Annotated in this window: 36 protein-coding genes and 1 pseudogene; 15 read left to right on the top strand and 22 right to left on the bottom strand. The window is 75.3% G+C overall.

The window, feature by feature from the left end:
• Positions 1 to 124: 124 nt before the first annotated feature.
• The 5 genes from AB0C99_RS33305 to AB0C99_RS33285 all read right to left on the bottom strand — a co-directional run bounded on the left by AB0C99_RS33305 (position 125) and on the right by AB0C99_RS33285 (position 8,866).
• Positions 125 to 4,837 carry a hypothetical protein gene (locus AB0C99_RS33305; protein ID WP_362483212.1) on the bottom strand — a complete coding sequence of 1,571 codons (4,713 nt, stop codon included), beginning with the start codon at positions 4,835 to 4,837 and terminating at the stop codon, positions 125 to 127.
• A gap of 121 nt (positions 4,838 to 4,958) precedes the next feature.
• Positions 4,959 to 5,864 (bottom strand): hypothetical protein, encoded by a 906-nt coding sequence (locus AB0C99_RS33300; RefSeq protein ID WP_362483210.1) that lies wholly within the window; start codon positions 5,862 to 5,864, stop codon positions 4,959 to 4,961.
• The gene (locus AB0C99_RS33295) at positions 5,861 to 6,520 is read right to left on the bottom strand and encodes a hypothetical protein (protein ID WP_362483208.1); all 660 of its coding nucleotides are present in this window, start codon (positions 6,518 to 6,520) and stop codon (positions 5,861 to 5,863) included. The genes AB0C99_RS33300 and AB0C99_RS33295 overlap by 4 nt, the downstream gene beginning before the upstream one ends.
• Positions 6,517 to 8,043, bottom strand: coding sequence for a hypothetical protein (locus tag AB0C99_RS33290; protein ID WP_362483206.1), 1,527 nt, complete (start codon positions 8,041 to 8,043; stop codon positions 6,517 to 6,519). Before AB0C99_RS33290 ends, AB0C99_RS33295 begins: the two co-directional genes overlap by 4 nt.
• A 118-nt stretch (positions 8,044 to 8,161) precedes the next feature.
• Entirely contained in the window at positions 8,162 to 8,866 is a 705-nt protein-coding gene (locus AB0C99_RS33285; protein WP_362483204.1) for a GntR family transcriptional regulator, read from the bottom strand.
• Positions 8,867 to 9,126: 260 nt separating this feature from the next.
• Between AB0C99_RS33285 and AB0C99_RS33280 the strand changes: the two genes are divergently transcribed.
• The 5 genes from AB0C99_RS33280 (at position 9,127) to AB0C99_RS33260 (ending at position 13,587) form a co-directional block, all read left to right on the top strand.
• Entirely contained in the window at positions 9,127 to 10,407 is a 1,281-nt protein-coding gene (locus AB0C99_RS33280) for an MFS transporter (protein ID WP_362483202.1), read from the top strand.
• Between the two features lie 104 nt (positions 10,408 to 10,511).
• On the top strand, positions 10,512 to 11,255 hold the full coding sequence (locus tag AB0C99_RS33275; RefSeq protein WP_362483216.1) for a putative hydro-lyase: 744 nt from the start codon (positions 10,512 to 10,514) through the stop codon (positions 11,253 to 11,255).
• Positions 11,256 to 11,336: 81 nt separating this feature from the next.
• A complete protein-coding gene (locus AB0C99_RS33270; protein ID WP_362483200.1) occupies positions 11,337 to 12,101 on the top strand; it encodes a 5-oxoprolinase subunit PxpA in 765 nt (254 codons plus the stop codon).
• Entirely contained in the window at positions 12,098 to 12,724 is a 627-nt protein-coding gene (locus AB0C99_RS33265; protein ID WP_362483198.1) for an allophanate hydrolase subunit 1, read from the top strand. The genes AB0C99_RS33270 and AB0C99_RS33265 overlap by 4 nt, the downstream gene beginning before the upstream one ends.
• Positions 12,721 to 13,587: a biotin-dependent carboxyltransferase family protein gene (locus AB0C99_RS33260; protein ID WP_362483196.1), complete on the top strand. Its 867-nt coding sequence runs from the start codon at positions 12,721 to 12,723 to the stop codon at positions 13,585 to 13,587. Before AB0C99_RS33265 ends, AB0C99_RS33260 begins: the two co-directional genes overlap by 4 nt.
• Positions 13,588 to 13,596: 9 nt before the next feature.
• On the opposite strand, the gene AB0C99_RS33255 is transcribed toward AB0C99_RS33260, so the two are convergent.
• The 6 genes from AB0C99_RS33255 to AB0C99_RS33230 form a co-directional block, all read right to left on the bottom strand.
• A complete protein-coding gene (locus AB0C99_RS33255) occupies positions 13,597 to 17,190 on the bottom strand; it encodes a hydantoinase B/oxoprolinase family protein (RefSeq protein ID WP_362483194.1) in 3,594 nt (1,197 codons plus the stop codon).
• A 4-nt stretch (positions 17,191 to 17,194) separates the two neighbouring features.
• The gene (locus AB0C99_RS33250; RefSeq protein ID WP_362483192.1) at positions 17,195 to 18,046 is read right to left on the bottom strand and encodes an SGNH/GDSL hydrolase family protein; all 852 of its coding nucleotides are present in this window, start codon (positions 18,044 to 18,046) and stop codon (positions 17,195 to 17,197) included.
• The gene (locus AB0C99_RS33245; protein ID WP_362483191.1) at positions 18,043 to 19,212 is read right to left on the bottom strand and encodes a glycosyltransferase; all 1,170 of its coding nucleotides are present in this window, start codon (positions 19,210 to 19,212) and stop codon (positions 18,043 to 18,045) included. Before AB0C99_RS33245 ends, AB0C99_RS33250 begins: the two co-directional genes overlap by 4 nt.
• Positions 19,209 to 20,342: a glycosyltransferase family 1 protein gene (locus AB0C99_RS33240; RefSeq protein ID WP_362483189.1), complete on the bottom strand. Its 1,134-nt coding sequence runs from the start codon at positions 20,340 to 20,342 to the stop codon at positions 19,209 to 19,211. Before AB0C99_RS33240 ends, AB0C99_RS33245 begins: the two co-directional genes overlap by 4 nt.
• A 175-nt stretch (positions 20,343 to 20,517) precedes the next feature.
• Positions 20,518 to 21,936, bottom strand: coding sequence for a HEAT repeat domain-containing protein (locus AB0C99_RS33235; RefSeq protein WP_362483187.1), 1,419 nt, complete (start codon positions 21,934 to 21,936; stop codon positions 20,518 to 20,520).
• A 241-nt stretch (positions 21,937 to 22,177) separates the two neighbouring features.
• Positions 22,178 to 22,576 (bottom strand): ankyrin repeat domain-containing protein, encoded by a 399-nt coding sequence (locus AB0C99_RS33230; protein ID WP_362483185.1) that lies wholly within the window; start codon positions 22,574 to 22,576, stop codon positions 22,178 to 22,180.
• A 294-nt stretch (positions 22,577 to 22,870) separates the two neighbouring features.
• Between AB0C99_RS33230 and AB0C99_RS33225 the strand changes: the two genes are divergently transcribed.
• Both AB0C99_RS33225 and AB0C99_RS33220 read left to right on the top strand, forming a co-directional pair.
• Positions 22,871 to 23,065 carry a hypothetical protein gene (locus AB0C99_RS33225; RefSeq protein WP_046907412.1) on the top strand — a complete coding sequence of 65 codons (195 nt, stop codon included), beginning with the start codon at positions 22,871 to 22,873 and terminating at the stop codon, positions 23,063 to 23,065.
• Positions 23,066 to 23,102: 37 nt separating this feature from the next.
• Complete coding sequence (locus AB0C99_RS33220; protein ID WP_362483183.1) at positions 23,103 to 24,740, top strand: hypothetical protein; 1,638 nt, start codon at positions 23,103 to 23,105, stop codon at positions 24,738 to 24,740.
• A gap of 129 nt (positions 24,741 to 24,869) precedes the next feature.
• On the opposite strand, the gene AB0C99_RS33215 is transcribed toward AB0C99_RS33220, so the two are convergent.
• Positions 24,870 to 26,372, bottom strand: a complete 1,503-nt coding sequence (locus AB0C99_RS33215) for a PLP-dependent aminotransferase family protein (protein WP_362483182.1) — start codon at positions 26,370 to 26,372, stop codon at positions 24,870 to 24,872.
• A 115-nt stretch (positions 26,373 to 26,487) separates the two neighbouring features.
• Between AB0C99_RS33215 and AB0C99_RS33210 the strand changes: the two genes are divergently transcribed.
• The 4 genes from AB0C99_RS33210 (at position 26,488) to AB0C99_RS33195 (ending at position 30,053) form a co-directional block, all read left to right on the top strand.
• Positions 26,488 to 27,198, top strand: a complete 711-nt coding sequence (locus AB0C99_RS33210) for a hypothetical protein (RefSeq protein WP_362483180.1) — start codon at positions 26,488 to 26,490, stop codon at positions 27,196 to 27,198.
• Positions 27,199 to 27,214: 16 nt separating this feature from the next.
• Positions 27,215 to 27,979, top strand: a complete 765-nt coding sequence (locus tag AB0C99_RS33205) for a glycerophosphodiester phosphodiesterase family protein (RefSeq protein WP_362483178.1) — start codon at positions 27,215 to 27,217, stop codon at positions 27,977 to 27,979.
• A gap of 73 nt (positions 27,980 to 28,052) precedes the next feature.
• Complete coding sequence (locus AB0C99_RS33200) at positions 28,053 to 29,423, top strand: MFS transporter (protein WP_362483214.1); 1,371 nt, start codon at positions 28,053 to 28,055, stop codon at positions 29,421 to 29,423.
• Between the two features lie 255 nt (positions 29,424 to 29,678).
• The gene (locus AB0C99_RS33195) at positions 29,679 to 30,053 is read left to right on the top strand and encodes an RNA polymerase-binding protein RbpA (protein WP_015032218.1); all 375 of its coding nucleotides are present in this window, start codon (positions 29,679 to 29,681) and stop codon (positions 30,051 to 30,053) included.
• A gap of 209 nt (positions 30,054 to 30,262) precedes the next feature.
• Here AB0C99_RS33195 and fxsA read toward each other — a convergent pair whose 3' ends face one another.
• The 4 genes from fxsA to AB0C99_RS33175 all read right to left on the bottom strand — a co-directional run bounded on the left by fxsA (position 30,263) and on the right by AB0C99_RS33175 (position 34,204).
• Positions 30,263 to 30,856, bottom strand: coding sequence for an FxsA family membrane protein (gene fxsA, locus AB0C99_RS33190; protein ID WP_362483176.1), 594 nt, complete (start codon positions 30,854 to 30,856; stop codon positions 30,263 to 30,265).
• 47 nt (positions 30,857 to 30,903) lie between these two features.
• Positions 30,904 to 31,683 (bottom strand): polyprenol monophosphomannose synthase, encoded by a 780-nt coding sequence (locus tag AB0C99_RS33185; protein WP_362483174.1) that lies wholly within the window; start codon positions 31,681 to 31,683, stop codon positions 30,904 to 30,906.
• Between the two features lie 402 nt (positions 31,684 to 32,085).
• Positions 32,086 to 33,696 carry an amidohydrolase gene (locus tag AB0C99_RS33180; protein WP_362483173.1) on the bottom strand — a complete coding sequence of 537 codons (1,611 nt, stop codon included), beginning with the start codon at positions 33,694 to 33,696 and terminating at the stop codon, positions 32,086 to 32,088.
• 67 nt (positions 33,697 to 33,763) lie between these two features.
• Positions 33,764 to 34,204 (bottom strand): Lrp/AsnC family transcriptional regulator, encoded by a 441-nt coding sequence (locus AB0C99_RS33175; protein ID WP_362483171.1) that lies wholly within the window; start codon positions 34,202 to 34,204, stop codon positions 33,764 to 33,766.
• Positions 34,205 to 34,427: 223 nt separating this feature from the next.
• Between AB0C99_RS33175 and AB0C99_RS33170 the strand changes: the two genes are divergently transcribed.
• On the top strand, positions 34,428 to 34,820 hold the full coding sequence (locus tag AB0C99_RS33170) for a hypothetical protein (RefSeq protein WP_362483169.1): 393 nt from the start codon (positions 34,428 to 34,430) through the stop codon (positions 34,818 to 34,820).
• 3 nt (positions 34,821 to 34,823) lie between these two features.
• On the opposite strand, the gene AB0C99_RS33165 is transcribed toward AB0C99_RS33170, so the two are convergent.
• Complete coding sequence (locus AB0C99_RS33165) at positions 34,824 to 35,924, bottom strand: phosphotransferase family protein (protein WP_362483167.1); 1,101 nt, start codon at positions 35,922 to 35,924, stop codon at positions 34,824 to 34,826.
• A gap of 14 nt (positions 35,925 to 35,938) precedes the next feature.
• Complete coding sequence (locus AB0C99_RS33160) at positions 35,939 to 37,060, bottom strand: hypothetical protein (protein WP_362483165.1); 1,122 nt, start codon at positions 37,058 to 37,060, stop codon at positions 35,939 to 35,941.
• Positions 37,061 to 37,312: 252 nt separating this feature from the next.
• Here AB0C99_RS33160 and AB0C99_RS33155 point away from each other — a divergent pair, with 252 nt between their 5' ends.
• A complete protein-coding gene (locus AB0C99_RS33155; protein WP_362483163.1) occupies positions 37,313 to 37,528 on the top strand; it encodes a hypothetical protein in 216 nt (71 codons plus the stop codon).
• On the opposite strand, the gene AB0C99_RS33150 is transcribed toward AB0C99_RS33155, so the two are convergent.
• Positions 37,491 to 38,693, bottom strand: coding sequence for an acyl-CoA dehydrogenase family protein (locus AB0C99_RS33150; RefSeq protein WP_362483161.1), 1,203 nt, complete (start codon positions 38,691 to 38,693; stop codon positions 37,491 to 37,493). The genes AB0C99_RS33155 and AB0C99_RS33150 overlap by 38 nt on opposite strands.
• Positions 38,694 to 38,992: 299 nt before the next feature.
• On the opposite strand from AB0C99_RS33150, the gene AB0C99_RS33145 reads away from it, so the two are divergent.
• The gene (locus tag AB0C99_RS33145) at positions 38,993 to 39,325 is read left to right on the top strand and encodes a hypothetical protein (RefSeq protein ID WP_362483159.1); all 333 of its coding nucleotides are present in this window, start codon (positions 38,993 to 38,995) and stop codon (positions 39,323 to 39,325) included.
• On the opposite strand, the gene AB0C99_RS33140 is transcribed toward AB0C99_RS33145, so the two are convergent.
• From AB0C99_RS33140 to AB0C99_RS33130, 3 genes are all read right to left on the bottom strand, one after another.
• Positions 39,303 to 39,449 (bottom strand): SCO1431 family membrane protein, encoded by a 147-nt coding sequence (locus tag AB0C99_RS33140; protein WP_362483157.1) that lies wholly within the window; start codon positions 39,447 to 39,449, stop codon positions 39,303 to 39,305. The genes AB0C99_RS33145 and AB0C99_RS33140 overlap by 23 nt on opposite strands.
• 91 nt (positions 39,450 to 39,540) lie before the next feature.
• A complete protein-coding gene (locus AB0C99_RS33135; RefSeq protein WP_362483156.1) occupies positions 39,541 to 39,960 on the bottom strand; it encodes a hypothetical protein in 420 nt (139 codons plus the stop codon).
• Positions 39,961 to 40,339: 379 nt separating this feature from the next.
• Positions 40,340 to 41,674, bottom strand: a complete 1,335-nt coding sequence (locus AB0C99_RS33130) for a peptidase C39 family protein (protein WP_362483154.1) — start codon at positions 41,672 to 41,674, stop codon at positions 40,340 to 40,342.
• Between AB0C99_RS33130 and AB0C99_RS33125 the strand changes: the two are divergent.
• Positions 41,655 to 41,748: pseudogene (locus AB0C99_RS33125) on the top strand (polysaccharide deacetylase family protein); the annotation flags it as partial. The gene AB0C99_RS33130 and the pseudogene AB0C99_RS33125 sit on opposite strands and share 20 nt — an antisense overlap.

The raw sequence follows: 41,748 nt of genomic DNA, 5'->3' as shown, positions 1-41,748 counted from the left end.
GATCGCGCAGCCGATCAGGGCGATGGCGATGACCTGGGCCAGGGCCGCGGAGCCGATGTCGTAGCGGTCGCGGATGGCCTCGGACCCCGAGGGGTCCGGGGCCACCCGGCTCTCGTGCGTCCGGCTACCGCGCCTGGGCGGCGGGGGCGGTCGCGGCGGGCGCTGCGGCGTCCGGCACCGTGGCGTCCGGCGTGCGGCGGAACATCCGGGTCGCGGTGATCTCGCCGTGGATCGTCTCGCCCTCCGCGCTCGGCTGCGGCAGCCCCGGGCGCAGGTGCTCCTCCACGCTGATGTACTTCAGGCCCGCGCGCAGGTCCGCGTCGTTGCGCAGCCGGATGACCAGCGGGAACTCGGCGAGCGCGGTCGTGTCGAACAGGCCCGTCGTGTAGAGCAACTGGACGCCCAGCGCGTCCGACACGGCCCGCTGGAGCTCCAGCAGGTACGTGGCGTTGGCGCGGCCGATCGGGTTGTCGAGGAAGAGCGTGCCCGCGTGGCGGTGCTTGTCGCGGCCCCGGTCGTTGGAGCGCAGCGCGGCCATCGTGCAGTAGAGGGCGATGGCGGCGGTGAGCAACTGGCCGCCGGAGAAGACGTCGCCCATCTGGCCCACCGGCACCCGCTCCGCGCGCAGCACCGCGTCCGGCTTGAGGATCTCGACGGCGATGCCCTTCGGTTCGAGGGCCGCCTGGACCCCGCGCAGCAGCAGGGACATGCCGTCGCGGCGCAGGTCGGAGTTCTTCCGCACGGCCGCGCGGGTCGCCTCGTCGACGACCTCGCCGAGCCGCTCGTTCAGCGTCGCCGGGTCGGGCTCCTCGAAGCGGATCCGCAGGAACTCCTGGCCCGACCACTCGCCGAGCCCCTCGGGCAGCCGGGACAGCCGCTGCGCCGACCGCAGGGTGGCCAGCGAGGACTCCACGAGGCCCCGCAGCCGGTCCACGATCGACTCGCGGTTGCGCTCCAGCTGCGCCAGCTCGTCGGTGAGCACCCGCAGCCGGGGCGCGAACGCCTCGGCCCACTTCGCGGCGTGCTCCGGGAGCGCGGCGGCGGGCAGCTCGCGGATCTGCTGCCGGGCCGGGGTGCGGACCTGCTCGAAGCGGGTCGCGTTGGCGTGCCGGACGAGGATGTCGCTCGCCTCGCGGACGGCCGCGTCGGCGGCCGACAGCTCGGCGGCGCAGCCGCGCAGCGCCCGGCGGGCCTCCGCCGCCGCCTCGCGGGCCTCGGCGGGCGGGCCCGGGTAGGGCTCGGGCTGCTCCTGCTCGTCGTCCGTGTGGTCGCGCAGCAGGTCGCGCAGGAGCGCGGCGGTCTCGTCGAAGCCGCCGGTGGCGTCCTCGGCGGCCCGGTGGGCCTGGAGCAGCCCGGTGTGGGCGGCGCGGGCGGCCTCCAGGGCGTCGGTGCGGGCGGCCAGTTCGGTGGTGGCGGTGCGCAGCAGGCCCTGGGCGTGCTCGGCGTCGGCGGGGTGCAGTTCCTCGGGCAGCTCGGTGTGCGCCTCGCCGTCCTCGGGGGCGAGCCGCTCGGACTCGCCGCGCAGCCGGCCGAGCTTCTCGCTGGCCTCGGAGGCCCGCGACTCCAGCTTCTGCACCAGGGCCTCGGCGCGGGCCGCGGCGGCCTGGCGGGACGGGCCGTCGGCGCCGTCGGTGGACTCCAGGAGCTGTTCGGCGCGGGTGCGGACCTTGTTGGTGAGGCGGTCGAGCTCGGCGAGGGCGGCGGACTCGTCGCTCTCGGCGCGGGCCTGCTCGGCGCGCAGGTCGGCGCCGACGCCGACCTTCTCGTACACCTGGGAGGCGGCCCGGTACGCCTCGCGGAGGGTGGGGAGCGCGGCGCGGGGCGCGTCGGCGTCCTCCTCCGGCAGGTGCTCCGGGGCGCCGGCGATCTCGGCGCGCTCGGCGCGCAGCGCGCGGGCGGTGCGGTGGGCGTCGTCGGCGGCGCGCTGGGCGGCGCGGCGGTCCTCGTCGGCGGCGCGGGCGCGCTCCAGGCAGGTCTGCGCGCGGGCCTCGGACTCGGTGGCGTCGTCGGCCAGTTCGCGCAGCTTGGCCTGCCAGGCGGAGCGCTCGCGCAGCCGGTAGGCGAGGCCCGCGAGCGCGTCGGCGGCGCGGCGGGCGCGCTGGGCGGCGTCCTGGCGCTCGTCGCGGACCCGGGTGGCGTCGGCGGCGGCCTCCTCGGCCTCGGCGCGGACCGCGCGGGCCTCGGCGAGGACGGCGGTGGCGGTCTCGGCGGCGGTGCGGGCGGAGGCGGCGACGGCGGCCAGCTCGGCGAGCATCCCGGGCGGGCAGTCGGCGCGCCAGGAGCCGATCCGGGCGGCCAGCGAACGGTCGCCGGTGAGCCGGGCGGCGAGCGCGCGGATCTCCTCGTCGCGGGCGGCGGCCCGGCCGCGCAGCGTCTGGCGTTCCTCGTCGGCGGCGTTCTCGTCGTGCATGGCCGGGTTCGGCGGGACGAGGAAGACGTCCGCCTCCTGGCCGGCGGCGGGGGCCGGTACGGGGGCGAGCAGGGCGGCGGCGGTGCCGACGGCGACGGTGGAGCGGGGCAGCAGGGCGGCGCCGCCGAGGACCTCGCGGGCGCGGCCGTACGAGACGGGGTCGGTGATCACGACGCCGTCGACCAGCTCGGGGCGGGCGGCGAGGACGGCGGCGTGGTCGGCCGGGTCGACGGCCTGGGCGAGGTAGCGCCAGCCGGGCAGGGCGGGGATGCCGTGCTCGCCGAGGAACTCGACGGTGGCGAGGACGTCCGGGCCGGGCGGCAGCAGGCCGCCGTCGCCGAGGGCGCCGAGGATGCGGTTGTCGTCGGCGGCGGCCGTGCGCAGGTCGAACAGCTGGCGTTCGGCGGAGCCGATGGACCCGTCGAGCAGGGCGCGCAGCTCGTCGGCGTACCGGTCGAAGTCGGTGACGGAGAGCGGGCCGCCGTCGGGGGCCGCGAGGGGCCCGGCGGCGGGGGCGGCGCCGTCGCCCGCGCGCTGGCCGGGCAGCGGGGCGCCGGCGGGCTGGCCCGTGGCCTCCCCGGCGCCCGGCAGGGAGAGCAGTTCGGCCAGGCGCGGGTCGGCGGCCAGGGACTCGGCGGCGCGGCGCTCGGCGTCGTAGGCGTTCTCGGCGGCCTCGGCCGCGTCGGCGGCGCGGGCGGCGGCGAGTTCGGCGCGGGACTCGGCGCCGGCGGTCTCGCGGGCCCGCTCGGCGGCGGAGCGGGCGGCGTCCCGGGCCGCGTCCCAGGCGGCGACGGTGGTCTTCTCGGCGTCGCTGGCGGCGAGGGCGGCGCGGGCCGGGTCGGCGTCGGGGGCGGTGTCGTCGAGCCAGCCCGCCCGTACCGCCTCGGCGGTCTCCTGCTCGACCTCGGCGAGCCGCTGGCGCAGGTGGCCGGCCTCGCTGCGGGCGCGCTGGGCCTCGGTGGCGGCGGCGGTGGCGTCGCGGTGGGCGGTCTCGCCGGTCTCCTGGAGGGCCGCGGAGCGCTCCTCCTCCTCGGCGGCGTGCCGCTCGCCCTCGGCGGCGGCCGAGGCGAGGGCGCGGACCAGGTCGGCGGCGGCCCTGGCGCGGGCGGCGAGCGCGGGCGCGGCGTCCCGCTCGGCCTCGCGGATGGCGGCGGCGACGCGGGTGGAGCGGTCGCCGGCGGCGCGGTGCCGGAGCACGGACTCGGCGGCCTGCCAGGCGGAGTGCAGGGTGCGGGCGTCGGTGAGCTCGCGGCGCTGGGCGGCGGCGCCCTTCTCGGCGGCGGCCAGGGCCAGCGAGGCGTGCCGGTAGGCCAGTTCGGCGGCGATGAGGGCGCTGCGGCCGCGGGCCAGCTCGGCCTCGGCGACGGCGTGGGAGGCTGCGGTGACCTGCTCGGCGAGCTCGGCGACCCGCCCGCGCTCCTGGGCGGCGCGGGCGGAGAGCCGGCGGGCCAGGGTGCGGGTGCGGCGCTCGGCCCCGGCGTGCACGTCCCGCGCGCGGGCGCGGGTGTCGGCGGCGTCGACGATGCGGGTGAGCAGGTCGACGGAGCCGGCGGTGAAGTCGCGCTCGGCGGTGAGTTCGGCGCGGCGGCCGAGCTTGTTGCCGAAGCCGCCGACGAGGTCGGCGAGGCCGTCGGTGTCGCGGGTGTCGGTGACGGCGCGCAGCAGGAGGTCGGTGAAGTCGGAGTCCTTCTTGACCGCGAAGAGGCCGGCGGCCTCGCCCTCGTCGGCGTTCATCTCGCGCTGGTAGCGGAAGAGTTCGGGGTCGAGGCCGAGGTCGCCGAGGTGCTCGTTCCAGCGGTCGTGGATCTCCTCCCAGACGACCTCCAGGTGCGGGTACGCCTTGCCCGCCTCGGTGATCGCGTCGCGGAAGCCCTTCATGGTGCGGCGGCGGCCGGTGGCGCCGGAGGCGCCCTCGACGGGCGGGCGCACGGAGGTGGCCTCGGCGACGGGCAGGTTGTCGAGGCTGAGTCCGGGGCCGGGGCGGAAGGAGTACCACGCCTCGGCGAACTTGCGCGGGTCGTTGGAGACCTGGCGTCCGCGCCACTCGCTGGCCTTGCCGACGACGACGAGCTCGCCGGTGAGGGTGTGCTGCCACTCCAGGGCGACGTGGCCGCAGTCGTCCGCGAGGAGGAACTTGCGGAGCACGCCGGAGCTGGCGCCGCCGAGGGTGTTGCGGTGGCCGGGGAGCATCACCGAGAAGATCAGCTTGAGGAGGACGGACTTGCCGCCGCCGTTCTCCAGGAAGAGCACGCCCGCGGGGGCGGGGCGGCGCGGCGGGCCGACCGGCTCCTCCTCGAAGAACTCCGCCTGGGTGGGGGCGGGGTGGGGCACCGGGGCACCGACGCCGCGCAGGTCCAGGACGGTGTCGGCGTAGCGGGCGCCGGCCGGTCCGATGGAGTAGAGGCGGACCCGGGACAGCTCGTACATGCGGCGGACTCTCGTGCTTCTCGTACGCGGATGGGCGGTGACGTGCGGGGGGGGCGGTCGGCCGGTCGGCTGGTCAGCCGGTCGGCCGGTCAGTCCGGCGGCCGGTCAGCCCGGCGGCCGGTCAGCCGGTCAGGCCGTGGAAGGGCAGGCCGGCGTCGGCGGCGAGCTCCAGGTCGTCGCCCTCGGGCGGCGGCAGGAGGGTCGCGGAGCCGTCGCTGACGGGGACGACGCCGAGGTCGAGCAGTTCGGCCATGGCGGCGGTGCCGGCCATGTCGCGGACCTGGAGCTGGTAGCGCGCGGTGGTGCGGTAGGAGCCGCCGGACTCTTCGCCGGTCCGCTGGAGGAAGCCGGAGTCGGTGAGGAAGGCGACGGCCTTGCCGACGATGCCGGTGGTGGAACCGGCGAGGCGGCGGGCGTCCTTGGTGGCGCCGGTCGCGCTGCGCCGGGCGTAGATCCGCCAGGCGGCCTCCAGGCCGGGGGCGTCGGAGGCGGGGTCCGTGTTCTCGCCCTGCTCCTCGGCGCGCTCTTCGAGGCGGCGGCACGCCTGGCGGACGAAGGCGTCGACGCCGTTGACGGTGAGGCGGCCGATGTAGCCGTCGTCGGCGAGGTCCTCGGGCCGGGGGAAGGCCATGGTGGCGACGGCGAGGTGCGCGAGGCCGTGCAGGAAGCGGTCGGCGGAGTCCGTGGAGGCGCGGCGCGCGTAGTCGCCCATGCGGACGGCGAAGACGGAGTCCTCGCCGGCGGTGACGGCCATGCCGGCGCGCGGCGAGACCTCCAGGACGACGAGGCCGAGGCCGGTGGCGACGGCGTCGGCGAGCCGCGCGAAGGCGGGGTCCTCGCGGTAGCGGCGGAGCAGCTCGGCGTATTCGGCGTCCCGCGCGGGCAGCAGCTTGGGCTGGAGCCCGAAGGAGACGAGCCGGGCCGCGTCGGCGGCGTCGGCGGGGGTGACGGCCGAGGGCGCGGCGGCGGTCCCCGGGGCCTCCGGCTCGCTCCACGCGTCGGTGTGCTCGACGTGGTGTTCGCTCACGGCTGGGGCTCCTCGGTACGGCGGGGGTGCGGCGGGGCGGTGCGCCCGGCGGGGGTCTGGGGGGCTGCGGAGACGGCGGCGGCTTCCGGGGCCGTAGCCGTCTCCCCCGCCGGGGCGGGGCCCGACAGCGGCAGGCGTACGGGGATGACGGTGACGGGCGCGGGCTGCGGGCCCGGGTCGGCCCCGTCCCGCGCTCGGGAGGGCGCCGCACCGGGGCCGCCGCGCGCGGGCGGCTCCTCGGGGTGCCGCTCGCGCGGGAGCGGCACGGCGCGCACGAAGGCGCGGCGGACGGGCTCGGGGGCCGTCCCGGCGGGCACCGGGCGGACCCGGGGACCGTCGGCGGACGGCGCGCCGGACCGCGCGGCGGCGGGCCGCGCGAGGGGCACGGGGGCGACCCTGGGGCCGGACGCCCGTCCGGCGTCGGGTGCTGTGGTGGTGCGGGGGGTGGCGGCGGGGGTGCCGGGCGCGGTGGTGCGTGGGGCCGGGGTGGCGGGGGTCTGCGGGTCCGGGTGGCCGGGGGTGCGCGAGGCGGCGGTACCGAGGGCCTGCGGGTCCGAGTGGCCGGGCGCGGCCGGGGTGCCGGAGGCGGCCGGGGTGCCGGAGGCGGCCGGGGTGCCGGAGGGCTGCGGGGCCTCGGGCGGGTGGGGCGTGGTCACGTGGCCTCCGTGCGGTCCGCGGCCATGCCGACGGCGTCGAGGAGGGCCGTGCCGACGATGAGGTCGGCGCCGCCGAACTCGTGGTCGTCGAGGGGGGTGCCGTCGTCGACGGCGAACAGCAGGCGCTCCTCGCCCTGGCGGTAGGCGGTGCCGACCGGGGGGCTCGCGGCGTGGACGGCGAGGAGGGCGACCAGGTAGGGCAGGTCGGGGTCGCGGAGCCGGGCCTCGGCGAGCAGGCCCGAGAGGCGGCGCGGGGCGTCGTGCTCCAGGTCCAGCAGCTCCATGGCGCTCGCGAGCTGCTCCTCGCTGAAGCGGCTGTCGTCGGGGGTGGCGATCAGGTCGGGCTCGGGCATCTCGGCGCCGAGGTGCTGGCGCTCGACGGGCGGGGTGAGCAGCAGCTCGACGAGGTCGGCCACGCGGACGGAGGCGGGTGTGCGCAGTCCGGTGCCGTGCGCGAAGAAGGCGTCCGTGACCCGGGTGGCCTGCTCGACGGGGAGCGGCAGCAGCGGGGCGACGAGCTGCCCGTACAGGTCGAGTCCGGTGTACGCGGTGGGCGCGGCGAACGCCTGGCGGTCCTGCTCGGCGCGGAAGAGCGGGCCGGCCTCCAGGAGGCGGGACTGGAGCTGGGTGTGGCGCCGGATGCAGTCCTTGACGATGTCGACGAGCTCGGCGGCGCGGCGCTTGTGCTCGTGGTCCTCGGCCTCGTCACGGGCCTTGCGGATGTTGGTGAGGATCGCGTTCTCGTGGCGGTAGCGGTCGGCGACGTGGTCGAGGGCCTCGGCGATCATGTCGGGCACCGTGTGGAGCCAGTCGACCGCGCGGACGTTGCGCCGGGTGGCCTCCAGGGTGCGGCGGAGGGTCTCCGCGTACTGCACGGTCCGGTAGCGGGCCTGCTCGGCGGCGAGCTGGGCGTCGGCCAGGCGGCCCCGGCTGATCAGGACCTCCAGCTTGACCTCGGCGGCGATCTGGGCGCTGGTGACATCGGTGTCAAGGGCGCCGACCAGCACGTTCACCGCCTCGTCGGTGGTGCGGAGGCAGACCCCGCCGCCGTAGCCAGGGACCTCTTCGACGAGCTTGAAGTCGTAGTCGCGGCGGGTGTAGACGCCGTCGGCGCCGAAGGTGCCGTAGACCGCGCGGAAGCCCCGGTCGACGCTGCCGACGTTGATCAGGTTCTCCAGGACCCAGCGGGCCACCCGCTCGTGCTCGGCGGCGGGGCGCTCGGGGGCCTGGGCGGCGACGCGGGGCAGCAGCCGGGAGACGACCTGCTCGTGGTCGGCGCCGGTGTCGAAGTCCATGTTGAGCGTGACCAGGTCGATCGCGGCGAGGGCGACCTCGGCCATCGCGTAGACCGTGTACTCGCCGGCCAGATTGGCCTTGCGCACGTCCAGGTCGTGCAGCGGGGCGGTGCACGCGAGCGCGCGGAGGCGCCGCGCGAGCCCTTCGTCGGCGGCCGGACCCTGCGCGGGCCGCGGCCCCGCGCTGAGCTGGGGCGGAGCGAGGTCCGTCGAGGCAGGCGAAGTCACGGTGCACAGAGTAGGTCCTCGGACTGACAACGGTCGAAACGGCGCTTATACGACCGTGCCCCTGTCCGGAACCCGCCGGGCGGACGGGGGCCGGCCGCTCCCGGCGGCCCCGGACCACTCACGCCTCCGGGTCGTCGACCGCCTTCGCGTACGCGTCGGTGATCCGGGTGCGGGAGTCGTCGAGGTAGCGGGCGAGCAGCCGCTCGGCGCGGTCGCGCTCGCCCGCGCCCAGGGCGCCCAGGATCTCCCGGTTCCGGACGAGGTAGGGCTCGTGGAGGCCGCGCGGGTCGGCCACGGTGTGGAAGGCGAGGCGGAGTTCGGCGAGGACGCCGCGCATCAGCTCGTCGGTGCGGGCGCTGCCGGCGAGGGCGACGAGCTCGCGGTGGAAGTGGATGTTGGCGGTGGAGACGCCCTTCCAGTCCTCCGCGCGGGCGGCCCGTTCCCCCTCGGCGACGGCGTCGGCGAGGCCGTCGACGGCGAACGGGGGCTCCCCCAGGGCGTGGACGACCGCGCACTCGACGAGCCGCCGGGTGCGGTAGATGTCGTCGACGTCGTCGACGGTGAGGACCCGGACGAAGACGCCCCGGTTGAGCCGGTGGACGAGCAGCCGTTCGTGGGTGAGCAGCCGGAACGCCTCGCGCAGTGTGTTGCGGGACACACCGAGGGCGCCGCCGATGCCGTCCTCGGAGAGCCGGGTGCCGGGCGGGAAGAGCCCCTCGGCGATCCGGGTGCGCAGGATGTCGGCGACCCGCTCCGCCGTGCTCGTGCGTCCCAGCAGCGCGCGGTCGTCCGCCAGCTCGCCGATCGAGTCCCTCGGTTCCATGCCGTTCCCGTTCCCTCCGTCGTTCGCGGCCGAGTCAACCGCAGGTCAGGCGCCGGAAACAAGGACGGGTGGGAAGGACCGCCGATACGACCGCGGATACGGCCGCCGATATGACCGGCGATATGCCCGGCGATATGACCGCCGACGGGACTCTTGTCGGATCGTTGAACGATCCCTACATTGAACGACACCGCACGGTACGTCAGCACGGTTCGTCAGCACGTCTCTCCCGCACTCTCCTCCCCTTCTGCGAGGTGCAGATGAGCACGACCCAGACCCGGCACTCCGCCCGGGACGAACGGCCCGACGACACGGGCGCGTTCGCCTGGCTGCGCGCCCTCGGCCCGCGCGGCAGGCGCGCGTTCGGCGGCGCCTTCGGCGGCTACGCCCTCGATTCCTACGACTTCTTCACGCTGCCCCTGGCGATGGTGGCGATCGCCGCCTACTTCGGCCTGGACAAGGGGCAGACCGGTCTCCTCACCACGGTCACGCTGGTGGTCTCCGCCGTCGGCGGCGCGCTGGCCGGGGTCCTCGCCGACCGGATCGGCCGGGTGAAGGCGCTGCTGGCCACGGTGATCACGTACGCGCTCTTCACCGTCCTGTGCGGCTTCGCGCCCAACTACGAGACCCTGCTGGTCTTCCGCGCCCTCCAGGGCCTCGGTTTCGGCGGCGAGTGGGCGGTCGGCGCCATCCTGGTCGCCGAGTACGCCTCCGCGCGGCACCGCGGCCGGACGCTGGGGGCCGTGCAGAGCGCGTGGGCGGCCGGCTGGGCGCTCGCCGTGATCGTCTACACGCTGGTCTTCCGCTTCGTCGACGCCGACACCGCCTGGCGGGTCATGTTCTGGACGGGCGCCCTGCCCGCGCTCCTCGTCGTCTACGTGCGGCGGCACGTCGAGGACGCCCCGCAGGCGGCCGAGGCGCGCCGCGCGGGCGCCGGGCGCGGCTCCTTCACCGCCGTCTTCAAGCGCCCGCTGCTCGGCACCACGCTCTTCGCGGTGCTGCTCTCGACGGGCGTCCAGGGCGGCTACTACACGCTCGCCACCTGGGTGCCGACCTTCCTGAAGACGGAGCGCGGGCTCACCGTCGTCGGCACCGGCGGCTACCTCGCCTTCCTCATTTCGGGCGCCTTCACCGGCTATCTGGCGGGCGGCTACCTCACCGACCGGCTCGGCCGGAAGAAGAACATCGCGCTCTTCGCGGTGCTCTCCGCGCTCGCCGTCCTCGCCTACACCCGCATCCCGGACGGGGCGAACACGCTCCTGCTGCTGCTCGGCTTCCCGCTCGGCTTCTGCATGTCGGCCATCTTCAGCGGCTTCGGCTCCTTCCTCGCCGAGCTCTATCCGACCGCCGTGCGCGGCACCGGGCAGGGGTTCACCTACAACACCGGGCGCGCGGTCGGCGCCGTGTTCCCCGCCCTGGTCGGCTTCCTCGCCGAGAGCTGGGGCGTCGGCGGCGCCCTGGTGTTCGGGGCGGTGGGCTACGGCATCGCCGTGCTGGCCCTGCTGGGGCTGCCGGAGACCCGGGGGAGGGAGCTCGCGTGACCACCCATGACGCCGTCCCCTCAGCCGTCCCCTCAGCCACCGGCCCCCGCGCCCACTCCCCCGCCCACCCGTCCGTACGCGACCCCCGGGACGCCCGCGCGCGGGTGCGCGCCGGGGCCACCGGACCGACGGCCGGCTGGGCCCCGGGCCACGCGCAGGCCAACCTGATCGCGGTGCCCGCGGACTGGGCGTACGACGTGCTGCTCTTCTGCACCCGCAACCCGCGGCCCTGCCCCGTCCTGGACGTCACCGACCCGGGCTCCTGGCGCACCCTCCTCGCCCCGGGCGCCGACCTGCGCACCGACATCCCGCGCTACCGCGTGTGGGAGCACGGGCGGCTGGTGGACGAGCCCACCGACGTGACGCCCTACTGGCGGGGCGACCTGGTGTCGTTCCTCATCGGGTGCAGCTTCACCTTCGAGGGCGCGCTGGCCGAGGCGGGGGTGCCGCTGCGCCACGTCGAGCAGGGGCGGAACGTGTCGATGTACGTGACCGACCGCGCCTGCCGTCCGGCGGGGCGGCTGCACGGGCCGATGGTCGTGTCGATGCGGCCGGTGCCGGCGGCCCTGGTGCCGACGGCGCGGCTGATCAGCGGGCTGCTGCCGGCCGTGCACGGGGCCCCGGTACACGAGGGCGATCCGGCCGCGCTGGGCATCTCGGACCTGGCCCGGCCCGACTTCGGGGACCCGGTGCTCGCGGAGCCGGGGGACGTGCCGGTCTTCTGGGCCTGCGGGGTCACCCCGCAGGCGGCGCTGACGGCCTCGCGCCCGCCGTTCGCGATCACCCACGCGCCGGGCCGGATGCTCGTGACCGACGTGAGGGACGCGGAATACCGCGTCGGGGCCTGAATCCGGGCCCGGAAGCCGGGCCGGAACGGGGAGCGCGCGCGTTCGCGGGCTCTTCTGCGTACGAGGGAAAGGAAACATCTCATGGACCGGGTCTCGATCGACCTCAACGCCGACCTCGGCGAGGGCTTCGGCCGCTGGACGCTGACCGACGACGAGCGGCTGCTCTCGGTGGTCACCAGCGCCAACGTGGCCTGCGGCTTCCACGCCGGGGACGCGGCGACCATGCGGCGGGTCTGCGAGCTGGCGGCCGCGCGCGGGGTGCGGATCGGGGCCCAGGTCTCCTACCGGGACCTCGCCGGCTTCGGGCGCCGCTCCATGGACGTGCCCGCGGCCGAGCTGGCGGCCGAGGTCGCCTATCAGATCGGCGCCCTGGAGGTGTTCGCGCGGGCGGCCGGTTCCCGGGTCGCGTACGTGAAGCCGCACGGCGCCCTCTACAACCGGGTGGTGCACGACGAGGAGCAGGCGGCGGCGGTCGTCGAGGGGGTCCTGCTGGCCTCGGCGGAGCTGCCGGTGCTCGGGCTGCCCGGCTCGCGGCTGCACGAGGCCGCGCGGACGGCCGGACTGCCCGTGGTGGGCGAGGCGTTCGGCGACCGCGCCTACCGGGCCGACGGCACCCTGCTGCCACGGGGGCAGGAGGGCGCCGTGCTGTCCGACCCCGGCGAGGTCGTCGAACGGGCGGTGTCCATGGCCCGGTCCGGGGTGGTGACCGCGCACTGCGGGCGGTCCGTGCCGGTGCGGGCCCGCTCCCTGTGCCTGCACGGCGACACTCCCGGCGCGGTGGGGCTGGCCCGGCGGGTGCGCGAGGGCCTGGAGTCCTCCGGTGTCCGGGTGGAGGCGTTCGCGTGAGGGCCCGGAAGGTGTACCGGGTCGGGGACCGGGGGCTGCTCGTCGAGCTGGTGAGCGGCGAGGCGACCGAGGCGTTCCACGCCGAGCTGCTGCGGCGGCGGGCGGCGGGCGCGCTGCCCTCCGTACGGGAGATCGTGCCGGCGGCGCGGACCGTGCTGCTCGAAGGGGTGGCGGCGCCGGACCGGCTGGCGGCCGAGCTGCGCTCCTGGGACGTGTCCGCGCGGTGCGCGCCGGAGGGGGCCGCGGTGACGGTGCCGGTGCGCTACGACGGGCCGGACCTGGCCGAGGTGGCCGCGCTGTGGGGGGTGTCGCCGGAGGCGGCGGTGCGGATCCACGCGGCGACCGTGTTCCGGGTCGCGTTCTGCGGGTTCGCCCCGGGCTTCGGCTATCTGACGGGGCTCGGGGCGCGGTACGAGGTGCCGCGCCGGGCGACGCCGCGGACCGCCGTCCCCGCCGGGTCGGTGGCGCTGGCGGGGCCGTACACGGGGGTGTACCCGCGCTCCTCGCCCGGCGGCTGGCAGCTGATCGGCACGACGGACGCGGTGCTGTGGGACACCGCGCGGGAACCGGCCGCGCTGCTGTCGCCGGGCGCGCGGGTGCGGTTCACGGTGGCGGCCCGATGAGCGATCGTGCCGTGGCCGTCGTCCGGGCCGGGGCGCTGACGACGGTGCAGGACCTGGGCCGGGCGGGGCACGCGCATCTGGGCGTGCCCCGCTCGGGCGCGCTCGACCCGGGCGCGGCGCGGCTGGTCAACCGGCTGCTGGGGAACGACGAGGGCGCGGCCGTGCTGGAGACCACGGCCACCGGCTGCGCGGTGCGGCCCCGGTGCGCGGTGACGGCGGTGGTGGGCGGGGCGCCGTGCCCGGTGCGGGTGGACGGGCGGCCCGCGGCCTGGGGGACGCCAGTGCGGGTCGGCGCCGGGCAGCTCCTGGAGGTGGGCGCGGCCGTGCGCGGGCTGCGTTCGTACGTGGGTTTCGGCGGCGGGATCGGGGTCGATCCGGTGCTCGGCAGCCGCTCCGCCGATCTGCTGTCCGGGCTCGGTCCGGCGCCGCTGACGGACGGGGTGGTGCTGCCGCTGGGGGCGGTGACGGCGGCGGTACGGGGGCCGGTCGACGCCCCGCCCTGGCCGGGGCCGCCGGACGAGCTGGTGCTGCGGGTGCGGCTGGGGCCGCGCGAGGACTGGTTCACACAGGGCGCGCTGCGCACCCTGGCGAGGGGGGTGTGGCGGGTGTCGCCGGCGAGCAACCGGATCGGGCTGCGCACGGAGGGCCCCGCGCTGGAGCGGGCCGTCGCGCGGGAGCTGCCGAGCGAGGGCATGGCGCTGGGGGCGGTGCAGGTGCCGCCGGACGGGCGTCCGGTGGTGTTCCTCGCCGACCATCCGACGACGGGGGGCTATCCGGTGGTGGCGGTGGTCCGGGAGGCGGATCTGGCGGCGGCGGCGCAGGCCCGGCCGGGGACGGCGGTGCGTTTCGTCCCGTACCGCTGAAAACCGTGTTCACAGGGGCGGTGGGCCGTAACCGCCGCCACCAGGGGTGCGGATGACGAGGACGTCGCCGGGGCCGACCTCGGTGGTGTCGACGCCGTCGAGGCGGTCCACGGTGCCGTCGGCGCGTTCGACGGTGTCGGCGCCGAGCGCGCCGGGGCCGCCGCCGGCCATGCCGTAGGGCGGGACGCGGCGGTGTCCGGCGAGCAGGGTGACCGTCATGGGCTCCAGGAAGCGGATGCGGCGCTCCACGCCGTCGCCGCCGTGCCGTCGGCCCCGTCCGCCGGTGCCCGCGCGGACGGCGAAGGAGTCGATCCGGACCGGCAGGCGCCACTCCAGGACCTCGGGGTCGGTGAGCCGGGAGTTGGTCATGTGGGTCTGGACGGCGTCGGTGCCGTCGAAGTCCGGTCCCGCGCCGGAGCCGCTGGCGACCGTCTCGTAGTACTGGACGCGGTCGTTGCCGAAGGTGACGTTGTTCATGGTGCCGGAGCCCTCCGCCTGCACGCCGAGGGCCGCGTACAGGGCGCCGGTGACGGCCTGGGAGGTCTCGACGTTGCCCGCGACGGTGGCGGCGGGGTGGGCGGGGGCGAGCATGGAGCCGGGCGGGACGCGGACGTCGAGCGGGGCCAGGCAGCCGCTGTTGAGCGGGATGTCCTCGTCGACGAGGGTGCGGAAGACGTAGAGCACGGCGGCCAGGACCACGGCCGTGGGGGCGTTCGTGTTGCCGGGCCGCTGGGGCGAGGTGCCGGCGAAGTCGATGACGGCGCCCCGGCGTTCGCGGTCGACCCGGACGGCGACCTGGATGACCGCGCCCGTGTCGGTCTCGTAGCGGCAGCTCCCGTCGCGCAGCCGGGCGACGATGCGGCGGACGGACTCCTCGGCGTTGGCGCGGACGTGCCGCATGTAGGCGTGGACGACGTCGAGGCCGAACTCGGCGACGGTCCGGCGCAGTTCCTCGATGCCCTTCTCGTTGGCGGCGAGCTGGGCGCGCAGGTCGGCGAGGTTGGTGTCGGGGTCGCGGGAGGGGTGGCGGGCGCCGGTGAGCAGGGCCCGGGTCTCGGCCTCGCGCAGCCTCCCGTCGCGGACGAGCAGCCAGTTGTCGAAGAGGACGCCCTCCTCCTCGACGGTGCGGCTGAAGGCGGGCATGGAGCCGGGGGTGATGCCGCCGATCTCGGCGTGGTGGCCGCGCGAGGCGACCAGGAAGAGCAGGGCGGTGCCCTCGGGGTCGAAGACGGGGGTGACGACGGTGACGTCGGGCAGGTGGGTGCCGCCGTGGTACGGGTCGTTGACGGCGTAGGAGTCGCCGGGGCACAGGGTGTCCCGGTCGCGGCGCAGCACCTCCTTGATGGACTCGCCCATGGAGCCGAGGTGGACGGGGATGTGGGGGGCGTTGGCGATGAGGTTGCCCTCGGGGTCGAAGAGGGCGCAGGAGAAGTCGAGCCGTTCCTTGATGTTGACGGAGCGGGCGGTGTTCTCCAGGCGGACGCCCATCTGCTCGGCGATCGCCATGAAGTGGTTGTCGAAGACCTCCAGGAGGACGGGGTCGACGTCGGTGCCGACGGCGGTCCGCGCGGGGCGCGGGGCGGCGCGGCGCAGCAGGAGGTGGCCGCCGTCGGCGGCGGTGGCGCGCCAGCCGGCGTCGACGACGGTGGTGGCGTCGTCCTCGGCGAGGATCGCGGGGCCGGTGACGGAGTCGCCGGGGCGCAGGTCCTCGCGGCGGTAGAGCGGGGTCGGGACCGGCGCGTGCCCGTCGTGGGTGCGGACGGTGGCGCGCGGGGCGAGCGGTCCGCGCCGGGCGCCCCGGGGGACGATGACGGGTCCGTGGGGTCCGGCGGCGCCGGTGGCCTCGACGGAGACGGCTTCGACGACGACCGGCTGGTCGGTGGTGAAGGCGTACCGCGCCCGGTGAAGGGCTGTGAACTCGGTTTTCATCGTTTCCGGGTCGGTGAGCGGTACGGGGAGGCTCGCGTCGGTGCCCGCGTACCGCAGCAGGGCGTGGGCGCGGGTGGTGATCGCGGTCTCGGGCAGCCCGTCGGAGCGCAGGTCCGCGCGGGTGCGGGCGGCGAGGTCGGCGTGGAGCGCGGTGAGGCGCGCGGCGGTGCCGGGGGTGTCGAGCGCGGCGGAGACGGTCTGCTCGCGGATCGCGGTCGCGTCGGCCAGGCCGATCCCGTACGCGGAGAGGACGCCGGCCAGCGGCGGTACGAGGACGGTGTCGATGCCCAGGGCGTCGGCGACGGCGCAGGCGTGCTGGCCGCCGGCGCCGCCGAAGCAGGTGAGGGCGTAGCGGGTGATGTCGTGGCCGCGCTGGACGGAGATCCGTTTGACGGCGTCGGCCATGCCGGCGACGGCGATCTCCAGGAATCCCGCGGCCACTTGTTCGGGGGTGCGTCCGCCGCCCACTTCGGCGGCGAGGGCCGTGAAGCGGGCGCGGACGGCCTCGGTGTCCAGCGGCAGGTCGCCGTGTTCGCCGAAGACGGCCGGGAAGTGGGCGGGCTGGATCCGGCCGAGCATCACGTTGGCGTCGGTGACGGTCAGCGGGCCGCCGCGCCGGTAGCAGGCGGGCCCGGGGACGGCGCCCGCGGAGTCGGGCCCGACGCGGTAGCGGCGCCCGTCGTAGTGCAGGACGGAGCCGCCGCCCGCGGCGACGGTGTGGACGCTCATCATGGGGGCGCTCATCCGGACGCCGGCGACGGAGGTGCCGAGCTCGCGCTCGAAGGCGCCCGCGTAGTGCGACACGTCGGTGGAGGTGCCGCCCATGTCGAAGCCGATGACCCGGTCGAAACCGGCGCGGGCGGAGGTGCGGGCCATGCCGACGACTCCCCCGGCGGGCCCGGACAGGACGGCGTCCTTGCCGCGGATGTGGGCGGCCTCGCGCAGGCCCCCGTTCGACTGGAGGAACATGAGGCGGATCCCGGCGAGTTCGCGGGCGACCTCGTCCACGTACCGGCGCAGGATCGGCGAGAGGTAGGCGTCGACGACGGTGGTGTCCCCGCGCGGGACGAGCCGGATCAGCGGGCTGACCTCGTGGGAGGTGCTGACCTGGGCGAACCCGGCGGCGCGGGCGAGGGCGGCGACGCGGGCCTCGTGCGCGGGGTGGCGGTAGCCGTGGAGGAGGACGACGGCGGCGGCGCGCAGTCCGGCGGCGCGGGCGGCGGCGAGCTCCGCGCGGACGGCGTCCTCGTCGAGCGGGCGGACGACGGCGCCCCGCGCGTCGACGCGTTCGGGGACCTCGATCACGCGCGCGTAGAGCGCCTCGGGCAGGACGATGTGCCGGTCGAAGAGGCGGGGGCGGTTCTGGTAGGCGATGCGCAGGGCGTCCCGGAACCCGGCCGTGACGAGCAGGACGGTGGGCTCGCCGCGCCGTTCCAGGAGCGCGTTGGTGGCGACGGTGGTGCCCATCTTGACGACGTCGATCCGGTCGGCGGGGACGGGCTCCTCCGGGGCGAGGCCGAGGAGGAGCCGGATGCCGGTGACGGCGGCGTCCCGGGGGCGGGCCGGGTCGTGGGAGAGCAGCTTGCGGGTGACGATCCGGCCGTCGGGGCGGCGCCCGACGACGTCCGTGAAGGTGCCGCCCCGGTCGATCCAGAACTCCCAGCCCGCGGCCATGTCCTCATTGTGACGGGCCCGCGGCGGCGAGGGCGGTCGAGAGGGCGCGCTCCGCGCGGGCGTCCAGGCGGGCGCCGGTCCCGGTGGCCGTGTGGCGCAGTTCGGCGGCGGCGAGCAGGAGCAGCTGGGGCAGCAGGTCGTGGCAGCGGCGCAGCACCCAGGCGGTCCCGGCGGTGGCGAGCCAGAGGGCCGCGTCCGCGCGGCCGGGCGGCGGCTGCCGCGGCTCGGGGCTCGGGGGCGGTCCTTCGGCGAGCCCCCGGTCGCGCAGCAGCCGGTGGTAGGCGGCGGCGATGGCCCGGTGGCCGCGCTCCCCGGGGTGCAGCCGGTCGGCGCTCCACAGGGCGCGGTCGGCGGTCCAGGCGGGGGCGTCCAGGTGCAGGTGGACGCTGTCGTAGCGGGCGGAGAGGGCGTGGACGACGGCGTTCACGGAGCGCTGGCGGCGGGCCAGCGGGCGGGCGAGCGGGGCGGGCAGCCCGAGCATGAGCCCGGGGTCGGGCAGGCAGGCGGTGAGCAGGACGGCACCGGCGGCGGTGAGCTGCGCGCACACCCGGTCGAGGCGGGCGGCGAGCAGCCCGATGTCGAAGGTGTGGCGCAGCGTGTCGTTGACGCCGACGACGACGGAGGCGAGCCGCGGTTCCAGGGCGAGCGCCGCGGGGAGCTGCCGTTCGGCGACCTCGCGGCTCTGGGCGCCGCTCTCGGCGAGGTTGGTGAACGCGGTCTCCGCCGCGTCGGCCCGCAGCCCCTCGGCGAGCAGCGCCGCCCAGCCCCGCCAGCGCCCGTCGACCCGGTCGCCGACACCTTCGGTGAGCGAGTCCCCGAGCGCGACGAACCGCACCGGGGCCGCGCGCGTGCTCATCCCGGCGTCCCGAGGCGTACGGGGGCGTCGTGGGCGGCCAGGAAGGCGGCGGTGGCGCGGTCCCAGGAGAAGAGCTCCGCGCGGGCGCGGGCGGCGGCCCGCCGGGGCGCCTCGGGGAGGGCGAGGACGGCGCGGACCGCGCGGGCGAAGGCGGCGGGTTCGTCGGCGGCGCAGGCGCCCGCGTCGGCGACGACCTCGGGCAGGGCGGAGGAGGCGCTGCAGACGACGGGGGTGCCGCAGGCGAGGGCCTCCAGGGCGGACAGCCCGAAGGTCTCGGCGGGTCCGGGGGCGAGGCAGACGTCCGCCGCCGCCTGGAGGTCGGCGAGCGCCTCCCGGTCGGCGACGTGGCCGAGGAAGCGGACGGGCAGCCGCCGCTCCCGGGCCCGGCGCTCCAAGGCGGCCCGCAGCGGCCCGTCGCCGGCCACGACGAGCGCGGCGGCCACCCCGAGGGCGCGGAGCTCCGCGAGGGCGTCCAGGGCCGTGCCGGGGCGCTTCTCGACGGAGAGCCGGGAGCACAGGACGAGCAGCACCCGCGCGCCGTCCGCGTGGCGGGCCCGCAGGACGGTGCTGCGGCGGCCGGGCCGGCAGCGGTCGAGGTCGACGCCGAGCGGGGCGCGGACGACGTTGCGGGCCCCGATCCGTACGAACTCCCGCTCGGCCCACTCGGTGGTGCAGACGATCCGGGAGTAGGCCCAGGCGGTGCGGCGGTTGAGCCGGTCGGCCGCGCGCGCGGCGAGCGCCTCGGGGACGCCCCAGGCGCGCAGGACCCCGTCGGCGGTCTCGTGGGAGACCATCACGGACGGCACCCGCGCGCGGCGCGCCCACTCCCCCGTCCAGCGCAGGGTGGTCCGGTCGGAGACCTCCAGGCGGTCGGGGGCGAGTCCGTCGAGGAGGCGGCGCAGGCGGTGCCGGTCGGCGAGCACCCGGTAGCCGCCGGTGCCGGGGACCACGGGCCCCGGCAGGGTGACGACGCGGCCCTGGGCGGTGTGCCGGTCGCTCGCCGTCGCGCCGGGGACGACGAGCACGGGGTGGTGTCCGGCGGCGGCGTAGCCGCGCCCGAGGCGGTCGAGCGCGGTGCGCAGCCCGCCGGAGGTGGGGGTCACGAAGTTGGCGACCCGGACGATCCGCAGCGCCCGCCCGGGGTCCCCGGGCCGTGTCCCGGTCACGCCGCCACCGCCGCCCGCTCGTGCAGCACTTCGCGGTAGTGCCCGATCAGCTCGTCGCCGACGGACTCCCAGGTGCGCCGCTCGACGGCGGCGCGGGCGGCCCGGCCGTAGACCGCGCGCAGGGCGGGGGCGGCGGCGAGGGCGGCGACGGCCTCGCGGAGCGCGCCGGGGTCCTCGGGCGGGACGAGGTAGCCGGTGCCGCGGTGGTCGACGAGGTCCAGGGGACCGCCGGCGGCGGGGGCGACGACGGGGACGCCGGAGGCCATCGCCTCCTGGACGGTCTGGCAGAAGGTCTCGTAGGGCCCGGTGTGGGCGAAGACGTCGAGCGAGGCGAAGATCCGGGCCAGCTCGTCTCCGGTGCGGCGGCCGAGGAAGACGGCGCCGGGCAGCGCGGCCCGCAGCGCGGGGGCGCTGGGTCCGTCGCCGACGACGACGAGCCGGACGCCGGGCAGGCGGCAGACCCCGGCGAGCAGGTCGACGCGCTTCTCGGGCGCGAGCCGTCCGACGTAGCCGACGAGGGTCTCGCCGCCGGGCGCGAGGAGCCGCCGCAGGGCCGTGTCACGCAGCTCCGGCCGGAAGCGCGCGGTGTCGACCCCGCGCCGCCAGAGCCGGATCCGGCCGATGCCGTGCGCCTCCAGGTCCCGGACGGCGGCGGTGGAGGGGGCGAGGGTGCGGTCGGCGGCGCCGTGCACGGCGCGCAGCCGGCGCCAGGCGGCGGCCTCTCCGGCGCCCACGTACGTACGGGCGTAGCCGGCGAGGTCGGTCTGGTAGACGGCGACGGCGGGCAGGCCGAGGCGGGCGGCGGCCGTCATGCCGCGGACGCCGAGGACGAAGGGGCCGGCCAGGTGGACGATCTCGGCGCGGTGCGCGGCGAGGGCGGCGGCGACCCGGCGGCTGGGCAGGGCGACCCGTACCTGGGGGTAGCCGGGCAGCGGCAGGGAGGGCACCCGGACGACGGGGCAGGGCGCGTCGGCGTCCGGGCCGGCGGCGGCGAGGGCGCCTTGGGGGGCGGGGGCGACGACGAGCGGGGTGTGGCCGCGGCGGACCAGGTGGAGCGCGGTCTGCTGGGCGCAGTGCGCGACCCCGTTGACGTCGGGCGGGAAGGACTCGGTGACGATGACGACACGCATACGGGTGTTGTCGTCCCGCTCGGCGTGTCCCCGTCAAAGTGGATCTGGACGGGCGGGGAACGTCCCATGAGCGTTTGCCCCGGGCGGCGCCCGGAGCCGCGGGGTGGCCGGAGCCGCGGGGGTGCCCGGAGCCGCGGGGGTGGCCGGAAGACGGCCACCCCCGGGGTGCGGTGCCTCAGACCTGGAGGTCGAGATCCGGTCCTATCCGGTTGCGCACGGCCGTCTGGACCTCGGCCTCCTCGGCCGGGTCGGCGGCCAGGCGGCGCAGCCGGTCGGCGACGCGTACGTCCCCGGTCTCGGCGTGCAGCGCGGCCAGCTCGCGGGTGGTCTCCTCGCAGTCCCACAGGCACTCGACGGCGAAGCCGGTGGCGAAGGTGGGGTCGGTGGCGGCCAGCGCGCGGGCGGTGCGGCCGCGCAGCTGGGAGGAGGCCGTCTCGCGGTAGATGTGGCGCAGCACGGGGGCCGCGCAGCCGATGCCGAGGCGGCCGGCGCCGTCGACGAGGGGGTAGAGGGCCGCCGCGTCGGGGCCCTGGGCCCGGACGGTCTCGCGGAGGGCGCCGAGGACGAGGGGGGAGTCCTGGGTGCCGCCGCGGAAGGCGAGCGTTCCGGCGGCGGCCGCGCCGAGCGCGTCGGGCCGGTGGATCCAGCCGCGGGCCCGGTCGACGGCGGCTTCGCCGGTCATGCGCTGGAAGGCGGCGACGGCCGCTTCGGCGACGGTGGAGCCCTCGCCGGCGGCGAGCTCGACGAGGTCGAGGACGGCGGGGTCCTCCGCCGCTGCGAGGTGGTGCAGCGCGGCGCGGCGGGCGCCGTCGGGGCCTCGGCGGGCGGTGGCGAGGATCAGTTCGCGGTCCTCGGGTCCGGCGACGGCGGCCAGGCAGCGGGCGGCGGGCCCGGTGAGCTCGGCGCCGCGCTCCAGGCCCTCCTGGGCCCAGTCGAGGACGGCCTGGACGCTCCAGCCGGGCCGGGGCCCGGTGGGGCTGAGCTGGCGCTGCCAGCGGTCGAAGGAGCCCTGTTCGCCGGCGGCCCTGATCCGGGCGCCGACGGCGGCGCGCGGGTCGTCGGCCCACAGGCGCCAGGGCCGCGGCTCGTAGGCGTCGCGGACGGCGGCGGCCAGCGCGGCCTCGCCCTCGGCGTCGGCCGGGAAGCGGGCGAGCACGGCCCGCGCGAGGGAGCGCAGTCCGGCGTCGTCGTCGCGCAGCGCGAGCTCGTCCAGGGCCCAGGACCAGTTGGCCCCGGTGGCGGCGTAGCGGCGCAGCAGGAGCACCGCGTCGCGGCGTCCGTACGAGGCGAGGTGCCCGAGGACGGAGAGCGCGAGCCCGGTCCTGGACTCCTCCTCGTCGAGGCGGTCCTCGGGCGCGAAGAGGTGCGCCTCGATCTCCTCCAGACCTCCATGGAGGTCCAGGTAGAGACGGGCGTAGTAGAGGGAGCGGTTCTCGACCTGCCAGTCGTGGCGGGGGTCGTCGAGAACGCAGCCGTTGAGGGCCGCGAGGGCCTCGGCACGTGGCGCCGCGAGCGCGTGCAGGGTGCCGTCGCCGCGGCCCCTCTGCAACAGGCCGAGCAGAGTGCCGCTCGGCGCTATGACTGGATCGAACATGGAAGACGCCTCACATCAAGCTGTCGACACGACCGGGGGAATCCGGGATGAACCGGGTCAGGCTGATCGCCTAGGCCGTGCGGCAACATGTCGGGCCGCCCGTGGTTCCGCGCTTGTGATTGACCATCTTCCTCTGCCTCTCGTCGGTGGCCCCCTGTGGGCCCGTCGTCATGATGACCCACCCATTTCGCCACCGCGACCACATTTACGACGCTGCTCTCACCTGGGGTTCAGCCGGTGTTCACCGGGCTTCGAAGAGCTCCAGGAGTTCGGTCTTCCCGAACATCCGCGCGGTGTCCGCGGCGGACGGAGTCCCGGCTTCCGGATTCGCCCCGCCGGCCAGCAGGGCGCGGACGACGTCGTCGGCGCCCTTGAAGACGGCACCGGCGAGCGGGGTCTGGCCCCGGTCGTTGGCGCGGTCGGCGTCGGCGCCCCGCTCCAGGAGCGCGGTGACGGCCCCGGCGTGCCCGTGGTAGGCGGCGAGCATGACGAGCGTGTCGCCCCGGTCGTTGGTGAGGTCCGCGGGGACGCCCGCGTCGAGGTAGGCCGCGAGAGTCGCCGCGTCGCCGGTCCTGGCCAGGTCGAAGACCTTGCCCGCCAGCTCGACGACCTCGGGGTCCGGGGTCTGGCTCTCGCTCATGGTGGCGCCTCGCTCTCGTGCTTGACCTGCGCACGGCAAGTGAGGCCGTACGAGTGAATCGACAGGGTACTGCCCACCTGGGGACATGACCGTGCCTGTTCGAGGCAAAGATCACTCGCGACGTGTGCCCTTTTAGCGCGATCCGGACTTTTCGCCACCCGAAGAAGGGGCCCTTCTAGGCCGGTCAAGTGAAAACACCCGCAATTCACCCATATGCACCTTTAATCACATAGATACTTGCTGTGAACCTGGAAGGACTGATGGTGACTGTCCCCTCAACCAGGAGAACACCTCATGATCCTGTCCATTTCGGGCGTCGTCCTGCTCGGCATCATCTGCTTCCTGTTCTTCAAGAAGGACGGCATGAAAGCCTCGCACGCCCTCGTCAGCGCCCTCTTCGGGTTCTACCTCGCGGGCACCGCGATCGCCCCGAGCATCACCGCGGGCGGACAGAGCCTCGCCAGCCTTCTGGGCGGGATCAAGTTCTGACGCCCCTCCGCCCCTTCCACCACTCCAGGAGTACGACGTGGCCCGGCGACCACTCCCCCGCATTCTGAGCAGCGGCAGCGCCCAGATCGCTCGCAGCCGAGAGATCGCGCGCACGGCCGCCGACAGCGCCACCGATGTGCTCCATCCGCTGATCACGATCTCGCGTGGTCTGCGGAAGCTGGCCGCGACCGCGCGCGCCAAGTGGGCCGCGACCCCCAAGGAGCGGCGCGGTCCTACGCTGTTCCTGGTCGCGGCCTGCGTCCTGGTCCTGGCCTTCCTGCCGTACGGCCCGCTGCTCGCCCTCGTCGGGGTGATGGGCGCCGCCGCCTGGCAGGGCCGGGAGCGCCCGGTCGTCAAGACCGGGCCCGACGACGCCGAGGTGGCCCGGCTCAAGGGCCTCTACGAGGCCCTGGTGCCCTATCTCTCCCTCCCCGAGGACCCCGAGCCGCTCTTCGCGCACGGCGGGGACTGGAGCGCCGCCTTCGCGGACCACGCCTTCGACGAGGACGGCCGGCTGACCCGGCTGCGCATCTCGTACCCCCCGTACTTCACCGACGGCGAGCCCGCCGCCCGCGCCCGCGTCGAGCAGCTGCTGCACGCCAAGTCGGGCCGCGGCCGTGAATACCTCTTCTCCTGGGACGAGGAGGGCAACCGGCTCACCATGCGGGTCCTCGACGCCCTCCCCACCACGATCGCCGCCCAGCACTTCGTCACCGCGCCCGGCGAGACCGTGCTCGGCTTCACCGACGCCGACGCCGTGCCCCGGACCGTTCCCGTCCAGGGCCCCGACGGCACCGAGGACGCCCCCGCCGTCATCTGGCGCACCGGCCCCCGCTCCGCCGAGCCGCACCTGCTCGCCGTCGGCCAGCCCGGCAGCGGCACCACCTCCCTGCTCCGCTCGATCGCGCTCCAGGCCCTCCCGCACGGCGACGTCCTCGTCATCGAGGGCGGCGGCACCGGCGAGTTCGCCTGCCTGGTCGGCCGGGCCGGGGTGCTCGCCGTCGAGTGCGGCCTCTCCGGCGCGCTGGCCAGCCTGGAGTGGGCGGCGCACGAGACCGAGCGGCGCCTCATCGCGGCCAACCGCGCCCGCCAGGCGGGCCACCCGGCGCCCGAGGACACCCGGCGTCCGCTGTGGATCCTGCTCGACCGGCCGAGCGTGCTGGGCCACCTCGCCGCCGCCGACGGCCGCCCCGACCCGCAGGAGCTGCTCCAGGTGCCGCTGCGGCACGGGCGCGCGGCGCAGGTCACGGTGGTGGTGGCGGAGCAGTTCGACAGCCTGGACGCGCTCGGCGAGACCGTGCGGACCCACACCCGGGCCCGGGTCGTGCTCGGCCCGGCCGCCCCGGAGCAGATCGCCGCCGTCCTGGGCGCGCCGCCGCACACGACCCCCGTCCCCGAGGTGCCCCCGGGCCGCGGCTACGCCCGCCTCGGCGCCGCCCCGGTGCTGCGCCTCCAGGTCCCGGCCACACCCGACCCGTACGACGACGCGACCGGCGAGGCGCACCGCCAGGCGGTCCTGGGGCTGCTGCCCGAGCGGCAGACGGCCACCATGGCCACGATCGAGGCCGCCCCCGGCTCGGCCCCGGACCCGGACGGGGAGGCCGACACGGCGCCGACCCTCCGCAAGGGCACCGGCACCGCCGCGATGCCGTCCCCGGTGCCCGCCGAGGGCTGAGCCCCGTACGGACGCGAGAGGGCGGGCGCGGGAGACGGACGCGAGAGACGGACGCGAGAGGGCGGGCGCACCTTCACCGGTGCGCCCGCCCTCTTCTCGTGCCGCCGGGGCCCAAACCCCCCGTACGGGTCAGGCCACGAAGGACCTCGGGGCCTCGGCGCCCGAGCCCGCCGCGCCCGACTCCACCAGCCGCGCGGCGGCGGCCAGGCGGGCGGCGGCCTCGTCGGCGACCGGGCCGCCGACGGTGAACGGCAGCCGGACGTACCCCTCGAAGGCGCCGTCCACCCCGAAGCGCGGCCCCGACGGCACCCGGACGCCGACCCGCTCGCCGACCTCGGCGAGGCGCGAGCCGGACAGCCCGCCGGTGCGCACCCAGAGCGTCAGGCCGCCGCGCGGCACCTCGAACTCCCAGTCCGGCAGCTCCCGGCGCACAGCCGTCACCAGCGCGTCGCGGTTCTCCCGGGCCTGGACCCTGCGCAGGCCGACGGCCTCCTCCCAGCCGCCGGTGCGCATCAGCCAGTTGACGCCGAGCTGTTCCAGGACCGGGGTGCCGAGGTCGGCGTAGGCGCGGGCGGCGACCAGGGAGCGGATGACGTCGGGCGCGGCCCGCACCCAGCCGATCCGCATCCCGGCCCAGAACGCCTTGCTCGCCGACCCGACGGTCAGCACGGTGGCGCCCGCCGGGTCGAAGGCGCAGACCCGCCTCGGCATGGTCACGTCCTCGTCCAGGAAGAGCTCCGTCATCGTCTCGTCCACCACCAGCACCGTCCCGGCCGAGCGGGCGGCCTCGACGAGCTGCCGCCGCTGGTCCTCGTCGGCCAGGGCGCCGGTGGGGTTGTGGAAGTCGGCGACGACGTACGCGAGCCGGGGCGCGGCGTCCCGCAGCACCTGGCGCCAGCGGCCCAGGTCCCAGCCCGCGAGGCCCTCGGCCATGGCGACGGGCACCAGCCGCGCGCCGGCCTCCCGCATCAGCTGGAGGATGTTGGCGTACGAGGGCGACTCGACGGCGATCCGCTCGCCGCGCCCGGCGAAGAGGTGGCAGATGGCGTCGATGGCGCCCATGGCGCCGGTCGTCACCATGATCTGCTCCGGCATGGTCGGGATGCCCCGCTCGGTGTACCGGTCGGCCAGCATCTGCCGCAGCGCGGGCAGCCCGGCCGGGTAGTCGCCGTGGGTGTGCGCGTAGGGCGGCAGCTCCTCCAGGGCTCCCTGGATGCCCCGGGTGAGCCAGGGTTCGGGCGCGGGCAGCGCCGCGCAGCCCAGGTCGATCATGGAGCCGAGCGACTCCGGGGGCAGCGGTTCGAGCCCCCGCGCGGGCAGCGGATTGCCCGCCGGGACCGCCGTCCAGCTCCCGGCCCCGCGCCGGGACTCCAGGAAGCCCTCGGTGCGCAGCGCCTCGTAGGCGGCGGCGACGGTGGTGCGGCTGACGGTGAGGGCGAGGGCCAGTTCGCGCTCGGCGGGCAGCCGGGCGGCCACCGGGACGCGGCCCTCCAGGACGAGCAGCCGGATGCCGTCGGCGAGGGCGCGGTAGGCGGGCGGCTTGCGGGCGCCGGGCACGGCGGGCCGGGCCTGCTGGGCCTGTAGCTGCCGGGCGAGCTGGGCAGGCCCCACCGCCGAGGTCCACTGAGCCATGGAAATCAGTCCACCTTCCGCGAATTGGCCATGGTTGGCGCGTTCTCCCCCGCCACAGAGTGTCATGAGCCAGTCCACCACGACCACCCAGGTCATCTCTCAGGGGGCAAGTCCTGTGTCCATCGCCTCCGGCCTCCGCGGCCGGCATCTGACCCGCCGCCTCGTCCAGCTGTACGTCGGGCTCGCGCTGTACGGGATCAGCTCGGCGCTGCTCGTGCGCGCGGGGCTCGGCCTGGAGCCCTGGGGCGTGCTCCACCAAGGGCTCGCCGAGAAGACGGGGCTGACGATCGGGGTGGTGTCGATCGGCGTCGGGGCCGTCGTGCTGCTGCTGTGGATCCCGATCCGGCAGCGGCCCGGCCTCGGGACCGTCTCCAACGTCTTCGTCGTCGGCCTGGCCATGGACGCCACCCTCGCCCTCGTCCCCGACCTGGACGGCCTCGCCGCCGGGATCGCCCTGATGGTCCTCGGCATCGTGCTCAACGGCGCCGCCACCGGGCTCTACATCGCCGCCCGGCTCGGCCCCGGCCCGCGCGACGGCCTGATGACGGGCCTGCACCGGCTGACCGGGCGGTCGATCCGGCTGGTCCGCACCGCGATCGAGATCGCGGTCGTCGCCACCGGCTTCGTCCTGGGCGGCTCGGTCGGCGTGGGCACGGTCCTCTACGCCCTGTGCATAGGCCCGCTGGCCCAGTTCTTCCTGCGCCGGTTCGCGATCCCGGAGGCGGACGCCGCCTCCGGCGCGCCGGAGGCCGGTTCCGACACCCCGGACGCCGCCCCCGGTGTGCCGGACGTCGCACCCTCCCCCGTCCCCACCCCGGCGCCCTGACCGCCATACTGCGGCGGTGACTCGCGTACGCCACCCCTACCTCGACCACCCGGCTCCCCTCCCCTTCGCCCACCGCGGCGGCACGGCGGACGGCCTGGAGAACACCGCGGAGGCGTTCCGGCGCGCGACCGCGGCCGGATACCGCTACTTCGAGACCGATGTGCACACCACGGCGGACGGCGTCCTGGTCGCCTTCCACGACGCGACCCTGGACCGGGTGACGGACGCCGGGGGCCGGATCGGGGACCTGCCCTGGGCGGCCGTCAAGGAGGCCCGGGTCGCGGGCAAGGAGCCGCTGCCGCTCTTCGAGGAGCTCCTGGAGGAGTTCCCCGAGGCGCGCTGGAACGTGGACCTCAAGGCCGAGTCCGCCCTCGGGCCGCTGCTGGACCTGATCGCCAGGACCGGCGCCTGGGACCGGATCTGCGTGGGCTCCTTCACCGAGGCGCGGGTCGCGCGGGCGCAGCGGCTGGCCGGGCCGCGGCTGGCCACCTCGTACGGCGTGAAGGGCGTGCTGGGGCTGCGGCTGCGCTCGCTGGGCCTCCCGGCGGCGCTGCGCGCGGGTGTGGTCGCGGCCCAGGTGCCGGAGCGGCAGGCGGGGCTCCCGGTGGTGGACCGGCGCTTCGTGCGGGAGGCGCACGCGCGGGGCGTCCAGGTGCACGTGTGGACCGTGAACGAGCCGGAGCGGATGCACGCCCTCCTGGACCTTGGCGTGGATGGCATCATGACCGATCATCTGGAGACGCTGCGCGGTGTCCTGACCGACCGCGGACTGTGGGTCTGAGCGCGCGTACCACCACGGGGAACACGGGGACGAACGAGGGGGCGCGGCCGTGACCGACGTCGACAACACCGGCCTGCCGGAGAGCACGGGGAGCCCTGCGAGCCCCGAGGGCCCGGTGAGCCCGGCCGAGCGCAGGCGCGAGCAGCGCGGCTGGTACTTCTACGACTTCGCCTGCTCGGTCTACTCGACGAGCGTGCTGACGGTGTTCCTGGGGCCGTACCTGACCTCGGTCGCCAAGGCGGCGGCGGACCCGGAGGGGTTCGTGCACCCGCTGGGCATACCCGTGCGGGCCGGCTCCCTCTTCGCGTACGCGGTGTCCGCGTCCATCGTGGTCGCGGTGCTGGCGATGCCCCTGGTGGGCGCGGCGGCCGACCGCACGGGGCGGAAGAAGCCGCTCCTCGCGGCCTCGGCGTACGTGGGGGCGACGGCCACGACGGGGATGTTCTTCCTGTCGGGCGACCGCTATCTGCTGGGCGCGTTCCTGCTGATCGTGGCGAACGCCTCGCTTTCGGTGTCGATGGTGCTCTACAACGCCTATCTGCCGCAGATCGCCGAGCCGGACGAGCGGGACACGGTCTCCTCGCGGGGCTGGGCCTTCGGCTACACCTCGGGCGCCCTGGTGCTGGTCCTCAACCTGGTCGTGTACTCGGGCCACGAGTCCTTCGGGCTGACGGAGGGGACCGCGGTGCGGATCTGCCTCGCCTCGGCGGGGCTCTGGTGGGGCGCCTTCACCCTGGTGCCGCTGCGGCGGCTGCGCGACCGGCACGCGGATCCGGCCGCCCGCGCGGGCGAGGGTTCCGTCGGCAGTGGCTGGAAGCAGTTGCGCGCCACCCTGAAGGACATGCGCCGGCATCCGCTGACGCTTTCCTTCCTGCTCGCGTACCTGATCTACAACGACGGCGTGCAGACGGTGATCTCGCAGGCGTCGGTGTACGGCTCCGAGGAGCTGGGCCTGGACCAGACGACGCTCATCACGGCGGTGCTCCTGGTGCAGGTGCTGGCGGTGGCGGGAGCGCTCGGCATGGGCCGTCTGGCGCGTTCCTACGGGGCCAAGCGGACGATCCTGGGCTCGCTGGCGGTGTGGACGGCGATCCTGGCGGCGGGGTACTTCCTGCCCGCCGACGCGCCCGTCTTCTTCTACTGCCTGGCGGCGGCGATCGGCCTGGTCCTGGGCGGCAGCCAGGCGCTCTCGCGCTCGTTGTTCTCGCATCTGGTGCCGCGCGGCAAGGAGGCGGAGTACTTCTCGGCGTACGAGATGAGCGACCGCGGGCTGAGCTGGCTGGGGCCGTTGGTGTTCGGTCTCGCGTATCAGCTGACCGGGAGCTACCGGGATGCCATCATCTCTCTGGTGATCTTCTTCGCGGTCGGGTTCGTGCTCCTCGCGAGGGTCCCGGTGCGGGCTGCCGTGGCCGCCGCGGGGAACCCCGTACCGGACCGGATTTAGACGCGGAAATGAAAGACCGGTAGTGTACGCCTTTGGCCTGCCAGGCGGACCGTTACTGCGTGCTGACTTGGTGAAGACGTTGGGTGACATCTCCTGCCAGATGTGACAAAACGGGCACTGGTGGGTAAAACAAGGGGCGGCACGACGGGCGACGCATGACCCGTAACGGGAATCTTTACCGCCGACCGGACGTTGACCGGATGACGACGACAGCGACACCTGTCCTGTGGGCGACAAGCCCGGGAGGCACGATTCATGAGTGAGCGAGCTCTTCGCGGCACGCGCCTCGTGGTGACCAGCTACGAGACCGACCGCGGCATCGATCTGGCCCCGCGCCAGGCGGTGGAGTACGCATGCGAGAAGGGGCATCGTTTCGAGATGCCCTTCTCGGTGGAGGCGGAGATTCCGCCCGAGTGGGAGTGCAAGGTCTGCGGGATCCAGGCACTCCTGGTGGACGGGGACGGCCCCGAGGAGAAGAAGGGCAAGCCAGCGCGAACGCACTGGGACATGCTCATGGAGCGGCGCACCCGCGAGGAGCTGGAGGAGGTGCTGGCCGAGCGGCTGGCGGTCCTCAGGTCCGGAGCCATGAACATCGCCGTGCATCCGCGCGACAGCCGCAAGTCCGCCTGACGGACGACCGCACGGCCTGAGATACGCCGAGGGGCCCGGTACACACTTCGTGTACCGGGCCCCTCGGCGTTCCCGCGTACGTTCCGGCGCTCGGCTCCCCCGTGCGCGGGAACGACGGAGCCCCCGGGGATTCCCCGGGGGCTCCGTCGTCATGTCACGTCATCTCACGTCACACGCCATGTGTCGCGCCAGGTGTCGCGCCACTGCGCTCAGGGCATCAGCGGCGGGCGGGGTGCCTGGGGCTCGCGCGGCCCCTGGGGCGCGTCCTCGCGGATGACCTCGCCCTGGACGACCTTTCCGTCCGGGCGGTGGATGCGGGCCTGCTGGAAGACGTCCTGGAGGCTTCCCTGCGGGGCGGCGCTCATCCGGCGCTCCGCGACCTTCTCCGCGTACCGCCCGAGCGCGCCGCGCACCGGCGGGATCAGCAGCAGCAGTCCGGCCGCGTCCGAGAGCAGGCCGGGGATCATCAGGAGCAGGCCGCCCAGCATCAGGAAGCCGTTGCGGTCCTCCGCGCCGACCCGGTCGGCCTCGGTGGGCGTGGCGCCCGTCCGGGCCGCTTCCTGGGCCTTCTGGAAGGTCCCGGTGAGGTTGGCGAAGGCCCGGCGGCCCGCCCGCTTGATCACGGTGGCGCCGAGCACGGCGCCGCCGACGATCAGCAGGAGGACGGTGAGGCCGCCGGCCGCGTTCGCGACCACCGTCAGCAGCCAGATCTCCAGGACCAGCCAGGCGGCGACGGCCAGGGGAAGGTACGTACGCGCGCGGGAGCGCTTGGGGGCGATTGAGGGCGTTGCGCCGGTCGTCATGCCCTCCAGTGTGCCTGGCGGCCCGCCGGAACGTCGTAAAGGGAAGATCAGCTCGCGGGGCCGCGGCCGAGCAGCTTGCCGACCTTCTGCGCGCGGGCGGTCAGGCCCCAGCCGGTGACCCGCCACAGCGCCTCGACGACGATGTTCCGGCTCATCTTGGAGTCGCCGACCTCGCGCTCGACGAAGGTGATGGGGACTTCCACGACGTGGAAGCCGGCGGCGACCGCGCGGCGGGCCAGGTCGACCTGGAAGCAGTAGCCGGCGGAGGCCACGTCGTCCAGGCCGAGGCCCTCCAGGGTCTCCTTGCGGAAGGCCCGGTAGCCGCCGGTGACGTCGCGGATCGGCACGTCGAGCATGACGCGGGAGTAGAGGCTGCCGCCGCGCGAGATGAACTCGCGGGACTTGGGCCAGTTCACGATCCGGCCGCCGGGCACCCAGCGGGAGCCGAGCACCAGGTCCGCGCCCTTGAGCGCGGTGAGCAGCCGGGGCAGCTCCTCGGGCTGGTGGGAGCCGTCGGCGTCCATCTCGACCAGGACCTCGTAGCCCTGCTCGATGCCCCAGCGGAAGCCCGCCAGGTAGGCGGCGCCGAGCCCTTCCTTGCCCTTGCGGTGCAGGACGTGGACGTGGTCGTCCTCGGCCGCGAGCTCGTCGGCGAGCTTGCCCGTGCCGTCGGGGCTGTTGTCGTCGGCGACCAGGACGTGCGCTTCGGGGACCGCCTCCCGCACCCGCGCGACGATCGGCTTGATGTTCTCCGCCTCGTCGTAGGTCGGAATGATCACCAAGACCTTGCCGAGCGGGCCGTAACGCCTCTGGCCACCGTCGTTCACTACTGCCCCTTCGGATACAAGCGAGAGGCACCACCATAGCGAGCCCCGCATCCGGGGTGCGGGATCGGGGCCCGGCGTCCTTCGGGCCGACCCGGGACCCGCTGGCTGCGGATCGACCGAGGCCGTTGTCTACTGAACGCCGGAGCCCTGCCCGGGTCGCACCCTCCGCCGGAAAAACCTTCCCTCGCCCCCGAGGCGCGGGCGGCGTTCGGTGCCAGCGTGGAGGTGTGAAACCGGTCGGACGTCCGTGGTGGACGTGCCGAACCTACCGGCCCCCGCCCGTCGCCTGTCAACACCCGTTTGACCTGCGGTGATGCCGCCTCCGCCCGGCCGGGTCCCGAAGATCCGCAGGTCGCGGGGGAACCCGGCCGATATCGAGCGGCGGCTCGAAATGTCCCTACGTCACTCGTTCGGTCGTACGAACACCGTCTGTCCGAACACCACGGTCCGCAGGCAGACGGGGAGATCGCGCCCGGGGGACAGATCGGGCAGACCGGGCGTCCCGGAGCGCGGGTCGGTCGACCAGCGGGCCACCCGGTCGTCGGGCGCCTGCACCACCAGCTCGCCGGTGCGCCAGATCGCGTAGTCGGCGGGGGCGCCCGGCACCAGGGTGCCCGCGTCGTCCCGGCCGACCGCGCGCCAGCCGCCCCGGGTGTGCGCCGCGAAGGCGGCCCGGACCGAGATCCGGTGCTCGGGCGTGCGGTGGAAGGCGGCGGCGCGGACGGTCCCCCACGGGTCCAGCGGGGTGACCGGGCTGTCCGAGCCGAAGGCCAGCGGCACGCCCGCGCGCAGCAGCGCCGCGTACGGGTTGAGGGTGCGGGCCCGTGCCACGCCGAGGCGGTCGGCGTACATGCCCTCGTCCCCGCCCCAGTACGCGTCGAACGCGGGCTGCACGGAGGCGGTGAGGCCCAGCTCCGCGAAGGCGGCGATCGACTCGGGGGTGAGCATCTCGGCGTGCTCGACGCGGTGCCGGGCCGAGCGGATCCGGGCCAGGCCCAGCTTCTCGGCGGCGGCCCGGACGCCGTCCACCACGGCGTCCACGGCGGCGTCGCCGATCGCGTGGAAGCCGGCCTGGAGCCCGGCCTCGGTGCAGGCCACCACGTGGGCGGCGACGGCCGCCGCGTCCAGATGGGCGACGCCGGCGCCGGCCCGGTCGGCGTAGGAGTCGTGGAGGCAGGCGGTGTGCGAGCCGAGGGAGCCGTCGGCGAAGAGGTCGCCGGCCGCGCCCAGCGCGCCGAGGGCGCGGGCCCGCTCGATGTCGAGGTCGGCCCAGTAGCCGACGATCCGGGGGCCGGGCTCGCTGCGGGCGAGGTCCATCAGGCCCGTGAAGTCGTCCTCGGAGGAGATCTCGGGCCCGCCGCACTCGTGCAGGGTGCCGATGCCCAGCGAGGCGGCGTGCAGGCGGGCCGCGCGCTGCGCCTCGGTGCGCTGCCGCGGGGAGAGCGCGGCGTAGGCGGCGGCGCGGACGGCGTGGTGGGCGTCGCCGGTGAGCGGCTGCCCGTCGTGGAAGCCGGTCAGCTCGCGGACGCCGGGCACCAGGTCGAGCAGGGCGGTGGTGACGACGGCCGAGTGGACGTCGATCCGGGTGAGGTAGAGCGGGCGCCCGCCGGTCAGCCCGTCGAGCTCCGCGCGGGTCAGCGGGCGGCGCTCCGGCCAGCGCGCCGCGTCCCAGCCGTGCCCGATGAGGATGCGGTCGGCCGGGCGGGCGGCGGCGTGGGCGCGGATCCGGTCCGCCGCGTCGGCCAGCGAGACCGCGTCCGACAGGTCGAGGCCGGTGAGGGCCAGGCCGGTGGCCGTGGTGTGCACGTGCGCGTCGACGAACGCCGGGGTGACCAGCGCTCCTTCGAGGTCCACCACCTCGTCCACACCGGAGGCGAAGGCGTCGGCCGCGCCCTCCGAGCCCACCCAGGCGACATGCCCGCGCTCCACCACCATGGCGGTGGCGAAGGGGTCGGCGGGGCTGTGGACTTCTCCACCGCGCAACAGCACGGTGCGGTGATCGTACGCACTCATACGACCAGGCTAGGCCGTCCCGGACACGGTTCTTACCAGCGGGTTCGGCGGGCGCGACGGCCCCGGCTCAGATGCGCGGCGGCCGGGACTCGTACGGGGTGGAGAGGACGACCGTGGTCCGGCTGGAGACGTGGGCCTGCGAGCGGATCCGGCCGAGCAGGTGCTCCAGCTCCAGCGGGGTCGCCACCCGCACCTTGAGGATGTAGTTCTCCTCGCCCGCGACGCTGTGGCACGCCTCGATCTCGGGGATGTCGGCGAGCCGGTCGGGGGTGTCGTCGGGGGCGCTGGGGTCGAAGGGTTTCACCGAGATGAAGGCGGTGAGCGGCAGGCCGACGGCCTCCGGGTCCACGACGGCGGCATAGCCGCGGATGACACCGCGCTGCTCCAGGCGGCGGACGCGCTGATGCACGGCCGAGGTGGACAGGCCGGTGGCCTTGCCCAGGTCGGTGTAGCTCATGCGCCCGTCCTTGACGAGCAACTCGACGATCTGACGATCCAGCTCCTCCATGCGGTGACCCTATGGCCCCGAAGGAGCCGGAGCACAGTCGGGCGCCGCCCTTATGCGTGACTTTGGGCGGCTGCGGGGCACCTGCGACGGGCATGTGACGAACGCCACAGGTTTTGGCGGGCCTCGGGCGTGACCTCACGGTTATGCGGCGGGCCGTATGGGAATTGCTTGCTGTGGTCGAGGCCACTCAGATCCGGCCGACCCGTCCGAGGGGGAGATCTCCATGCAGGAGCCTGTTGATTCCGTCGCCATGCCCGACGCCATGTCCGACGGCACGCCCGACGAGCTCGACACGTACGACACCTTTGAGATGTACCGGGTGATCTGCCCGGACTGCGCGCAGCCCATCGCGCTGCTCGCCGACGAGGACGTACTGCCGGAGCACGCGCTGTGCCCGAGCCCGTGGAACCCCTTCGTGCTCACCGTCTGCTCCGGCACCGGCCTGCCGGCCGCCGACACGCGCCCGGCGGACGAGACGCTGGAGGTGCAGGAGCAGGACACCGCCCTCCTCCTGACGCTCCCCCAGGGCCTCGACTGGCGGATGCAGCCCTTCTCGCACGTCGGCGGTCCGGGCTCGCGTCCGATCAAGCCGGCGCAGCTGCGCCGCGCCGCCTGAGCCTCACCAGTAGCGTCCGCGCACCATCGCCGCCAGGGTGGCGTGGTGCAGGATCAGGCCGTCCACGGCGGCGGCCTCGCTCGGCACCTCCACCTCGCCGAAGTGGGCCTGCCGGTACGCGATCCGCAGCATCACGATCGCGTGCCGCAGCGCCGCGTACAGGGTGTGGAACTCCATGTCGCGCGGGGTGTGCCCGGTGAGCTCCGCGTAGCGCCGCTCGATGTCCTCGCGGCGCAGGAAGCCGGGCAGCCCCGGCTGGCCGAAGCTCACCGTGAGGTCCTGGAAGAAGCGGTGCAGATAGACCGTCCAGCCGAGGTCCACCTCGCGCGGGGCGCAGGCCGCCATCTCCCAGTCGAGGACGGCGGCGGGCCGGAAGCCCTCGTAGACGATGTTGCCGATGCGGGCGTCGCCCCAGTTGAGCACGGCCGGGCCCTCGTCGGCGGGCCAGTGCGCCTCCAGCCAGTCGAAGGCCGACTCGATGAGCGGCGAGGGCGCGAGGCCGTCCACCACCCACGTGTAGTAGGCCCGTTGGGCGTCGACGTGGCGGCGCAGCGGGCTGCCGGGGCCGTCCGGCAGCAGGAACTCGGCCTCCTTCGCGGGGAACTGCTCGTGCAGCCGGGCCACGATCGCGACCGACTCGGCCTCCAGGAGCTCCCGTTCGGCATCGTCGGCGGCGTGCAGCCAGTTCCCCTCGTACGTGTAGGGCATGACGTCCGGCGGGACCCGGCCCTCCGCGCGGGCCATCACGAAGAAGGGCGCGCCCAGCGGCCCGGGGTCCTCCTCCAGCCAGAGCACCCTCGGCACGGGCACGTCGGTGTGCTCGGCGACCAGGCTCATCACCCGGTGCTGGCGGGCCATGTCGTAGACGGGGAAGACGGTGTACGCGGCGGGGTCGGCGGCGAGCCGGAGGGCGCACCGGCGGACCGGGGCGTCGGGGTGGTCGAGGTCGAACAGCAGGGTCTCGCTGGACATGCCGTTGGAGCCGGGCACGGCCAGGTCGTGGACGCGGGCGCCGGGGAGCCGCGCGTCCAGCCAGACGGCCAGCCGTCGGCCGAGCTCCTCGGGGTCCCGGGTGGTGGTGCGGGGGCGGGGCGCGGTGGCCATGGGACTCCTCGGGCTCAGGGGGCGGTGGAGGTGTGGTCGGCGAAGCCGCTGGGGTCGTGGCGGCCGAAGGAGCCGTGCTCGAAGATGCCGTAGCCGGTGCGCCCGTCGAGGGTGAAGCGGGCGGCGTGGTCGGTGACTCCGTACGCGGCCATGGGGTGGGCGGCCGGGTCGGAGAGGTCGTAGACGCGCCGGTCGGTCCAGTTGCGGCCCTGCCAGCTGCCGTGCTGCCAGTCGGTGGCGGGCGGGTAGCCGGCGCCGACGGCGAGCGGCGAGGAGGCGAGGATCTCGACGCCGATCTCCAGCGGCTTGCCGGCCGGGTCGGTGACGTGGACGACGGCCCGCGCGGGATCGCGGGTGCCGGGGCGGTAGGTGATGTCGGTGCGGGGCCAGCCGAGTTGGGTGTCGCGGCGGCCGTTCCGTACGAGCAGGGCCTCGTTCAGGGTGCGGTAGCCGTCGGCGTCCTCCTGGGCGATGACCATCAGGAAGCGGTCCTCGAAGCGCATGGGTATCCAGAGCCAGTGGAAGCCCTCGGTGCGGAACTCCTCGGCGCGGCCGGGCTCTTCGCCGGGCAGCGGGCGCACGCCCCAGCTCCGGTCGCGGGTGCCGGTCCACTCCCCCTCGGTCACCTCGTACGCCTCGCCGCCCGCGCGGATGGTGCCGGTGACGTGGCCCGCCTGGACGAAGCGGCGGCCCTCCAGGGTGAGCCGGTCGCCGCGGCGCTGGGTGTGGTGGGGCTCCCAGACGGCGGGGAAGTCCCCGGTCCAGGTGAGGTCGAAGGAGAGGCCCTCGGGGTCGGCGGGGTCGGCCGCGCAGTGCAGGGTGAGGCGGCGCAGCGGCTCGTCGACGGTGATCCGCAGCGGGCCGACGGAGAGGTCCATCCGGTCCTCGCCGAGGGCGTCGGAGGCGCGGACGGCGTGCAGCCGGTCGCCGGTGCGCAGGGTCGCGTACGCGTCGACGACCCCGGTGTTGGGGTAGACGCCGAGGCCGGCGATGAGCAGGGCGCGGCCCTGGTGGTCGAAGACGTGGAAGATGCACCGGTCATAGGCGTTCCGGTCGCCGCTGACGTGGTGCTTCATCGAGAGCGGTGCCTGGTGCACGGGGTACTCGTCGAGGGCGACGGGCCGGTCGTCTGACACGTGTTACCTCCAGGGCGGCGATGGAGAACTGACGGTACGTCAGAAAGCGGGCCGGGGACCAGAGCCGTGCAGGGGCGACGGCGCGGGGGCGGCACGGGGGGCGACGGCTCGAACTCCCGCTCGGAGGAAGGTGCCGGTGACCGGCGGTACGGCGGGGCCGTTGGTCCGGGCATGACCACGCTGTATACGGCACCCAGCGGATACGGCCGGCACCGCCAGTCCGAGCCCCGCGCTGAAGAATCGGTTCCTCAGATGCTCCCCGCGCTTCCGTCGCCGGCGCCGCCGCCCGCGCCGGAGCCCGCCGACCCGCCCATCTACCGAGCGATGCTCGACCTCTGGGCGAGCGAGGGCAGGACCCTGCCCGGCCACCGCGACCAGGAGTGGACCCGGCTGGCCGCGGGCCCGGTCTGGGCGGGCCGCACGGTCCGGGTCAGCGGGACTCTGGTCCGGCGAGATGACGCGCGATGACCATGCGCTGGACCTGGTTGGTGCCCTCCACGATCTGGAGCGCCTTCGCCTCGCGCATCAGCCGCTCGACGGGGAAGTCGGCCGTGTAGCCGTAGCCGCCGAGGACCTGGACGGCGTCCGTCGTGACCCGCATCGCCGCGTCGGAGCAGAACAGCTTGGCCATCGCCGCCCGCTGCGCGAACGGCCGGCCCTCGTCGCGCAGCCGGGCCGCCTCCAGGTACAGGGCGCGGCCCGCCTCGGTCTGGGTCGCCATGTCCGCGAGCAGGAAGCGGAGCCCCTGGAAGTCGGCGACCGGCCGCCCGAACTGGCGCCGCTCGCGCGCGTACGCCACGGCGGCGTCCAGCGCGGCCTGGGCCACGCCCACCGCGCAGGCGGCGATGCCGAGCCGGCCGGAGTCGAGCGCGGCCAGCGCGATCGCGAAGCCCTGGCCCTCCGCGCCGATCCGGCGGGTGTCGGGGACCCGGACGCCGTCGAGGTGGACCTGGGCGGTGGGCGAGCCCTTCATCCCCATCTTCCGCTCGGGCGGGGCGGCGCTCAGGCCGGGCGCGTCGCCCGGTACGAGGAACGCGGTGATGCCCTTGGGGCCGGGGCCGCCGGTGCGGGCGAGGACGGTGTAGAAGTCGGCGATCCCACCGTGCGTGATCCACGCCTTGGTGCCGTCGAGCACCCAGTCGTCCCCGTCCCGGACGGCGCGGGTGCGCAGGGAGGCGGCGTCGGAGCCGGCGGCGGGTTCGGAGAGGCAGTAGGCGCCGAGGAGGCCGCCGCCGAGCATCGCGGGCAGGGCGGCGGCCCGCTGGTCGTCGGTGCCGAAGGCGGCGAGGGCGTGGCAGGCCAGGCTGTGCACGCTGACGCCGAGCGCCACGGTGAGCCGGGCGGCGGCGAGCTCCTCCAGGACCTGGAGGTAGACGGTGTAGGGCTGGTCCCCGCCGCCGTACGCGGAGTCGTACGGGAGGCCGAGCAGGCCCGAGGCGGAGAGCAGCGAGAACAGCTCGCGCGGGAAGCGCCCGGCGGCCTCTTCGTCGGCGGCGCGGGGCGCGATCTCCCGCGCGGCGATCTCCCGGACCAGGGCGAGGAGCTCGCGGGCCTCGTCGGTGGGCAGCCGGCGTTCCACGGGCTGCGGATGCGGCTGCGGCTGCGGCTGCGGCTGCGGGGCGTGGTCGGGCATGGCGGTCACACTCCTCCCTCGTCGTCGCGACGCGGTCGTGCGTCCGTCACTGCCGATGCTGCCCCTGGAGGGGCGGGGGCGCGCGGGGAGCGGGCGTGGGGCGTCGCGGTGGAGTGATACCCGGGGGCGGGGGCGGAGGCACGCGGTCGGGGACCGGCGGGGGCTGCGTGGGACCGTCGCAGGCCGCCGGGAACCCTCGCGGACCGTCGCAGACCCTCACGGACCGTCGCGGACATTGACTCCCGTACGGTCCGTGCCTACGCTCCCGAGCTCACCCGCGTACGGGAGGGAGGGCGGCCATGCGAGGCACCGCGGCGCCGCTCCGGCTGGTGCTGCCGCTGGTGGTCTGCGGCGGCGGTCTGGTGCTCGTCCAGCTGGGCCCGCCGGCCGCTCTGGCGGCGCTGGGCCTGACCGGGCTCACGGGCGCGGGCACGGGCCTCGCCCTGCTGGCGGCGGGCGCCCTGCTGTGGCTGCGGCCCCCGACCCCGGCCCGGGCGACCCGGCACACCGTCGCGCTGGCGGCGCTGTCGGTGGCGGCGACGTGGCTGGGCGGCTACCCGGCGGGGGTGGCGCTGGGGGCGCTTGCGGTGGCGATCGGCCTGGGCCGCTTCACATCAGCCCGGCCTGAGTGACGAACACGGCGAGCACGACCACGAGGGTCCACCCGAGCAGGTGCTCCAGGATCTTGGGGCCGTCTTCTTTGGGGCCGCCGGTGCGGGTGCGGAGGCGGGCGGCGGGGTGGGGGGTGGCGCTCATGGGGCCCACGATGCCAGCAGGGGCGGCTCGGGGGTAGAGACGCTCGTCACTACCCGCCGGGCCACCTGACCCACCTGATCCCGACCGGCGCCTACGGGGAAATCTCAGATACCGGGCCTTCAAGATCGAAGATCGGCGTCCCTCGCCCGCCACCCTCACCTGAGATCGAAAGCAGCCACTCGCCGTAGTGGAAGTCACTGAAGATCTCCAGGATTCGCCCCTCCCGGGTCACCGCATACAGGTCCTTCTTGACGGCAACGCCTTGGATGCCGACATCGACCACTTCATCGCCCACGAGATCTTCCAGGCCATGAAAGGGAGATCCTTCTCTCGCCAGATTCGGCGACATGAGGATCCGACCGCCTTCGGTCACCCGCCAGTTGGTATTGACACGCAGCAGCCAACGGTCGCCCAGGAGGCACATACCCGATGTATCCGCCTCCACCGAGGTGACACCGAGTGGGAGGAAGCGCCGGATCTCTTCCAGCACCGACAACGCCGACTCCGTCACGGCGTCAACTCCACATGGGTGCGATCACGGACGTACTGCTTCGGATTGACTCCACGCGGCGGCTGAACGGGCTTTCCGGTGAAGGGGCTCACGGGCGCTCCCGAGTTGTTCGTGAAGGATGCCCGCAGATTGGCGTTCCCGTTGGCGGAGGGCTGCATGACGCGCACCTTACTGCCGTCCGGCAGCTCGTACCCCACACCTGCCGAACGCGTCGGAAACGTGCTGAATCACGGGTCAACGACGACCCCCGCCCCCCTTGCTACCGAACGGTAGATCGCGACCCGGCCCGTTCGTACGGGCTTTCTGGACAACAGCGGCCCAGGGGATCACGATCCGGCAACGGGGGGGCGGGGGTTGGGAGCGGGGACGGGGCCCGGGATCAGACCAGCCCGAGCCCCCGCAGCGCGCGGCGCTGGTCCGAGGAAGTGCGGTCGGGCCAGAAGACGTAGCAGACGCCGCCCGTGCCGCCCCTGACCTTGCCGTCGGCGTCGTAGCGCTTGGTGCGGAGCCAGATGTCCTCCCATTCGCGGCGCTTGTAGACGCGGCGGACGGCCGTGTTGTCCGGGGAGGCCGGGTCGTTGGCGATGACGTCGCCCGTCGCCGTGAAGCCGATCACCGTCATCAGGTGGCCCGAGGTGCCGTAACCGGCGCCGGTCAGTTCCTCCTTGCGGAAGGACTGGGACGTGATGACCGGGATGCCCGCGTGGACCAGCGTCTCCAGTTCGGTGAGCGAGCGCAGCCGGGTCACCACCGCGTTCAGGTCGCGGTAGCTCGCGGCGTAGGCGGCGTTGAAGGGCCAGTTGCCGCAGCCCTCGTACTGGTAGTCGTACGTGGAGCGGGCGGCGTGGCAGACCTGGGGGTCGGCGAAGGCCGGGTTCACCCAGGCCAGTTCCTCGGGGGTGGGCTTGCGGCCCCAGTACTCGACGATCATCTGCGAGGAGGTCGGGCTGCACCACGCCTCGCCCCCGTTGTCGTACTCCGGGTACTGGCCCACGTGGATGTTCTGCGAGTAGCGCGGCACGGTCAGCTCGTGGCCCCGGCCCGGCGCGGAGGCGGGGACGGTGAAGCGGTCCGGGATGTCCGAGGCCATCGCGCCGAGACGGCGGACCGTCGGGGTGAGCGTGGTGCCGGGGGTCCGGTACAGGGTGAGCCGCAGGCGGTACGAGGCCAGCCGGAGGCCGCTCGCCGGGTCGTCGACCGCGAAGGTGTCGGTCCACACGGACGCCTTGCCGTCGGTCTGGCCGTCGACGGAGGTGCGCCGGATCTCGCCGTCGCCCGAGGCCCAGCGGCCCATCACGAACCACGGGGTCTCCGCGCCGTCCCCGTAGGTGCCGCGCAGCTCGACCTGGAGCCAGGTGCCGGCCGGGGTGTCGGCGTTCCAGGAGGCGATGACCTCCGTCGCGGGCACGCCGGAGGTGTGCGCCGGCGAGGTCCAGCTCCCGTACTCCCAGCTGCTCGTCCGCCCGGTGTGCGGGTCCGCGTAGTCGGTGCGGCCCGCCGGGGTGCCGATCACCAGCGCGGGGCGCTGCCCGGACACCGCCCGGGTGCCGGCGGAGGTGCCGCAGCGCCAGTCGGTGTACGTGCTCCAGAAGCGGTTGTCGACGAGCCCGGGCGCCGGGGGCCGGGCCGCCGAGCCGGTCGTGGTCTCCGGGGCGCAGCCGTCCGCGCACCCGGCGGGACCCGCCGCGGGCTCGGCCCACCGCGACGGGATCATCCTGCTCCACGACATCTACGACGGCACCGTCCCCGCCGTGCCCGGGATCATCGAGGAGCTCAAGCGCCAGGGCT

It is taken from the genome of Streptomyces sp. NPDC048659, assembly GCF_040650575.1.
Lineage (GTDB): Bacteria > Actinomycetota > Actinomycetes > Streptomycetales > Streptomycetaceae > Streptomyces.
This window is presented reverse-complemented; position numbering and strand designations above follow the sequence as displayed.

Coding starts and splice junctions, on each gene's coding strand:
- AB0C99_RS33195 (WP_015032218.1), top strand. CDS start 29,679: ATGAGTGAGCGAGCTCTTCGCGGCACGCGCCTCGTGGTGACCAGCTAC.
- AB0C99_RS33305 (WP_362483212.1), bottom strand. CDS start 4,837: ATGTACGAGCTGTCCCGGGTCCGCCTCTACTCCATCGGACCGGCCGGC.
- AB0C99_RS33170 (WP_362483169.1), top strand. CDS start 34,428: ATGCAGGAGCCTGTTGATTCCGTCGCCATGCCCGACGCCATGTCCGAC.
- AB0C99_RS33165 (WP_362483167.1), bottom strand. CDS start 35,924: ATGGCCACCGCGCCCCGCCCCCGCACCACCACCCGGGACCCCGAGGAG.
- fxsA (WP_362483176.1), bottom strand. CDS start 30,856: ATGACGACCGGCGCAACGCCCTCAATCGCCCCCAAGCGCTCCCGCGCG.
- AB0C99_RS33270 (WP_362483200.1), top strand. CDS start 11,337: ATGGACCGGGTCTCGATCGACCTCAACGCCGACCTCGGCGAGGGCTTC.
- AB0C99_RS33180 (WP_362483173.1), bottom strand. CDS start 33,696: ATGAGTGCGTACGATCACCGCACCGTGCTGTTGCGCGGTGGAGAAGTC.
- AB0C99_RS33285 (WP_362483204.1), bottom strand. CDS start 8,866: ATGGAACCGAGGGACTCGATCGGCGAGCTGGCGGACGACCGCGCGCTG.
- AB0C99_RS33150 (WP_362483161.1), bottom strand. CDS start 38,693: ATGCCCGACCACGCCCCGCAGCCGCAGCCGCAGCCGCAGCCGCATCCG.
- AB0C99_RS33240 (WP_362483189.1), bottom strand. CDS start 20,342: ATGCGTGTCGTCATCGTCACCGAGTCCTTCCCGCCCGACGTCAACGGG.
- AB0C99_RS33280 (WP_362483202.1), top strand. CDS start 9,127: ATGAGCACGACCCAGACCCGGCACTCCGCCCGGGACGAACGGCCCGAC.
- AB0C99_RS33250 (WP_362483192.1), bottom strand. CDS start 18,046: ATGAGCACGCGCGCGGCCCCGGTGCGGTTCGTCGCGCTCGGGGACTCG.
- AB0C99_RS33255 (WP_362483194.1), bottom strand. CDS start 17,190: ATGGCCGCGGGCTGGGAGTTCTGGATCGACCGGGGCGGCACCTTCACG.
- AB0C99_RS33145 (WP_362483159.1), top strand. CDS start 38,993: ATGCGAGGCACCGCGGCGCCGCTCCGGCTGGTGCTGCCGCTGGTGGTC.
- AB0C99_RS33155 (WP_362483163.1), top strand. CDS start 37,313: ATGCTCCCCGCGCTTCCGTCGCCGGCGCCGCCGCCCGCGCCGGAGCCC.
- AB0C99_RS33215 (WP_362483182.1), bottom strand. CDS start 26,372: ATGGCTCAGTGGACCTCGGCGGTGGGGCCTGCCCAGCTCGCCCGGCAG.
- AB0C99_RS33140 (WP_362483157.1), bottom strand. CDS start 39,449: ATGAGCGCCACCCCCCACCCCGCCGCCCGCCTCCGCACCCGCACCGGC.
- AB0C99_RS33175 (WP_362483171.1), bottom strand. CDS start 34,204: ATGGAGGAGCTGGATCGTCAGATCGTCGAGTTGCTCGTCAAGGACGGG.
- AB0C99_RS33130 (WP_362483154.1), bottom strand. CDS start 41,674: ATGATCCCGTCGCGGTGGGCCGAGCCCGCGGCGGGTCCCGCCGGGTGC.
- AB0C99_RS33260 (WP_362483196.1), top strand. CDS start 12,721: ATGAGCGATCGTGCCGTGGCCGTCGTCCGGGCCGGGGCGCTGACGACG.
- AB0C99_RS33225 (WP_046907412.1), top strand. CDS start 22,871: ATGATCCTGTCCATTTCGGGCGTCGTCCTGCTCGGCATCATCTGCTTC.
- AB0C99_RS33230 (WP_362483185.1), bottom strand. CDS start 22,576: ATGAGCGAGAGCCAGACCCCGGACCCCGAGGTCGTCGAGCTGGCGGGC.
- AB0C99_RS33235 (WP_362483187.1), bottom strand. CDS start 21,936: ATGTTCGATCCAGTCATAGCGCCGAGCGGCACTCTGCTCGGCCTGTTG.